The organism is Streptomyces sp. NPDC047974 (assembly GCF_040653375.1).
Lineage (GTDB): Bacteria > Actinomycetota > Actinomycetes > Streptomycetales > Streptomycetaceae > Streptomyces.
Genome location: NZ_JBEZNU010000028.1, coordinates 55,633 through 98,829 on the forward strand (window position 1 = coordinate 55,633; position 43,197 = coordinate 98,829).

The 43,197-nt window shown below is 74.1% G+C and carries 33 protein-coding genes (1 of these 33 only partly in view); 19 read left to right on the forward strand and 14 right to left on the reverse strand.

What is annotated here, in order from left to right:
• Positions 1-4,031, reverse strand: partial view of a hypothetical protein gene (locus AB0E19_RS30775; RefSeq protein WP_362185593.1) — the 5' portion only. The gene continues 1,798 nt to the left of window position 1, outside the view; 4,031 of the gene's 5,829 nt are visible here — the first part of the coding sequence; its start codon is at positions 4,029-4,031; its stop codon lies off the left edge, out of view.
• 412 nt (positions 4,032-4,443) lie between these two features.
• On the opposite strand from AB0E19_RS30775, the gene rsgA reads away from it, so the two are divergent.
• Both rsgA and AB0E19_RS30785 read left to right on the forward strand, forming a co-directional pair.
• Complete coding sequence (gene rsgA, locus AB0E19_RS30780) at positions 4,444-5,565, forward strand: ribosome small subunit-dependent GTPase A (protein ID WP_362185596.1); 1,122 nt, start codon at positions 4,444-4,446, stop codon at positions 5,563-5,565.
• A 64-nt stretch (positions 5,566-5,629) separates the two neighbouring features.
• On the forward strand, positions 5,630-6,994 hold the full coding sequence (locus AB0E19_RS30785; RefSeq protein WP_362185599.1) for an AlkA N-terminal domain-containing protein: 1,365 nt from the start codon (positions 5,630-5,632) through the stop codon (positions 6,992-6,994).
• Here the strand turns inward: AB0E19_RS30785 and AB0E19_RS30790 are convergent.
• The gene (locus AB0E19_RS30790) at positions 6,981-7,457 is read right to left on the reverse strand and encodes a DUF456 domain-containing protein (RefSeq protein WP_362185690.1); all 477 of its coding nucleotides are present in this window, start codon (positions 7,455-7,457) and stop codon (positions 6,981-6,983) included. The genes AB0E19_RS30785 and AB0E19_RS30790 overlap by 14 nt on opposite strands.
• A gap of 251 nt (positions 7,458-7,708) precedes the next feature.
• Complete coding sequence (locus tag AB0E19_RS30795) at positions 7,709-8,692, reverse strand: helix-turn-helix domain-containing protein (RefSeq protein WP_362185602.1); 984 nt, start codon at positions 8,690-8,692, stop codon at positions 7,709-7,711.
• Between the two features lie 232 nt (positions 8,693-8,924).
• Here AB0E19_RS30795 and AB0E19_RS30800 point away from each other — a divergent pair, with 232 nt between their 5' ends.
• The 4 genes from AB0E19_RS30800 (at position 8,925) to AB0E19_RS30815 (ending at position 16,495) form a co-directional block, all read left to right on the forward strand.
• Positions 8,925-12,704 carry a S8 family serine peptidase gene (locus AB0E19_RS30800; RefSeq protein WP_362185605.1) on the forward strand — a complete coding sequence of 1,260 codons (3,780 nt, stop codon included), beginning with the start codon at positions 8,925-8,927 and terminating at the stop codon, positions 12,702-12,704.
• 123 nt (positions 12,705-12,827) lie between these two features.
• Complete coding sequence (locus tag AB0E19_RS30805) at positions 12,828-14,237, forward strand: protein phosphatase 2C domain-containing protein (protein WP_362185608.1); 1,410 nt, start codon at positions 12,828-12,830, stop codon at positions 14,235-14,237.
• A gap of 27 nt (positions 14,238-14,264) precedes the next feature.
• Positions 14,265-16,007, forward strand: a complete 1,743-nt coding sequence (locus AB0E19_RS30810) for a pyruvate dehydrogenase (protein ID WP_362185611.1) — start codon at positions 14,265-14,267, stop codon at positions 16,005-16,007.
• Positions 16,008-16,090: 83 nt separating this feature from the next.
• Complete coding sequence (locus tag AB0E19_RS30815; protein WP_362185614.1) at positions 16,091-16,495, forward strand: ATP-binding protein; 405 nt, start codon at positions 16,091-16,093, stop codon at positions 16,493-16,495.
• Positions 16,496-16,552: 57 nt separating this feature from the next.
• On the opposite strand, the gene AB0E19_RS30820 is transcribed toward AB0E19_RS30815, so the two are convergent.
• Together AB0E19_RS30820 and AB0E19_RS30825 are read right to left on the reverse strand one after the other, a co-directional pair.
• Complete coding sequence (locus AB0E19_RS30820) at positions 16,553-17,653, reverse strand: DUF2637 domain-containing protein (protein ID WP_360604740.1); 1,101 nt, start codon at positions 17,651-17,653, stop codon at positions 16,553-16,555.
• A 194-nt stretch (positions 17,654-17,847) separates the two neighbouring features.
• Positions 17,848-18,717, reverse strand: a complete 870-nt coding sequence (locus AB0E19_RS30825) for a (2Fe-2S)-binding protein (protein WP_362185618.1) — start codon at positions 18,715-18,717, stop codon at positions 17,848-17,850.
• Positions 18,718-18,956: 239 nt separating this feature from the next.
• Between AB0E19_RS30825 and AB0E19_RS30830 the strand changes: the two genes are divergently transcribed.
• Together AB0E19_RS30830 and AB0E19_RS30835 are read left to right on the forward strand one after the other, a co-directional pair.
• Positions 18,957-19,736, forward strand: a complete 780-nt coding sequence (locus tag AB0E19_RS30830; protein WP_362185621.1) for a GntR family transcriptional regulator — start codon at positions 18,957-18,959, stop codon at positions 19,734-19,736.
• Positions 19,737-19,877: 141 nt separating this feature from the next.
• Positions 19,878-21,494, forward strand: a complete 1,617-nt coding sequence (locus tag AB0E19_RS30835; protein WP_362185624.1) for a hypothetical protein — start codon at positions 19,878-19,880, stop codon at positions 21,492-21,494.
• 7 nt (positions 21,495-21,501) lie between these two features.
• Here the strand turns inward: AB0E19_RS30835 and AB0E19_RS30840 are convergent, their stop codons facing one another.
• Together AB0E19_RS30840 and AB0E19_RS30845 are read right to left on the reverse strand one after the other, a co-directional pair.
• On the reverse strand, positions 21,502-22,290 hold the full coding sequence (locus tag AB0E19_RS30840) for a hypothetical protein (protein WP_362185627.1): 789 nt from the start codon (positions 22,288-22,290) through the stop codon (positions 21,502-21,504).
• Positions 22,291-22,601: 311 nt separating this feature from the next.
• Positions 22,602-24,296: a PucR family transcriptional regulator ligand-binding domain-containing protein gene (locus AB0E19_RS30845; protein WP_362185631.1), complete on the reverse strand. Its 1,695-nt coding sequence runs from the start codon at positions 24,294-24,296 to the stop codon at positions 22,602-22,604.
• Between the two features lie 338 nt (positions 24,297-24,634).
• Here AB0E19_RS30845 and AB0E19_RS30850 point away from each other — a divergent pair, with 338 nt between their 5' ends.
• The 5 genes from AB0E19_RS30850 to AB0E19_RS30870 all read left to right on the forward strand — a co-directional run bounded on the left by AB0E19_RS30850 (position 24,635) and on the right by AB0E19_RS30870 (position 31,412).
• Complete coding sequence (locus AB0E19_RS30850; RefSeq protein ID WP_362185634.1) at positions 24,635-25,525, forward strand: xanthine dehydrogenase family protein subunit M; 891 nt, start codon at positions 24,635-24,637, stop codon at positions 25,523-25,525.
• 2 nt (positions 25,526-25,527) lie between these two features.
• A complete protein-coding gene (locus tag AB0E19_RS30855) occupies positions 25,528-26,130 on the forward strand; it encodes a (2Fe-2S)-binding protein (protein WP_360604727.1) in 603 nt (200 codons plus the stop codon).
• Between the two features lie 2 nt (positions 26,131-26,132).
• A complete protein-coding gene (gene pucD / locus AB0E19_RS30860; protein WP_362185639.1) occupies positions 26,133-28,532 on the forward strand; it encodes a xanthine dehydrogenase subunit D in 2,400 nt (799 codons plus the stop codon).
• 233 nt (positions 28,533-28,765) lie between these two features.
• Positions 28,766-30,238 (forward strand): NCS2 family permease, encoded by a 1,473-nt coding sequence (locus AB0E19_RS30865; RefSeq protein WP_362185642.1) that lies wholly within the window; start codon positions 28,766-28,768, stop codon positions 30,236-30,238.
• Positions 30,239-30,278: 40 nt separating this feature from the next.
• Entirely contained in the window at positions 30,279-31,412 is a 1,134-nt protein-coding gene (locus AB0E19_RS30870; RefSeq protein WP_362185645.1) for an XdhC/CoxI family protein, read from the forward strand.
• A 60-nt stretch (positions 31,413-31,472) separates the two neighbouring features.
• Here the strand turns inward: AB0E19_RS30870 and AB0E19_RS30875 are convergent, their stop codons facing one another.
• Positions 31,473-32,777 carry an ROK family transcriptional regulator gene (locus AB0E19_RS30875; protein WP_362185648.1) on the reverse strand — a complete coding sequence of 435 codons (1,305 nt, stop codon included), beginning with the start codon at positions 32,775-32,777 and terminating at the stop codon, positions 31,473-31,475.
• Positions 32,778-32,839: 62 nt separating this feature from the next.
• Positions 32,840-33,445, reverse strand: coding sequence for a TetR/AcrR family transcriptional regulator (locus tag AB0E19_RS30880; RefSeq protein ID WP_362185651.1), 606 nt, complete (start codon positions 33,443-33,445; stop codon positions 32,840-32,842).
• Between the two features lie 150 nt (positions 33,446-33,595).
• Between AB0E19_RS30880 and AB0E19_RS30885 the strand changes: the two genes are divergently transcribed.
• Positions 33,596-34,750, forward strand: a complete 1,155-nt coding sequence (locus AB0E19_RS30885; protein ID WP_360604715.1) for an acyl-CoA dehydrogenase family protein — start codon at positions 33,596-33,598, stop codon at positions 34,748-34,750.
• A gap of 156 nt (positions 34,751-34,906) precedes the next feature.
• Positions 34,907-35,389, forward strand: a complete 483-nt coding sequence (locus AB0E19_RS30890; RefSeq protein ID WP_362185656.1) for an SRPBCC family protein — start codon at positions 34,907-34,909, stop codon at positions 35,387-35,389.
• Here AB0E19_RS30890 and AB0E19_RS30895 read toward each other — a convergent pair.
• The gene (locus AB0E19_RS30895; protein ID WP_362185659.1) at positions 35,386-36,819 is read right to left on the reverse strand and encodes a serine/threonine-protein kinase; all 1,434 of its coding nucleotides are present in this window, start codon (positions 36,817-36,819) and stop codon (positions 35,386-35,388) included. The genes AB0E19_RS30890 and AB0E19_RS30895 overlap by 4 nt on opposite strands.
• A gap of 143 nt (positions 36,820-36,962) precedes the next feature.
• Here AB0E19_RS30895 and AB0E19_RS30900 point away from each other — a divergent pair, with 143 nt between their 5' ends.
• Positions 36,963-38,009 (forward strand): endonuclease/exonuclease/phosphatase family protein, encoded by a 1,047-nt coding sequence (locus AB0E19_RS30900; protein WP_362185662.1) that lies wholly within the window; start codon positions 36,963-36,965, stop codon positions 38,007-38,009.
• Between the two features lie 120 nt (positions 38,010-38,129).
• Here the strand turns inward: AB0E19_RS30900 and AB0E19_RS30905 are convergent, their stop codons facing one another.
• A complete protein-coding gene (locus tag AB0E19_RS30905) occupies positions 38,130-38,690 on the reverse strand; it encodes a heme-binding protein (protein WP_362185665.1) in 561 nt (186 codons plus the stop codon).
• Positions 38,691-38,994: 304 nt separating this feature from the next.
• Here AB0E19_RS30905 and AB0E19_RS30910 point away from each other — a divergent pair, with 304 nt between their 5' ends.
• The 3 genes from AB0E19_RS30910 to AB0E19_RS30920 all read left to right on the forward strand — a co-directional run bounded on the left by AB0E19_RS30910 (position 38,995) and on the right by AB0E19_RS30920 (position 41,069).
• Positions 38,995-39,756 (forward strand): SDR family NAD(P)-dependent oxidoreductase, encoded by a 762-nt coding sequence (locus AB0E19_RS30910; protein ID WP_362185668.1) that lies wholly within the window; start codon positions 38,995-38,997, stop codon positions 39,754-39,756.
• An 89-nt stretch (positions 39,757-39,845) separates the two neighbouring features.
• On the forward strand, positions 39,846-40,574 hold the full coding sequence (locus tag AB0E19_RS30915) for a TetR family transcriptional regulator (RefSeq protein WP_362185671.1): 729 nt from the start codon (positions 39,846-39,848) through the stop codon (positions 40,572-40,574).
• A gap of 111 nt (positions 40,575-40,685) precedes the next feature.
• The gene (locus AB0E19_RS30920) at positions 40,686-41,069 is read left to right on the forward strand and encodes a hypothetical protein (protein ID WP_362185674.1); all 384 of its coding nucleotides are present in this window, start codon (positions 40,686-40,688) and stop codon (positions 41,067-41,069) included.
• Between the two features lie 63 nt (positions 41,070-41,132).
• Here the strand turns inward: AB0E19_RS30920 and AB0E19_RS30925 are convergent, their stop codons facing one another.
• From AB0E19_RS30925 to AB0E19_RS30935, 3 genes are all read right to left on the reverse strand, one after another.
• Positions 41,133-42,089: an electron transfer flavoprotein subunit alpha/FixB family protein gene (locus AB0E19_RS30925; protein ID WP_362185677.1), complete on the reverse strand. Its 957-nt coding sequence runs from the start codon at positions 42,087-42,089 to the stop codon at positions 41,133-41,135.
• Positions 42,090-42,122: 33 nt separating this feature from the next.
• Positions 42,123-42,911, reverse strand: coding sequence for an electron transfer flavoprotein subunit beta/FixA family protein (locus AB0E19_RS30930; protein WP_169089422.1), 789 nt, complete (start codon positions 42,909-42,911; stop codon positions 42,123-42,125).
• 28 nt (positions 42,912-42,939) lie between these two features.
• Positions 42,940-43,197: acyl-CoA dehydrogenase family protein (locus tag AB0E19_RS30935; protein WP_362185682.1), on the reverse strand; the 258-nt coding region annotated here is incomplete at its 5' end.

The window sequence follows — 43,197 nt, forward strand, 5'->3', positions numbered from 1 at the left end:
GGCGACGCCGTGATCCACTTCCGGATCGCGTCCGCGATCACGTCGGCCGGCGCCCGGTCGGCGATGGTCCCGCTGAGCACGCGCAGCCGCTTCAGCTCGGCGAGCAGCATCCGCCAGATCCCCTCCGGCGGCTCGGCGTGCCCGATGTCGGCCTTCATCAGGTCCAGGTAGACCGCGACGCGGTTCTCCGGATCACCCTTCTGGAAGACCTCCGCCGCCTGCCGCAGCAGGGACGACTTGCCGAGCTGGCGCCCGCCGAACAGGAAGATCGGACCCTGCGGGTCGATCACCGAACGCATCTCGTCCGTCCGCCCCTTGAAGACCTCGGGCGGCACGAGGCCCGCGACGTGCGGGGTGTACGGGGTGTAGCCGGTCCAGGGCAGGGTGACCCGCTGCGTGGCGCGGAAGGAACGCGGTGCCCGCGCGGCCACCCAGCCGACCACGGCCGGGTCGACGACCAGCGCCTGCTGGGTGCGGCCCCGCGACTCCATGGCGAGCCGGCGGCGGCCCTCCACGCCCAACGGCTGGGTGTAGAGGATGATGTTGGCGCCGATCGCCGACGCCGGCAGGTGCCGCAGCGGCCCCTCGCCGCGGAGCTGGTCGGTGATGACGACCACCTTGTAGGAGCGCCGGGACTGGGAGCCGAGCGCGGCCACGTATCCGGGCGTGCTCTCCGTGATGTCCGCCCGCACGCTGAGCCGCGTCACCCCCCAGGACGCCGTCTCCACGGCGGGCTGGGGCGCCGCGGACAGGCCGAGCAGCCGGAGCACGCTGACGACCTCCCGGCCGATCTTCTGCGCGTCCCGCGCCTGGGCCAGCCTGTCCCAGGCGTCGAGGCCCGTCCTCGCGTTCGACACCAGGGGGTCGCCGTCGGCGTAGTGCAGCGCCCACCACTGGGCGCTGCCGCCGTCCACGTCCGACTTGGGCGCCTGGGGGTCGGTCACCCCCGCCAGGAAGCGGGAGAGGACCTCGCCGGCCGGCTCGGTCGGTTCCGGCAGGGCCTGGCCCCGGCGGACGAAGGAGAGGAGCTCCTCGGCCGCCACCGTCTCCCCGCGGTCCAGCAGCCCGCGGACCCGGGCCGCGTCGGGCGCGGACATCGGGAACTGGTCGAGCTGTCCGCGCAGCTCGTCCGCCTTCCGCTCCTCCAGCGCGTCCAGGCGCTCACCGACCTCCGTGATCGCGCGGAGCCGCTCCCGGTAGCGGCCTCCGTGGCCGTCGCCCTCCAGGTCGAGCAGCAGGCCGGCGAACTCCCGCTCGTCCTCGTGGGTCAGCAGGTTGTGCGCACGGACCCGGGCCAGTCCCAGCTGGGCCCTGCGGTGCGCGCCCGCGCAGCGGGACCGCCACATGTCGGTGGCCTCGGCGGACGCCTGCCGGATCTCGGCGAGCCGGGAGGGCGTCAGGTCGACCCCGTCGATCCCGCCCTCGGTGATCCGCTCCAGGAGCCGCCCGGCCAGGTGCAGATCGCCCTGCTCACGGTGCCAGGCGAGGGCCTTGACCGGATCGGCGGAGCCGAGCGCCGCCGAGAGGGCGTCGAGGGCCTCCGGGTGCGACAGATCCGGCAGGTCCCGGCCGTCCTCGGTGAGCCAGGGGAGCCCCTGCACCAGCAGCAGCTCGTCGGCGGGCGGCGGGAACCACACGTCCCGGACCTCGGGCGCGTGCGTCAGGTCGAGCCACCGCAGCAGCAGCGCCAGCAGCGCGCCGCCCACGCCCGGTGCGGGCGGCGCGGACCGGGCGGCTTCGACCGCGGCCCTGAGCTCCCGGCTGATCTCCTTGCCGGAGGCACGCGGCGCCTCGGCCACCCGAACCGCGTCCTTCAGCAGGTCCTGCACGGTCTTGACGTGCGTGCGCAGCTGGTTGCGGGCGCCCGCGTAGATGTCGTCCTTGGACTGCCGGGGGCTGCGCTTGGCGCGGTCGGTCTCGTCGATGAGCCGGTCCACGGCGTCGAGCCGCTTGAAGTGCGTCTCCAGGAGGTCGGTCAGCTCCTGCCGGCCCGTCCGGCCCTCGCTCGCCGCCCAGCTCTCGATGGCCTGGAGCGACCGTCCGAGGACGCCGTCCGCCGCCGTGAGCGTCTGCAGCACCACGGTGGCCCGCTGGTAGCGGATCTTGCGCTTCGGCAGGTCGACGGCGAGCTGCCGCGCCTGGTCGGCGAGCCTCTCGTACCGGTCGGCGGGGGTGTCGACGGAGGCCGGCCGCAGGCCGCCGGGCTCGATCTCCGCACCCATGCGGATCGCCTGTACGAGTCCGTCGAGGAGACCCGCCCACGGCGCGGGCAGCCCCGGGAACGGGGCGTGCTCGGCGAGGACGGTGCTCGCCCAGCGGGCCGAGATGCTGCTGCGCACGGCCGCGGCGACCAGGACCAGCTGGGCCTCCGGGTCGTCGTCCCAGGGCCGTCGCTTGCCCAGCGCCTCCAGCCGCTCCTCCGCCTTCGCCTGAAGGTCGGACGCGGCGGCGGCCGAGACGTGGAACGCCGCGTCGGCGAACTCCAGGGCGAGCGTGCGGTGCGCGGGCGCGCCCGCGGCCCGGGTGAGCCAGTACGCCTCCGCCAGCCTGCCCCGCGCCACCAGCTCCTCGACCCGGCCCCGACCGTCGGCCCACACGTCGACCGGGGCCGGCACGGTGCCGGGGGCGTCGGCGACGTCCGTGACCGGGGCGGCCGGAGCCTCGGCGGCGGCCGGGGCCTGCGGAGGAGCCGACGGTTCGGGGGCGGGTACCGGCTCCGGTGCGGGGGCCGGTGCGGGTGCGGGTGCGGGTGCGGGTGCGGGCGCGGGCTCCGGCTCCGGCGCGGGCTCCGGTTCCGGCTCGGGTGCCGGGGCGGCGGCCGGTTCCGGTACGGCGTTCCGGTGGGTCGTGGGGGCGGCTGCCTCCTCAGGGCCGGCCGCTTCCTCCTCGGGCTCCGAGGGACCGTCCTCCTCGGGCTCCGAGGAACCTTCCTCCTCGGGCTCCGAGGGACCGCCCGGCGGGGAGGCCTCCCCGCCGGGCGGGACGCCGTCCCCGAGGTCCTCCGGCGCGCCGTCCGTCTCCGCGGTCCCCGTGGCCGCTGCCGCGGGCTCGTCCTCGCCCCGCAGCCGGGCGAGCTGGGAGTCCAACTGCGCTATGTGCTCTTCCATGTTCGTACGGAGCAGCGGACTGGTGATCGTGTCGAGCAGCGTCTCCGCTTCCTGGCGGGCCATCGCCACCTTCGCGATCTCCTGCTCGACCAGGCGGCGCGCCTCCTCGTCGGCGCGCAGCCGGTCGATCAGCTCCTCGGCGTCGCTCCAGCTCCGTGCCGCGTCCCAGGTCCCCGCCCCGGCTTCGGCGAGGGCGCCGGCCAGCCGCTCGCGCTCGCGCGCCCAGGTGAGCGTCGCGCGCAGGAGACCGTCGTCCGCCAGGAGCCGACCGTCGCGCAGCGCGACGGCGAACGCGTCCACGCGGTCGGCCAGTTCCCCGGCGTCGGAGCGGAGAGCGGCCGTCCGCTCCGAGAGGGCGTCGGGGGTCGGTCGCACCACGGCCGCCGCGGCTCCGCCGTCCATGGGCGTCCCGGGCTCCGGCAGCGGGCCGGCGGCACCGGGGTCGCCCATCGTCTTGATGAGGCAGGAGGCGCGGTCCCAGATCTCGTTCGACACCGGAGGCCCGTCCTTCCCCGTCGCCTTCACCAGGTCGTCGCGGTGGCTGTGCACCAGGCGATGGGCCGGGAGGTCCGGGCGCAGCGTGAGTCCGTACAGCATGAGCTGGCCCAGGTCCGTCGGCAGTTGCCGGAGCATCTCGGTCAGCTCGCCGGCGTCGGGGTCGCGGAGCCGGTCACCGTGGCCGAGTTCGTCCAGTCGCGCGCAGCCGACGCTCAGCCCGCAGCCGCTGACCATCCAGAGGAGCTCCTCGGGCGCCCGGCTGACCCAGAGCCGTGCCCCGCTCGTCTTGCGCAGCGCGGCGGCCGCGGGGCCGCTCTGGTAGTGCAGGAAGTGGCTGCCGTGCGCGCGGTCGATGTGCCGGAACAGTTGCAGCACGAGCCGCGGGCGTTCCAGCAGCCACTGCCTCAGAGTCGAGATGGAATGCATCGGACAGCCCCCTTGCTCCCCTCCAACCAGCCTGCGCTCAACAAGCTGTTGGAACCACCCAGGTGACTGTCAGTCATATCAGATGGTGGCGACAAGGGGGCGCGTCACGATCAAAGGGGCGCGAGGGGGCGCGGAGGAGCGTGAGAGGGGGCGTCGTATCCGCTCGGAAATAAAAGGGTGGCGGCCGCGTTCGGTGCCGCCCTAAGGTGAGGCCCGTACTCGGGCGGCGGTCGTTTCCGCTGCCCTGAAGCCGACGAAGAAGCAGGAGGTGAGGACATTGATGACTGTCACGGTGACGGGCTCTGCCCGCATTCAGGAGTTCATCGTTCCCACCCCTGTGGTCTCCGGCTGACACCCACTCGATCCGCGCGCTCGGAGCGCGCCGCCGGGGCCACCCTCCGAAGGGTTCCCCTTGTCTTTCCCGCTTTCCTCCGTTTCTCTCTCCTCTTCTTCCTCCGTCCTCGACGCCCACGGCTGGGACTCCGGCTGGGCCGAGGCCTTCGCGCCGTACGCCGCTCAGGGGCTCGTCCCGGGGCGGGTCGTCCGGGTCGACCGGGGGCAGTGCGACGTGGCCACGGCCGACGGGGTCGTGCGCGCCGACACGGCGTTCGTGACGCCGCACGATCCGCTGCGGGTCGTCTGCACCGGGGACTGGGCCGCCGTCGATCCCGAGGGTGCCGCCGATCCCCGGTACGTACGGGCCTGCCTGCCGCGGCGTACCGCGTTCGCGCGGTCGACGTCGTCCAAGCGGTCCGAGGGGCAGATCCTCGCGGCCAACGTCGACCACGCCGTCATCACCGTCTCGCTCGCCGTCGAGCTGGACCTCGGCAGGATCGAGCGCTTCCTCGCCCTCGCGTGGGAGTCCGGCGCCCTGCCCACCGTCGTGCTGTCCAAGGCCGACCTGGTGCCCGACCCGGTCGTGCTCGCGCATCTCGTCGAGGACGTCCAGGGCGTCGCCCCCGGCGTCGAGGTGCTGCCGCTCAGCTCCGCCAGCGGCGAGGGGGTCGACGTGCTCTCGGCCGTCGTCGCCGGCGGCACCACCGTCCTGCTCGGCGTCTCCGGCGCCGGGAAGTCCACCCTCGCCAACGCCCTCGTCGGCGAGGACGTCATGACCGTCCAGGCGGCCCGTGACGTGGACGGCAAGGGGCGGCACACCACGACCACCCGGAACCTGTTCGTGCTGCCGGGGGGTGGCGTGCTCATCGACACCCCGGGGCTGCGCGGGGTCGGGCTCTGGGACGCCGAGGCCGGCGTCGGGCAGACCTTCGCGGAGATCGAGGAGCTGGCCGCCGACTGCCGCTTCCAGGACTGCTCCCACGAGTCCGAGCCCGGGTGCGCGGTGGCCGCGGCCGTCGACGAGGGCACGCTCTCCGTGCGCCGTCTGGAGAGCTACCGCAAGCTGCTCCGGGAGAACCAGCGGCTCGTCGCCAAGACCGACGCCCGGCTGCGCAACGAGATCCGCAAGGACTGGAAGCGCAAGGGCGCCGAGGGGCGGGCCGCCATGGCCTTCAAGCGCGAGGGACGGCTCCGGTAGACCGGCCGGACGTCATGTCCGAAAGCCGCGGGTGTGCGGCGGTGCGCCGTCGCACACTGGAGCCATGACGGACGACGAGGGCGACACCCTCTACCAGGCGGTGAGCAGCAGGGACGCGCGGTTCGACGGGGAGTTCTTCTTCGCCGTCCGCACCACCGGCATCTACTGCCGGCCCAGCTGCCCCGCCGTCACCCCCAAGCGGCGCAACGTGGCCTTCTTCCCGACGGCCGCCGCCGCCCAGGGCCACGGCTTCCGCGCCTGCCGCCGCTGCCGGCCCGACGCGGTGCCCGGCTCCGCCGAGTGGGACGTCCGCGCCGACGTCGTCGGACGGGCCGTCCGGATGATCGGCGACGGGGTCGTGGACCGCGAGGGCGTCCCCGGTCTCGCCGTCCGGCTCGGGTACAGCACCCGCCAGGTCCAGCGCCAGCTCACCGCCGAGCTGGGCGCCGGACCGGTGGCGCTCGCCCGCGCCCAGCGGGCCCACACCGCGCGCGTCCTGCTCCAGACCACCTCGCTGCCGGTCACCGAGATCGCCTTCGCCGCCGGTTTCGCCTCGGTCCGCCAGTTCAACGACACCATCCGGGCCGTGTACGCCCGCACCCCGACCGCGCTCCGCGCCGAGACCGCCGGCGCCGCCGGGCCCCACGCCGCCTCCGCGACCGGCGTCCCGCTGCGGCTCGCCTACCGGGGGCCGTACGCCGCCGCCGAGGTCTTCGACCTGCTGGCGGCCGAGGCGCTGCCGGGCGTCGAGGAGGTCACCGGGGAGCGCGGCGCCCGCACCTACCGCCGCACCCTGCGGCTGCCGTACGGCCCCGGGGTCGTCGCCGTGGCGGAAGCGGCGCCCGGCCGCTGGCTGGAGGCCCGGCTGCACCTCGCCGAGCTGCGGGACCTCACCACCGCCGTGCACCGGCTGCGCCGCCTCCTCGACCTCGACGCCGACCCGTACGCGGTCGCCGAGCGCCTCGGCGCGGACCCGCGGCTCGCCGCCGCGGTCGCCGCCCGGCCGGGACTCCGTTCGCCCGGCGCCGCCGACCCGGAGGAGTACGCCCTGCGGACGGTCCTCGGCCCGGAGGAGTCCGCGCGCGTCCTGACGGAGCTCGGTACGCCGCTGGACAGCCCGGACGGGACCCTCCGGGCGCTCTTCCCCGCCGCCGCGGCCCTCACCGGCCACCCCGTCGCCGGGCCGCTCGCCCGGGCCCTCGTCGACGGCGGCCTCCGGCTCGACCCCGGCGCCGACCGCGACGAGTCCGCCCGCGCCCTCGCAGCCGTACCCGGCGTCGACGCCCGCGCCGCCGCCCTGATCCGGATCCGCTCCCTCGGCGACCCGGACGTGGCGGACGGGCCGGAGGCCGCCGAGGCGGGGGAGTGGGCGCCCTGGCGGTCGTACGCGCGGCGCCATCTGGAGTTCTCGCCGGTCAGCCGAGGATGACCGCGCCCGCCCACGCGCCCGTGATCAGCAGGCACGAGAAGAGCTCGACGAGGATGCTGGTGCCGCCCGCGCGCATCACGGCGCGGGTGGCGGCGCGGGCCTGGCCGTGGCCGCCGAGCCGGCGCCGCTCGGAGAGGTAGATCCCGCCGACGAAACCGGGGACCGCGCCGAGCACCGGGACCAGCACGAAGCCGAGGAGCGCGCCGGCGCCCGCGTAACCGATCGTCCTGCGGGTCAGGCCCGCGCCCCGGAAGCGGCGCGGCGGCAGCTGCCAGACCACCACCTGGGTGAGGAGCAGCAGGGCGGTCGAGGAGACCAGCAGGATCCAGGCGAGGCCGGTCTGCTCGTGCAGCGACCACCAGAGCACGGCGGCCCACACCAGCCAACTGCCCGGCACACCGGGGGCCAGCACCCCGAACAGGCCGAGGAGCATGACCGCCGCGACCATCAGGAGCTGCCACACACCCACGGGGCCAGCCTCCCCCACCCGCCGGATTCCCGCAGGTCGCGGGGGCCGAAGGGGTGGGGCCGCGCCGAAAGTGGGGGTGGGGTCCGCGCCGAATGGGGTGGGACCCCACGCCGGGCCCCACGCCGGGCCCCACGCCGGGCCCCACGCCGGGCCCCACGCCGGGCCCCACGCCGGGCCCGCCCGGCGCCTGTCCGGCCCCCCGCCCGCGCCCTGTCCGCCCCCCGGCCCGCGCCCCGTCCGCCCCCTCAGACCCTCGCGACCCACCCCTTCTCGTACGCGTGCCAGCCCAGCTGCAGGCGGGTCGTCACCGCGGCCAGCTCCATCAGGCCCTTGACCCGGCGCTGGACGGTGCGCAGACCCAGGTCGAGCTGTTTGGCGACGCTCGCGTCGGTCATGCCGGCGAGCAGGAGGGAGAGGATCTCCAGGTCGGTGGTGTCCGGGCCGGGGGCCTGGTCCTCGGTGATCTGGGCGCCGACGCCGAGCCGCAGCGGCAGCGCCTCCCGCCACACCGACTCGAAGAGGCCCATCAGGGACTCCAGGAGGCCGCTGGCGTGCACCACGAGCGCGGCCGGCTCGGCGCCGCGGCCGGTGAGCGGGACCATCGCGAGGGTGCGGTCGGCGACGACCAGTTTGGTCGGGACCCGGTCGACCACCCGGATCCGCTCCTCGCGGCCGAGCGCCGCCGACAGTTCGAGCAGCCCGGAGGGGAGGGTGAGCACCTCGCGCTCGATGACCACCCGGTAGCGGACGCCCCGCCCCGCGGCCAGTTCCTCCGCGTCGTTCTCCAGGCCGGAGACGGCGATCGGCTTGCCGGTGACCAGCGCGCAGACCTCCTCGGTGGCGCCGAGCTGGAGCTGGAAGAAGCGGTGCGCCACCGCGCTCGCGCCGGTCACCACCTCCACCAGGTCGTGCACGGCGGGCTCGGCCGCCTCCGACCGGTACTCCTCCGACAGCAGCGCCGCCGCCAGCTCCGCCTGCTCCAGTTCGTGCCGCTGCTGGGTGAGGAGCGCGCCGAGGGCGACCGCGGGCGGGGCCGCCACCCAGCGGCCGGTGCGGGCGGAGGACTGGGCGGCGAGGCCCTGCGCCTCCAGGCGGCGCAGCGCCCGCTCGGTGTCCGGTTCGGGCAGCGAGAGCCGGTGCGCCAGGTCGGTGACCTCCGCCGCGCCGAGCGCGATCAGCGCGCGGTACGCGGACTCCTGCCGCTCGTCCAGTCCTATCGCACCCAGCATCGGTTCCCGCCCCTCGCCGTGTCTCCGGGGGAGTGCGCGCGACGTTCCGCGCATGTTCTCCGGAGGCATTCGTTCCGTTGGTGACCTGGCGGGAATCGGCCACGGCGTATTCCCGCCGCGCCCATCATCCCTGTACCGCCCTCACCTCTGCCAATGTGGCGCCACCGCAGCACCAACCGCCTCCGGATTCAGGTGACTTGCGCCTGTTGTCCGGATTCTGATGGGGAGAGCGATGCGCCCGATTTCGCGTACGGCCCTGGGGGCGGCGACCGCCGCCGTCCTGGCCGTCACCGCGGCCCTGCCGTCCGTCGCGGCCCAGCCACCGGCCGCAGGCCCCGCCGACCGCGCGCCGGTCGGCAGCGAGGCCCAGGCCCGCGCCGGAGAGCGAAGCGAGAGGCCCGCCACGGTGACCCTGGTCACCGGCGACCGCGTCCTGGTCAGCCGCGACGAGCGGGGCGACCCCGCCGCCACCGTGCTGCCCCGCGAGGACGGCACCGTGCCGCTGGTCCAGACCCGCCGCTCCGGCCAGGACCTCTACGTCTACCCCGAGGACGCCACCGACGCGCTCGCCGCCGACCGGGTCGACGAGGAGCTCTTCAACGTCACCGGCCTGGTCCGCCAGGGCTACGACGACGCCTCCACCACCACCCTGCCGCTGATCGCCGTCTACGGCTCCGGCGCCGGCGCCCGCACCGCCCCGGCCGCCCCGCGCGGCGCCCGCAACGGCCAGGTCCTCAGGACCATCGGCGGCGTCGCCCTCCGGGCCGAGAAGAAGCAGGCCGCCACCTTCTGGTCCGAGGTCTCCGCGCCCGCCGCCCGCTCCTCCGCCGCGGCCATCGAGAAGCTCTGGCTCGACCGCAAGGTCGAGGCCACCCTGGAGCGCTCCACCCGGCAGGTGCACGCCCCCGAGGCGTGGGCCGCCGGCTACGACGGCACCGGCACCAAGGTCGCCGTCCTCGACACCGGCGCCGACGCCGACCACCCCGACCTCAAGGGCCGGATCACCGCCTCGGAGAACTTCACCGACTCCGACACCGCCGACGACCGGCAGGGCCACGGCACCCACACCCTCTCCACCGTCGGCGGCTCCGGCGCCGCGAGCGGCGGCAGGAAGAAGGGCGTCGCCCCCGGCGCCGCGCTCCTCAACGGCAAGGTCCTCAACGACGCCGGATCCGGCGCCACGTCGTGGATCATCGCCGGCATGGAGTGGGCCGTCGCCCAGGGCGCCGATGTCGTCTCCATGAGCCTCGGCAACCCCTCCGAGACCGACTGCGACGACCCGATGAGCGCCGCCGCCGAGCAACTCGCCCGGAACGAGGGCACCTTGTTCGTCGTCGCGGCGGGCAACTCCGGCCCCTCCCTCAACTCCGTCTCCTCGCCCGGCTGCGCGCCCGGCGTCCTCACCGTCGGCGCCACCGACCGCGACGACTCCACCGCCTGGTTCTCCAGCCGCAGCCCCGTGGCCAACGAGGCCCACGCCCTCAAGCCGGAGATCGCCGCCCCCGGCGTCGGCATCTCCGCCGCCGCGGCCGGCGGCCGCGGCGTCTACGCGTACCAGGCGATGTCCGGTACGTCGATGGCCACCCCGCACGTCGCGGGCGCCGCCGCCATCCTGAAGCAGCGTCACCCCGACTGGACCGCCCAGCAGGTGAAGGCCGCCCTGGTGGCCTCCGCCGAGACGGACATCCCCGGAGACGTCCGCGAGACCGGAGGCGGCCGCCTCGACGTGAAGGCCGCGATCGACCAGACCGTCCTCTCCGCCCCCGCCGTCCAGGCCGGCACCTACCACTGGCCGCAGGACGGAAGCGACCGCACCACGGTCTCCGTCCCCTACACCAACACCTCCGACGCCCCGGTCACGCTCGACCTCGCCGTCGAGAAGGTCACCGGCAACGACGGCTCGGCCGTCCGGTCCACCGTCGCCCGCCTCGGCAGGCGCACCGTCACCGTCCCCGCCGGAGCGACCGTCCAGGTCCCCCTGGCCATCGACCCCACCGCCCGTCTGGAGCGCGCGCAGTACGGCGACGTCACCGGCAGGGTCGTCGCCACCGGCCGCGGCGGCGTCCACGTCTCCACCCCGTTCGCGCTGTACGTCGAGCCCGAGACGGTCACCCTCCGCGTCAAGCTGGTGGACCGCCTCGGCAAGCCCGCCGACGGCGCGTCCTCGCTCGACGTCATCGGCACCGACACCGCCACCGGCGAGCGCCGCTTCAACGAGGGCTCCGCCGACCAGGTCTACCGCCTGCGCCCCGGCGGCTACTTCCTCTCCTCCTACGTCACCACCCCCGACGCGGGCGAGGGCGCCACGCTCACCGACTCCCTCACCTACCTCGGCCGCCCGCAGCTGGAGCTGCGGAAGGACACCACCGTCGTCCTCGACGCCCGCGAGGCCGGGCGGCTCTCGGTCCGCACCGAGCGGCCGTCCGAGGTCCGCGGCGCCACCCTGGCCTTCGCCCGCTCCTGGGACGACACCTGGACCCACGCCGGCACCGCCGCCGGACCGCGCACCATCCGCGCCTACTACGCCTCCGTCGAGGGCGAGGCCCGCGACGGCTCCTTCGAGTCCGGCAGCTACTGGCGGGCCGCCGCCCCGCAGATCACCTCCCTGCGCACCGGCGACGGCCTGGAGCTCCACCCGGTCACCGGCTCCACCGGCTCCGACAACCTCGACGGCACCGGCTCCGCCCGGCTCGTCGACGCCGGCGGCGGCACCCCGGACGAGCTGAAGGCCGCCGGCGTCCAGGGCCGGCTCGCCCTGGTGAGGCTCCCCGACACCACCACCAACGTCGTCGCCCTGGCCCGCGACGCCAAGGCGGCCGGCGCGATCGGCGTCGTCGTCCACCGCGCGTCGGGCGCCCGCTGGTACCCGACCGGCGGCTTCACCGGCAACGGCCTGCCGGTCCTCGCGGTCCCGGCCGCCGAGGCCACCGCGCTCCTCGGCAGGCTCGCCGCCGGCGAGGTCACCCTGGAGTGGAAGGCCCAGGCCAGGCCCGGGTACGTCTACAGCCTCGCCTACCCGGAGACCGGCGAGGTCGACGACGACCGGGTCTACCGTCCCCGTGACGCCCGCCTGGGACGCTCGGACGCCGCCTACGGCTCGTCCGGTGTCGCCGCGGACTTCATGAACTTCCCCGCCGCGCACCGCCCCAACGGCCTCGCCGTCTCCTTCGCCGGCCTGGAGACCGTCCCCGCCCCCGGCGGCCGCACCGAGTACTACACGCCCGGCGACACCACCTGGCACCAGTACGTCGGCAGCAGCTTCCCCTTCGGCGAGCTGATGTCCGGCGACCGGCACGCGTACACCGCCGGCGAGCGGCGCACCGAGAAGTGGTACGACGGCGTCCTCGCCCCCACCGCCCCGCGCGACGCCACCGGCGCCCCGGTCCTCGTCTCCGAGCGCCAGGGCAACCTCATCGGCTTCGCCGCCGCGATGTGGGGCGACGGCACCCACCACGCGGAGCCCGGCTCCTTCGGCGACATCGGCAACCTGCGGCTGAGCCGCGACGGCGTCGAGATCGGACGCAACGCCTGGCCGTTCGGCGTCTTCGAGGTGCCCGCCGAGCGGGGCGCGTACGAGCTGGAACAGAACACCACGAAGATCGGCAACCGGAACTGGGCCCGCTCCACGTCCGTGCGGTCGATCTGGAAATTCACCTCCCAGCTCGACGGGACGGTCTATTCTCAGGGCATCCCGATACTCTTCCCCCGGTACGACCTGCCGGAGGACGGACTCAAGACCCTCGCGGCGACCGACGGCCAGCAGATCGGCCTCACCGCGACCGGGCACGCCGGCTACCAGCCGGCCGCTCTCACCTCGGCCAGGCTCTCGTACTCCTATGACGGCGGTACGACCTGGACCGAAGCACCGGTCTCCCAGCAGGACGGCACCTGGACCGCGACCGTGGACCACGCGGGCGCGACGGGCAGGCAGGTCACCCTGAGGGCCGAGCTGACGGACGCCCACGGCAACTCCGTCACCCAGACCGTGGTCCGCGCTTACGACGTGCGCTGACCACGCCGGTCCGCCGGACGTCCTTCCCGTGGGGGGTGGGGTCGTCCGGCGGACCACCCATTCGCAGCAACGGTTTTCCTCGTGTCCCGTTTTCCCGGGCCGCCCGCGGTGGACAATAAGGGCATGACTCAGCAGGGGGACAACTGGTGGGACGCGCTCTACGAGGACGCGGCGGAGGAACTCACGCCGACGCCCTCGCCCGACTCGCTGGACGCCCACTTCACGTCCGCCACCCAGGCCACGCAGGACACCCGGGGGCCCCGGACCGCTTCGCCGCCCGCGCCGCCCGCGCCGCCCGCGCCGCTTGTGCCGCCCGCGCCGTCCGTGCTCGGGCCCGCGCCCTGGGAGGCGCCGGTCACGGGGCCCAGGACCTTCCCGGCGGCGCCGCCGGTCGCCGTGGAACCCGAGCCCGAACCCGTACGTGAGCCCGATCCCGATCCCGGACCCGGGTCCGACGCAGACGCCACCGTCCTGGTCGAGCTGCCCGCCGCCGGCCACGAGCCGACCGTCCAGGTGCCCCTGCCCCCGCCCGTGCCCCGGCCCCGCACCGGCTTCCTGGGCAGCCGGCCGCCGACGTACGAGGCCGAACCCACCGCCCTGCCCGCCGCGCGCCCCGGCGAACTCGCCGACCTGGTCGCCGACACCGTCCTCGACGGCGCCCGCTACGGCACCGCCACCCTCCGCGCCGCCTCCGTCCGCGGCGACTCCGCCCGCTACCGCGGCGAACCCCGCCGGGACGCGCTCCTCACCGCCCGCTTCGGCCACGACGAGACCGCCCTCGTCCTCGTCGCCGTCGCCGCCGGCTCCCGCGCCGCCGACGAGGCGCACCTCGCCGCCGCCGACGCCTGCCGCTGGATCGGCGAGGCCGTCGGCCGCAGCCACGCCCGGCTCTCCGAGGACATCCGCTCGGGCCGCCGCGGCGACCTCAAGTCCGGGCTCCAGCGGCTCACCGACCGCACCTACGGCCGGCTGCGGGCCCGCGCCGCCGAGCGGGGCCTGGCCCCCGAGGCGTACACCGCCACCCTGCGCTGTCTGCTCATCCCCGCCGACCCCGACTGCCGCACCCGGGTCTTCTTCGGCATCGGCGGCGGCGGACTCTTCCGGCTCCGCGACGGCGCCTGGCAGGACATCGAGCCGCTCCTCCCCGACCCGGCCGCCGTGGTCGGCGCGCCGGTCGTGAGCTTCGGGTCGACGCCGCCGCACGGGACGCCCGAGGCGACCGAGGAGGGCGACCGGCTCACCATGGACCTCGGCATCACCACCGCCCCCGGCCCGCTCGTCGAGGAGCCCGTGCCGCCGCCCGCCGAACCGTTCCGCTTCCGCGCCTCGGTGGCCCGGCCCGGCGACACCCTCCTCCTCGCCTCGCCCGGCCTCGCCGAGCCGATGCGCGGCGAGCCCGCCCTCGCCCACGAGCTGGCGGCCCGCTGGGCCGGCGCCGAACCGCCCGGCCTCGCCGCCTTCCTCGCCGACACCCAGCTGAGGGTGACGGGGTACGCCGATGACCGTACGGGGGCCGCCGTCTGGGAGGCGTGAGACGCCGGGCCGTGTGTTGATGGACCCATGGCCAAACAGAACGTGGCGGAGCAATTCGTCGACATCCTCGTCCGCGCCGGCGTGCAGCGCCTCTACGGAGTGGTCGGCGACAGCCTGAATCCGGTCGTCGACGCCATCCGGCGCAACCCCGCCGTCGACTGGATCCAGGTGCGCCACGAGGAGACCGCCGCCTTCGCCGCGGGCGCCGAGGCCCAGATCACCGGCCGCCTCGCCGCCTGCGCCGGCTCCTGCGGCCCGGGCAACCTCCACCTCATCAACGGCCTGTACGACGCCCACCGCTCGATGGCCCCCGTCCTCGCCCTCGCCTCCCACATCCCCTCCAGCGAGATCGGGCTCGGCTACTTCCAGGAGACCCACCCCGACCAGCTGTTCCGCGAGTGCAGCCACTACAGCGAACTCATCTCCAACCCGAAGCAGATGCCCCGGCTGCTGCACACCGCCGTGCAGCACGCCGTCGGCCGCGGCGGCGTGTCGGTGGTCGCGCTCCCCGGGGACATCGCCGACCAGCCCGCCCCCGAGAAGACCACCGGCTCCGCCCTCGTCACCTCCCGCCCCACCGTCCGCCCCGGCGACTCCGAGATCGACGCCCTGGTCCGGATGATCGACGCGGCCGAACGGGTGACGCTGTTCTGCGGCAGCGGCACCGCCGGCGCCCATCCCGAGGTCATGCAGTTCGCCGAGCGGCTCAAGGCCCCCGTCGGCCACGCCCTGCGGGGCAAGGAGTGGATCCAGTACGACAACCCCTTCGACGTCGGCATGAGCGGCCTGCTCGGCTACGGCGCCGCCTACGAGGCCACCCACGAGTGCGACCTGCTGATCCTGCTCGGCACCGACTTCCCGTACAACGCCTTCCTCCCCGACGACGTCCGGATCGTGCAGGTCGACGTCCGCCCCGAACACCTCGGCCGTCGCTCCCGGCTCGACCTCGCCGTCTGGGGCGACGTCCGCGAGACCCTGCGCTGCGTCACGCCCCGGATCAGGCAGCGGACCGACCGCCGCTTCCTCGACAGGATGCTGAAGAAGCACGCCGACGCCCTGGAGGGCGTGGTCAAGGCGTACACGCGCAAGGTCGAGAAGCACACCCCGATCCACCCCGAGTACGTGGCCTCCGTCCTCGACGAACTCGCCGACGACGACGCGGTCTTCACGGTCGACACCGGGATGTGCAACGTGTGGGCGGCCCGGTACCTCACCCCCAACGGGCGCCGCCGGATCATCGGTTCCTTCAGCCACGGCTCCATGGCCAACGCCCTCCCGCAGGCGATCGGCGCCCAGTTCACCGACCGGGGACGGCAGGTCGTCGCGCTCTCCGGCGACGGCGGCTTCTCCATGCTCATGGGCGACTTCCTCACCCTCGTGCAGTACGAACTCCCGGTGAAGGTCGTCCTGTTCGACAACTCCTCGCTCGGCATGGTCGAGCTGGAGATGCTGGTCGCCGGGCTCCCCTCGTACGGCACGGGCTACAAGAACCCCGACTTCGCCGCCGTCGCCCGGGCCGCCGGCGCCTACGGCGTCCGCGTCGAGAAGCCCAAGCACCTCGCCGGGGCGCTCAAGGACGCCTTCAAGCACAAGGGTCCCGCCCTCGTCGACGTCGTCACCGACCCCAACGCCCTGTCCATCCCCCCGAAGATCAGCGCCGAGATGGTGACCGGCTTCGCCCTCTCCGCCAGCAAGATCGTCCTCGACGGGGGAGTGGGCCGGATGCTCCAGATGGCGCGATCCAACCTGCGCAACGTGCCGCGCCCCTGAGGGCACGGAACCCGGCGCATGCGGACCGGCTCGCGGGGCAGGCTCTCCCGTGAGCCTGTTCGACGCGATCGTGGGTGGGGGCTATGGCCGGGAAGGCACGACAGCCGACTCAACTGCTCAGAAAGGTGGGAGGGGCGGACCTGACGGCGGTGCCGGAGGTGCGCCACGCGTTACGCGAACTCCTCGGCAGCTGGGGCGGACCGGACACCGGGGCCGTCGCCGAGCTGCTCACCAGCGAACTGGTCACCAACGCGCTGGTCCACACCGCCCACGGCGCGGTCGTCACCGCGACCGTCGATCCCGGCCAGCTCCGGGTCGAGGTCCGCGACTTCGAGCCCGGTCTCACCGCCCCGCCCGTACCGCCCGCCGACGACGGTACGAGCGGCCGGGGCCTCTTCCTGGTGCGGGAGCTCGCCGACTCCTGGGGGATCGAGGAGCGCGCCACGGGGAAGGTCGTCTGGTTCGAACTGAACGGCGGGGCCGCCTGAGGGGCGGCCCCGCCGTCGGGGTGTGCCACGGTCCTGCCGTGGGGTGGAGCGGGCCCGTCAGCCGAGCAGGCGCTCCATCTCGGAGATCTTCGCCTCCAGGGAGTCGAGTCGGGGCAGGGCCTGGGTGTCGTCCTCGGCGGTGAGGTCCACCGTCCGCGACTCCCGCTTCTCACTTTCCCTGACGGCTTGCAGGGAGGGCCGGGGCCGAAGGGGCAGTTGTCCCGGGTCCGCTATGGCGGGTTCCGCGACGGCCGCCGTCACCGACGCCGTCGCGGAACCCGGCCCGGACCCGGGGGCCTGGCCCCCGCCGGTCCCGGAGGCGGCGGTCAGCGCCGCCACCTCCACCTGGCGCCCGCCACCCCGGCCGAAGGCCCGGTGCTGACGGTTGAGCGCCTTGATCTGCGCCCGGTCGAGCTTGGCCTGCTCGCGCCGGCGGATCCTGTTCTGCTCCTTCTCGCGCCGGTCCTCCCGGACCTCGTCCACGGCCTCGTCCAGGGTCCGTACGCCTTCCAGGAGCATCAGCGACCAGGCGGCGAAGGTCTCCCGGGGGGCCCTTATCCACCGCACGATCCGGATCTGCGGCAGCGGACGGGGCACCAGGCCCTGCTCGCGCAGCGCCGCCCGGCGGGTCTGCTTCAGCGCCCGGTCGAAGAGGACCGCCGCCGACAGGGACATCCCCGCGAAGAACTGCGGGGCCCCGTCGTGGCCCAGGCCGCGCGGCGCGTGCACCCAGTTGAACCAGGCGGCCGCGCCCGCGAAGAGCCAGACCAGGAGGCGCGAGCCGAGGGCCGCGTCGCCGTGGCTGGCCTCGCGGACGGCGAGCACCGAGCAGAACATGGCGGCGCCGTCGAGGCCGAAGGGGACCAGGTACTCCCAGCCGCCCGTCAGGTTGAGGTTCTGCCGGCCGAAGCCGACGAGCCCGTGGAAGGAGAGCGCCGCCGCGACGGCGGCGCAGCAGAACAGCAGCCCGTACGAGGCGAAGCCGTAGACGGCTTCCTTGCGTCTGCGCCGCTCCTCGCTGCGTTCCCAGGAGTCCTCGGCCGCGGCCTGGTCACCGGCGCGCTTCCCGCGCGCGAGCACCGCCACCGCCGTCAGGACTCCGGCGACCATCACGCCGCCCGGAAGCAGCCAGTCCAGCGATATGTCGGTCAGTCTCATGCGGTGTCCCTCGCATCGCAGTAGGGCGTTTGGCCGCCCATACTGTCCGACCGATCAAGGGACGTACGGGGTTTCGGGGCAAGAGCACGCCAACGAGGGCTCAGGGCATACGAATAGGTACCTTCTGGTCGAACGTGCCACCGTGTACACGGAGTCGTGTTCGAATCACGCCACCCGTTCGGGTGGCGTATTCCTCAGGCGGTCGCGGCGAGCCGCCGCACCCGGTCCGCGTCGCAGGTCCGCGGACAGGTGAGGCAGGTGTCCTCGGGGCGCAGGGTGTAGAAGAAGCAGCAGGTGGCCCGGTCCCGGGTGGCGCGCGGGGCGCCGTCCGGCCCCTCGCTCCCGGGCAGCGGCCGGAAGCCGGCCCCGCCCGCGTACGGCTTCTCCGGCCGGCCGGTGCTCCCCGGCAGCAGCAGCTCCAGTTCGGCCATCGCCCGCTCCTCCTCGCCGAGGAGGGCGCCGATGTACCAGAGGCTCTCGACGATCTCGTCCGTCACCATCCCCCACAGGGCGCGGCGGCCGCGCCGCATCCGGGGGCCGAAGCCGCCGATGAGGGCTTCGAAGTGCTCGGCGAGCGAGGCGCGGACCTCCGCGCGCAGGGCGTCCTCGTCCGCGACCACGCGGGCCCCGGGGAGGGCGGCGGCCGGGTCGCCGGGGAGGCAGGCGAACTCCTCGACGCGGACTGCCATCCGGCCGCGGGTCCGCTGGAAGGAGACCGCCGTCACCGGGAGGCGGGGGACCCGGCGGTGCAGGAACCAGGGGACCGTCACCAGGAGGCAGGCGGGCCAGCCGTACCGGTGGAGTCCGAAGCTCGCGACGACGTCGGGGCGGGCCTGCTGCCCGTAGTCGCGGAGGACCTGGGCGTTGTCCCAGGCGAGGAAGGCGTCCAGGGCGGCCCCGCCGGCCGCGAGCTCCTCCGCGAGGACCCAGCCTGCGCCGCGCGGCAGCCGTTCGTTCTCGGCCGTCTCCTCTATCCGCAGGCCGGAGAAGACCTCGGCGAGCCGGGCGTACGAGGCCGCGACGGACGAGGCGAGGGGGGAGGACAACAGAGCGGGGACGGTCATGCGGACCACCGAATCGCGATCGTTAGCAGGTTAGCCTTACCTTACCCGAATCGGCATCGCGTCTCACCACCGCCCGGCCCGCTCCCACCCGCGCCTCGTGGGCGCGGTCCCACGGAACGGTCCGTTCGCCTATGGTGCACAGGGGGCCCGGGCCGCGCGAGCCGGGCCCGGCACGAAGCCGCAGGAGGACCCGGGTGGAGCAGGGCGCAGCACGCGAGCGGGCGACGGAGGGACCGTCCGTGCGATTCGGCGACCCCGCGGCCGGCCCGTACGCCCCCGGATCCGAAGCCCCGGCCGACACCAACTCCCCGCGCGTCCCCGAGCAGGCGCGCGGCGAGCACACCCACGGCGAGCACACCCACGGCGAGTCCCCCCTCACCGGGGACGGCCCGCGCGCCGTGCGGCGGCACTCCGTCCGCGGCCAGATCCTCGACGCCCTGCGCACCGCCCTCGTCGCCGGCGAGCTGCGGCCCGGCGAGGTGTACTCCGCCCCCGCCCTCGGCGAGCGCTTCGGCGTCTCCGCGACCCCCGTCCGCGAGGCCATGCAGCGGCTCGCCGTCGAGGGCGCCGTCGAGGTCGTGCCCAACCGCGGCTTCCGCGTCGTCGTCCGCACCGCCCGCGAGCTGGCCGAGCTGGCGGAGGTACGCGCCCTGATCGAGGTCCCGGTCATGCTGCGGCTCGCCCGCACCGTCCCGGCCGCCCGCTGGGCCGCGCTCCGGCCCTTCGCGGAGGCGACCGGCGCCGCCGCCGCCCGCGGCGACCGCGCGCACTACGCGGAGACCGACCGCGCCTTCCACCGCGCGGTCCTCTCCCTCGCCGGCAACGAACAGCTCCTCGCCATCGCCGACGACCTCCACCGCCGCTCCCAGTGGCCCCTCCTCAGCGCCCCCGTCCCGCGCCACGCGGACCTGGTCGCCGACGCCGCCGAGCACTCCGCCCTCCTCGACGCCCTCGCCGCCCAGGACCTCCCCGTCGTGGAGTCCCTGGTCCGCGAGCACTTCGCGGGCGCGAACGGCTGATCACCACCGGACGTCCCGGGCCGCCGGGGCGCCCGGTCCACCCCCGGGAGGCCGGTCCCCGACGGGGCGGCCTCCGCGGGGCCCGGGCCCACTAAGGTCGAAGGCGACAGCCGTTCGTACCGCGCGCTCGTGAGGTGTCCCATGCCGTCCGCGACCCCGTCCCCCGCGGACGGACGCCGGCCCTCCCCGAAGACCTCGGCGTCGCTCACCGGTACGGGGCCCGAGGCCGCCGCCCTCCTCGGCTGGCTCACCGATCCCGACGCGCCCCGGCTCTGCCTGGTCACCGGCGCCCCCGGCAGCGGGAAGAGCGCCCTCCTCGGCCGGCTGGCCGTCCACGGGACCCGGGCCCGGCGGGGCAGGGCGAAGGCCGAGCGGGTGCTCGTGCCGCTCGCCGGGCAGAGCGCCCTCGGCGTGGCCTGGACGCTCGCCGACCGGCTCGGCGTGGTGGCCCGCACCCCCGCCGACCTCGTGCCCGCCCTCGCCACCAGCGAGGCCCGCCGCACCGGCAGGACCGTGCTGCTCCTCACCGACCTGCACGCCGCCGCCGAACCGGAGGCCCTCGCCGAGCTGCTCGGCGGCCTCGCCGAGGTCGGGCGGATCCGGCTCGTCGTGGAGGCCCGCACCGGCACCCGCGTCCCCCGGGCCGCCCGGACCACCGTCGTCGACCTCGACGGGGACGCGGACCCCGGGCCGCCGCCGGCCCCGGCGCCCTTCCCCGAGCTCCCCGACCTCTCCGACCCGGTCGCCGTCTGCGCCGCCGACCCCCTCCTCGTCACCACCGGCTACGCGACCGCCTCCCCCGACGACCACGGCGGGCTGCGCGACGCCTGGCTGCGGGCCGGACAGGCGCTCTGCGCGGCGGACGGACCGGCGGGCCGGGCCCTGGTGCTGCTCACCGCGCTCGGCGACGGCGCCGACCCCCGGCTGCGGCCCGCGCTCGCCGGACAGGCGGCCCCGTCGCCCTGGCGGCTGCGCTGGGCCCGGCACCGGGGCGACGTCTCCCCGCCGTGGCCGGGACCCGTCGCGGTGCTCGGCGCGACCGCCGGCGGACCCTCGGCCGAGCTGCTCCTGGTGGGCGACCACACCGGCACGGTCCGGCTGCTGCGGGAGGCCGACGCCTCCGGCGCGGGGCGGCTCGCCCACCGCGTCCAGGGCCGGATCACCGCCCTCGCGCCCACCGCCGACGGGACGGTCCTGCTGCTCGACGAGCGCGGCCGGCTGCACACCGTGCGCGGCACCGCGCCCCGCCCGCCCTATCTGGAGCGGCTCACCGAGGCCGTCTCCACCACCCTGTCCCGGCACCCGGGCACCGCGCTGGCCGCGATCGCGGGCTCGGTGGTGGTGGGGGACCGGCTCGGCTCGGTGCACGCGTTCGGCGTCAACGGCCTCCACCAGGCCGCCTCGCACAGCGGCCGGGTCACCGCCGTCACCGCCGTCGAGTCCGCGACCCCGTTCGTCTGCTCGGGCGGCGCCGACGGCACCGTACGGCTCTGGACGCCGGGCCGGGCACCGGTGCCCGAGCCGCTGGCGGAGCACCGGGCGCCGGTGGTCGCCCTGCACGCCGCCCCCGCCCCCGGCGGGCCGCTCGTCGCGGCCGCCTGGGCCGACGGCCGGGTCGAGCTGATCGCGCCGGAGGGCGGCCGGCGCAGGGCCTTCCGGCCGGGACCCGCCGTCCGCGCCGTCGCCGTGACGGCGACCGGGGCGCTCGTCGTCGGCACCGAGGAGAGCCTCATCTGCCTGGAGCCCCAGGAGGGGTGACGGAGGGTCACATGGCCGTGCGGGGCGCCAGCTGCGACGCCAGCCAGGTCGGTACGCCCCCGAGGAGGCGGAAGAGGCGGCGGGCCTCGGCGCGCAGCCGGCCGGCCTCCGCCTCGGTCTCGGTGTCGGCCAGAGCGGTCAGCGCCGGAGCCGTACCCACCAGGTAGCCCAACTCCTCGCGGATCCGCAGCGATTCGGCGAAGCCGTGCCGGGCCTCCGCCAACTCGCCCTCCCTTAACGCCAGTCCGGCGAGATGGCGCCAGGTGGAGGAGAGCAGCAGCGAGTCGCCCTGCGCGGTGGCGCCGGCGTGCGCGCGGCGGTACGCGGCCCGGGCCGCCTGCGGGGAGTCGCCGAGGTTCTGGGCGATCAGCCCGCGCCGGTAGTCCAGGAGCGGTCGGCCCGGCTCGGAGGGGGCGATCAGGGCCGCCGCCCGGCCGAGCGCCATCCGGGCCTCGTCGGCGCGGTCCCGGACGCCCAACAGGGTGGAGGCGTAGGCGAGATAGCCGCGCTCGCAGGCCGCGGCGCCGCGCTCCTCGTCGCTGCTCGCGACCGCCTCGGCGGCGCGCAGCGCCTCCTCCGCCTCGGCCCAGCCCTGTTCGGTGTAGAGGCAGCGCTCGATCAGCAGCGCCGCCCGTTCGAGCGCGGCGGCCGGTTCGTGGGCGCGGGGGGCGAGCAACGCCGCCGCGTCGGTCCAGCAACCGCGGGAGCGGAGCCGCCATATGGCGGTCTCCACGGGAGTCTCCTTGCCGTAGGCGAGGGACGGGTTTCCGCCGCCCCCTGATTCGGAACCAGACATGGCGGTGTCCGCCACATTGCCCTCCCCGAGCGCGCCATCGAGCTGTTGAGTAGGACGGCATCTCAGCACGAACGGCCGTACCCGGCCAAGGGGTCGGGTGAAAAAATTCACAAAGCCGGGGGGTTGTCGGGACGCCCCGCCGGGGAAGCGCCCGGCGGGGCGTCGGGGCCGCGTGGCCCCTGATCACCGCGATGATCAGGCAGGGCAAGGGCGAGAGGGGTCCGGCCGCGGGGGCGTGCCGGCGGGTCCTCCATCACTCCTCCGGACTCAACCGAAGGAGTGAAATCCGGATCCGCGCAGGACAGACTCCGTCAACTCATCCGCAGGGCCAGGAAGAAATCGAGCTTGTCCTCGAGCCGGGACAGGTCCCGGCCGGTCAGCTGCTCGATCCGGCCGACCCGGTAACGCAGCGTGTTCACGTGGAGGTGCAGCCGGGTCGCGCAGCGGGTCCAGGAGCCGTCGCAGTCCAGGAAGGCCTCCAGGGTCGGGATCAGCTCCGCCCGGTGGCGCCGGTCGTAGTCCCGCAGCGGGTCCAGGAGCCGGGCCGTGAAGGCGCGCCGCACGTCGTCCGGGACGAAGGGCAGCAGCAGCACGTGCGAGGCCAGCTCGTGGTGGCCGGCCGCGCAGACCCGGCCGGGGCGGGCGGCGGCCACCCGGCGGGCGTGCCGGGCCTCCTCCAGGGCGCCCCGCAGCCCCTCCGCCGAGTGCACGGCGGCGCTGACGCCCAGGGTGAGCCGCCCGTCGTCGGCGAGGCCGGACGAGAGCGGAGCCCGTACCGCCGCGAGGAGGGCGTCCGCGTGCAGGCCCAGGGCGGGCGACGGGCCGTCGTCCTCGCTCTCCGGCAGCGGGCCCGCGGCCAGCGGCACCAGCGCGATGGCCTCGTCGCCGGTGTGGGCCACGGCGATCCGGTCGGCGGACTCGGCACCGACGGTCGCCGGGTCGACCAGGATCTCCTCCAGGAGCGCCTGGGTGACCGGTCCCGGCTCCACCGGGGCCTGGCCGCCCTCCTGCTCCCACTCGACGCGGGCCACGACGACCTGCCAGTGCGGGGCCGCGCCGAGGCCGGGCAGCAGCACCGGGGCGGCCACCCGCAGCCGGGCGGCGATCTCGGCGGGCGCGGCGCCCGTCTGCACCAGCTCCAGGACCTCCTGGGCGAGCCGGCGGCGCACGGTGCGGGCCGCGTCGCGCCGGTCGCGCTCGACGGAGATCAGCTGCGTGACGCCCTGGAGCAGGTCGAGCCGGGCGGCCGGCCAGTCCCCGGCGTCGGCCTCCACGGCGAGCAGCCAGTCGGACAGCACCGTCTCGCGGACGTCCCGGGCGCCGGGCCCGGCGGCCCGGCCGGTGTTCCTGACCGGGAAGAGCGAGTACGGGGCGCCCTGGAGGGTCAGCCGGTGCGGGCCGCGCCGGCCGGTGCGGGTGGCGGCCAGGTGCTCGCCCGCGAGGGCGGCGGCGAGGGCCGGGTCCAGGGGCTCCCCGGCGCCGGCGATCTGCCGCCCGGTGGGGGAGAGGACCCAGGCGCGCAGGTCCAGGTCGGAGCCGAGGAGGTCGAGGACGGCCTCGGGGCCGCCGCCCGCCGGGCCGGAGGTCATCAGCCGCCGGTGCCGGTCCACGACGGCCGCCAGGTCGCCGGCCCGCTCGCCGGAGACCTGTCGAACGACATGCTCGGTGATCGTCGCGAACGCAACGGTTTCGTTGACCGCGAAGAGCGGAAGCCGGTGGCGGGAACACGCCTCCACGAGATCGTCGGGGATGTCGCCCAGCTCGGCCTCGCCGGCCGCGAGCGCGGAGACCCCGGCCTGGCTGAGGATCCGGACGAAGGGCTCGGCGTCGGCCGGCTCCCGCAGCCACGCCAGGCCGGTGAGGACCAGCTCGCCGCCGGAGAGGTACCGGCTGGGGTCCTTGAGGTCCGTGGTCATGACGCCACGGACGGAGCGGTCCAGCTCCTCCTCGCCGCCCAGCAGGCGCAGCCCGAGCGCGTCGTTCTCCAGCAGTGCGCGCAGCCGCATTCGTGTCGCCGCCGTTCCTTCGAGTGGTGATGTCGAGTGGTGATGTCGAGTGGGTGATCGGGTTGTCGGGTATTCGACGGTGGGGCGGTGAGGGTGATGCCGCCGTTTCCAGGGGGAAACGGCGAGGTTTCCGTTCACCGTCTTTCGTTCGAATCTACAAGACGTACCAGGGCACCGGCCAACTCCTTCATGTTTTCGGTTACTGCACACGGGCCCGGCGGCCTTGTGTACTAGGCCACACACCGCGTGAACAGGACATGAACACCGAAGTCGAGGGCCGAACGTCACCCAGGGCCCAGACGTCCGACCCCCACCAGAATCGCTAGAAGAGAGCCACCATGGACTTCCTTCGCCCCGCCAGCTGGGAGGAGGCGCTCGCCGCCAAGGCCGAGCACCCCACAGCCGTGCCCATCTCGGGCGGCACCGACGTCATGGTCGAGATCAACTTCGACCACCGGCGCCCCGAGTACCTGCTGGACCTGAACCGCATCGAGCTGCTGCGCGAGTGGGAGGTCGGCGAGGAGAACGTCCGGCTCGGCGCTTCCGTCCCGTACACGCAGATCATGGAGAACCTGCGGGCCGAGCTGCCGGGTCTGGCGCTCGCCTCCCACACGGTCGCCTCCCCGCAGATCCGCAACCGCGGCGGAGTCGGCGGCAACCTCGGCACCGCCTCCCCGGCCGGTGACGCCCACCCCGCCCTCCTCGCCGCCGGCGCCGAGGTCGAGGTCGAGTCGGTCCGCGGCAGCCGCTTCATCCCGATCGACGAGTTCTACACCGGCGTGAAGCGCAACGCGCTCCAGCCCGACGAGCTCATCAAGACCGTCCACATCAAGAAGGCGGACGGCCCCCAGCAGTACTCCAAGGTCGGCACCCGCAACGCGATGGTCATCGCCGTCTGCGCCTTCGGCCTGGCACTGCACCCGGAGACCCGGACCGTGCGCACCGGCATCGGCTCGGCCGCGCCGACCCCGATCCGCGCCAAGGAGGCCGAGGCCTTCCTGAACGCGGCCCTGGAGGAGGGCGGCTTCTGGGACAACGGGAAGATCATCACCCCCGCGATCGCGAAGCAGTTCGCCGACCTCTGCTCGGCCGCCGCCAACCCGATCGACGACGTCCGCGGCACCGCCAAGTACCGGCGCCACGCCGTCGGCATCATGGCTCGCCGCCAGCTCGGCTGGACGTGGGAGCAGTACCGCGGCGCCGGCCGCACGCTTGAGGGAGCTGCATAACCATGCGCGTGAATTTCACGGTCAACGGTCGTCCGCAGGAAGCCGACGACGTCTGGGAGGGCGAGTCCCTCCTCTACGTTCTGCGCGAGCGCCTGGGCCTGCCCGGCTCCAAGAACGCCTGCGAGCAGGGCGAATGCGGCTCCTGCACGGTCCGCCTCGACGGCGTGCCGGTCTGCTCCTGCCTGGTCGCCGCCGGCCAGGTCGAGGGCCGCGAGGTCGTCACCGTCGAAGGCCTGGCGGACTACGCCCAGCACCGCGAGGACGCCCACCCGGGCGGCGCCTGCGGCACCGGCGGCTGCGGCACCAGCCTGGACGCGGCCAAGCGGTGGGAGGCCAAGCCGCAGGACTCGCAGACCGGTGAGGGCGTCGAACTCTCGCCGATCCAGCAGGCGTTCATCGACGCCGGCGCGGTCCAGTGCGGTTTCTGCACCCCCGGTCTGCTCGTCGCGGCCGACGAGATGCTGGAGCGCAACCCGTCCCCGACGGACGCGGACATCCGCGAGGCGCTCTCCGGCAACCTCTGCCGCTGCACCGGTTACGAGAAGATCCTCGACGCCGTCCGCCTCGCGGCCGCGCGCCAGGAGCGCCAGGGAGAGGCGGTCTGACGATGGCTCAGAACACCCGTACCGCGCCGGTGGGCACCCCCACCGACGTCACCCAGAACCACACCCAGGGCGGCGTCGGCGCGTCCACGCTCCGCCCCGACGGCACCCTCAAGGTGACCGGCGAGTTCGCCTACTCCTCGGACATGTGGCACGAGGACATGCTGTGGGGCCAGGTCCTGCGCTCCACCGTCGCGCACGCCGAGATCCTGTCCATCGACACCTCCGAGGCCCTCACCATGGACGGCGTCTACGCCGTCCTGACGCACGAGGACCTGCCGGCCGCCAAGAACTACGGCCTGGAGTTCCGCGACACCCCGGTGCTCGCCTACGGCAAGGTCCGCCACCACGGCGAGCCGGTGGCCCTCGTGGCCGCCGACCACCCGGAGACCGCGCGCCGCGCCGCAGCCAAGATCAAGGTCGAGTACCGGGAGCTCCCGGTCATCACGGACGAGGCCTCGGCCACCGCCCCCGACGCGATCCTGGTCCACGAGAACCGCGACGACCACCACATCGGCCACGTCCCGCACCCCAACATCGTGCACCGGCAGCCGATCATCCGCGGCAACGCCGACGAGGCCGCCAAGCGCGCCGACGTCATCGTCAAGGGCGAGTACACCTTCGGCATGCAGGACCAGGCCTTCCTCGGCCCGGAGTCCGGCCTCGCCGTACCGGCCGAGGACGGCGGCGTCGACCTGTACGTCGCCACCCAGTGGCTGCACGCGGACCGCGAGCAGATCGCGCCCTGCCTCGGCCTGCCCGAGGACAAGGTCCGGATGACCATGGCCGGCATCGGCGGCGCCTTCGGCGGCCGCGAGGACATCTCCATGCAGATCCTCGCCTCGCTGCTCGCGCTGCGCACCGGCAAGCCCGTCAAGATGGTCTACAACCGGTACGAGTCCTTCTTCGGGCACGTCCACCGGCACCCGGCGAAGCTCTACTACGAGCACGGCGCCACCAAGGACGGCAAGATCACGCACATGAAGTGCAAGATCGTCCTGGACGGCGGCGCCTACGCCTCCTCGACGGTCTCGGTCGTCGGCAACGCCTCCTCCCTCTCGGTCGGCCCGTACGTCATCGACGACGTCGAGATCGAGGCGATCGGCCTCTACACCAACAACCCGCCCTGCGGCGCCATGCGCGGCTTCGGCGCGGTCCAGGCCTGCTTCGCCTACGAGGCGCAGATGGACAAGCTCGCGGCCAAGCTGGGCATGGACCCGGTGGAGCTGCGCCAGCTCAACGCCATGGAACAGGGCACGCTCATGCCGACCGGCCAGGTCGTGGACTCGCCGGCCCCGGTCGCCGAGCTCCTGCGCCGGGTCAAGGCCCGCCCGATGCCGCCGGAGCGCCAGTGGGAGACCGCCGGCGAGAGCGCGGACGTCCGCGCCCTTCCGGGCGGCCTCTCCAACACCTCGCACGGCGAGGGCGTCGTCCGCGGCGTCGGCTACGCCGTCGGCATCAAGAACGTCGGCTTCTCCGAGGGCTTCGACGACTACTCGACCGCGAAGATCCGCATCGAGGTCATCAACGGCGAGGCCGTCGCCACGGTCCACACCGCGGCGGCCGAGGTCGGCCAGGGCGGCGTCACGATCCACGCGCAGATCGCCCGCACCGAGCTCGGCGTCCAGCAGGTCACCATCCACCCCGCCGACACCCAGGTGGGCTCGGCCGGTTCGACCTCCGCGGGCCGCCAGACGTACATGACCGGCGGCGCCATCAAGAACTCCTGCGAGCTCGTCCGCGAGAAGGTCCTGGAGATCGGCCGGCGCAAGTTCGGCTCGTACCACCCGGCGTGGGCCAACGCCGAACTCCTCCTGGAGGGCGGCAAGGTCGTCACCGACGGCGGCGAGGCCCTCGCCACCATCGCGGACGTCCTGGAGGACCAGGTCGTCGAGATCGAGGAGCAGTGGCGGCACCGTCCGACCCAGGCCTTCGACCTCGTCACCGGCCAGGGCGACGGCCACGTCCAGTACGCCTTCGCCGCGCACCGCGCGGTGGTCGAGGTGGACACCGAGCTCGGCCTCGTCAAGGTGATCGAGCTGGCCTGCGCCCAGGACGTCGGCAAGGCGGTCAACCCGCTCTCCGTGATCGGCCAGATCCAGGGTGGCACCACCCAGGGCCTGGGCGTCGCGGTGATGGAGGAGATCATCGTCGACCCGAAGACCGCGAAGGTGCGCAACCCCTCCTTCACGGACTACCTGATCCCGACGATCCTCGACACGCCGACCATCCCGGTCGACTACCTCGAACTGGCCGACCCCAACGCGCCGTACGGCGTCCGGGGCATCGGCGAGGCCCCGACCCTGTCGTCCACCCCGGCCGTCCTCGCGGCGATCCGGGCGGCGACCGGCCTGGAGCTGAACAAGACCCCGGTCCGCCCCGAGGCGCTCACCGGCACCCTGTAGGACCCTCCGGGCGGTGCGTGCCTCCCGGGGAACGTCACACGTCCCTCCCGCCCGCACCGCCCGGAGCGCAGTACCCGCTCCAACCCGCAGTACCCGCATCACCAGAAGTACCCGCAGTACCCCGTTCGTCTCGGGCCGTCCCCCGGGTCGTGCAGCCAACAGCAGTTCCCAAATCCCGCCGCTCACGAGTCCCCCTCGTGCGGGTGCCCCTTTGAACCTTGGGAGTAGGCCCCATGACCCAGTCGTCTGTGGAGCCCAAGACCGCCGCGGAAGACGCGGGCTCCGGCTCGCGCAACCCCGCCGGACGTTCTTGGCTCGACCGGTACTTTCACATCTCGGAGAGAGGATCCTCCGTCAGCACGGAGATCCGCGGTGGCGTCACCACCTTCATGGCGATGGCGTACATCCTCCTGCTCAACCCGATCCTCCTCGGAGGCCCGGACGTCGAGAAGAACGTCCTCGCCTCCTCCGCCGTCATCACGGCGACCGCCCTCGCGGCGGCGGTGACGACCCTGCTCATGGGCTTCGTCGGCAAGGTCCCGCTCGTCCTCGCGGCCGGCCTGAGCGTCTCCGGGGTGCTCGCCACCCAGGTGGTGCCGCAGATGACCTGGCCGCAGGCCATGGGCATGTGCATTGTCTACGGTCTGGTGATCTGCCTCCTGGTGGTCACCGGTCTCCGCGAGATGATCATGAACGCCATCCCGCTGCCGCTCAAGCACGGCATCACCATCGGCATCGGCCTCTTCATCGCGCTGATCGGCTTCAACAAGGCCGGCTTCGTCGGCGCGGGCCCGCAGTTCGGCCCGCCCGTCACCATGGGCTCCGGCGGCGAACTCGTCGGCTGGCCCGTCCTGATCTTCGCGGTCACCCTCCTCGCGATCTTCGCCCTCCAGGCCCGCAAGGTCCCCGGCGCCATCCTCATCGGCATCGTCGGCGGCACGATCATCTCGCTGATCGTCAACGCCGTCGCGGACATCCCGGCCAAGGGCCCCGGCTCCTGGGCCAACGGCTCCCCCGAGCTCAAGGGCAGCGCGGTCTCCGCCCCGGACTTCTCGCTCTTCGGCGACGTCTCCTTCGGCGGCTGGGGCGACGTCGGCTACATCACCGTCGGCGTGATCGTCTTCACCCTGGTCCTCGCCGGCTTCTTCGACGCCATGGCCACCATCATCGGCGTCGGCACCGAGGCCAACCTCGCCGACGACAAGGGCCGCATGCCCGGCCTGTCCAAGGCCCTCTTCATCGACGGCGCGGGCGGCGCGATCGGCGGCGTCTCCGGCGCCTCCGGCCAGACCGTCTTCGTGGAGTCCGCCACCGGCGTCGGCGAAGGCGCCCGCACCGGCTTCTCCTCGGTGATCACCGGCCTCTTCTTCGCGGCCTGCCTCTTCTTCACCCCGATCACCCAGATCGTGCCCCGCGAGGTCGGCTCCGCCGCCCTGGTCGTCATCGGCGCGATGATGATGATGAACGCCAAGCACGTGAACTGGGGCGACAGCTCCGTCGCCATCCCGGTCTTCCTGACCGTCGTGCTGATGCCGTTCACCTACAGCATCACCCCGGGCGTCGCGGCCGGCGTCATCGCCTACACCGTCATCAAGGTGGCGCAGGGCAAGGCGCGCGAGGTCGGTGCGTTCATGTGGTGCCTGACCGCGATATTCATCGTGTTCTTCGCCCTTCACCCGATCGAGGGATGGCTGGGCGTCAGCTGACGCCCGAGCTCCCTCCCCTCACACCGCCAAGGAGACCGACATGCTGGACATCGCCGAAGAGCTGCACCGGTGGGTCGAGCAGGGACGCGACTTCGCCGTGGCCACCGTGGTGGCCGTCGGCGGCAGCGCGCCCCGGCAGCCCGGCGCCGCCCTCGCCGTCGACAGCGAGGGCACGGCGATCGGCTCGGTCTCCGGCGGGTGCGTGGAGGGAGCGGTGTACGAGCTGTGCCAGACGGCCCTCGACGACGGCAAGGTCGTCGTCGAGCGCTTCGGCTACAGCGACGAGGACGCCTTCGCGGTCGGCCTGACCTGCGGCGGCATCATCGACATCCTCGTCACCCCGGTCCGCGGCGGGGTCTTCCCCGCCGCGCTGGCCGCCGCCGTCTCGGGGGAGGCGGCAGCCCTCGCCCGGATCGTCTCCGGCCCCGAGGACCTGCTCGGCCAGGCCCTCCTCGTCCACCCGGACGGCGCGTACGAGGGGAAGCTCGGCGGCCACCCCGAACTGGACCGCACCGCCGCGGCCGAGGCGCGGGCGCTGCTCGACGCCGGCCGCACCGGCACGGTCGAGATCGGCGAGGACGGCAGCCGCTGCGGGCAGCCGCTGACGCTCCTCGTGGAGTCCTCCGTCCCCGCCCCCCGCATGATCGTCTTCGGTGCCATCGACTTCGCGTCGGCGCTGGTCCGGGTCGGCAAGTTCCTCGGCTACCACGTGACCGTGTGCGACGCGCGTCCCGTCTTCGCGACGCGGCTCCGCTTCCCCGAGGCGGACGAGATCGTCGTCGAATGGCCCCACCGCTACCTGGAGTCGACGGAGGTCGACGGCCGGACCGTGCTCTGCGTCCTCACGCACGACGCGAAGTTCGACGTCCCCCTCCTCCAGGCGGCCCTCAAGCTTCCCGTCGCCTACGTCGGCGCGATGGGCTCGCGGCGCACCCACGAGGACCGCAACGCGCGCCTGCGCGCGGTCGGCGTCACGGAACTCGAACTGGCCCGGCTCCGGTCCCCGATCGGGCTCGACCTCGGCGCGCGTACGCCGGAGGAGACGGCGCTCTCGATCGGCGCGGAGATCGTCGCGAACCGGCGCGGCGGCACCGGTGTCTCGCTCACCGGCGCGCACACGCCCATCCACCACGACGACACCCCCGTGACCGGCCACATAGGCTCGGTCGCCTGACCGCCACGGCACCTTCGAGGGTGCCTCCGCACCCGCGCGGGGCGCCTGCCCCCACGGGGGTCAGTGGGCCGTGCGGTGTCGGACCGTGTCGGTCCAGGCGGGAGGGGGTTCCACGGGGGGCGGGTCCTCGTGGCGGCCGCCGCGGGCGAAGAAGTCCGCGAGCGGCAGGATCGCCGCGCCGACGGTCACCGCGTCCGGCCCCAGCGTGCCCATCCCGATGCTCACCCGCGCCGCCGGATACGCGAGGGCGTAGGCGCGCGCGTGCGCCTCGACCTCCGCCAGGAACCGCGTGCCGAGCAGCAGCCCGGCCCAGCCGCCGACGAGGATCCGCTCCGGCTGGAAGAGGTTGATCAGGTCGGCGAAGCCCGCGCCCAGGTACTCGGCCGTCTCCGCCAGGACGGCGACCGCCGCCGGGTCGGCCGCGGCGCCCTCCCCGGGGTGCGCCGCCGCGACGAGCGCCGCGAGCGCGGTCTCCTCGTCCGCGCCCTCCGGCGGCAGGCCGCCGGCCTCGCGCCAGCGTTCGAGGAGTGCTTCCGCGCCCGCGTACGCCTCCAGACAGCCCAGCGCTCCGCAGCGGCAGCGCCGTCCCCGTACGCGCACCTTCAAGTGGCCCCACTCCAGGGCGCGTCCGGGCCCGAGCGGGTCGGTCGTCACGCAGGCGCCGACGCCGGAGCCGAAGAGGACGACGACGGCGCTGCGGGCGCCCCGGCCGGCGCCGAACCACATCTCGGCCTGGCCGAGGGTCTTGGCGCCGTTGTCGATGCGGTACGGGACCTCCGGCGGCAGGTCGACCGCCTCGCGCAGCAGCCGTTCCAGCGGGACGGCGTCCCAGCCGATGGTCTGGCCGTGCACCACCGCCCCGTCCGCGTCGGTGTGCTCGACGATGCCCGGGACGCCGATCCCGACGCCGAGCAGCCGCTCCGCGGGGACCTCGGCCGCGCGCAGGACCTCCGCGATGCCCTCGCGGATGTGGTCGACGACGACCCCGACGTCGTACCGCGCGCCGCCCTCCTCCGAGGGGGACAAGGGGCGTTCGGCGCGGGCGAGTTCGGTGAGGGTGAGGTCGAACAGCTCGACCCTGACCCGGGTCTCGCCCACGTCCACGCCGATCATCCGCCCGCTGTCGGGGGCGACGCGCAGCAGGATCCGGGGCCGGCCGCCGGCCGAGTCGACGCTGCCGGCCTCCTCGACGAGCCCCTCCGCGACGAGCTCGGCCACCACGTTGCTGATCGAGCCGGAGCTGAGCCCGGTGGCGGGGCCGAGCGCGAAGCGGCTCATCGGGCCGTCGAAGTAGAGCCGCCGGAGGACCGCGGTGCGGTTCTCGCGCCGCAGGTCCCGCACGGTCCTGCCGTTCGATCTGGTCACTGGCGTCCCTCGCGGTCGTGGTCCATCGGGCGGGTGGTCGGTGGTGGCGCTGCGGCCGCCGCTCAGGTCCTGCGCAGCCCGCTGAGCAGCAGCTCGGCCAGCTGGTCGTACGCCTCGGCGTCCGCGAGGCCGGTGGACGCGGCCACCTGCCGGCGCTGGATGCGCACCATCACGGAGGCGATGACGTCGGCGGCGAAGGCCACGTGGACCTCCCGGAAGACGCCCGCCCTGACGCCCTCCTCGATGAGCTGCTGCACCCGGCCGGCGGCGGCGCGGGTGTTCCGCTCGTACACCTCGGCGGCCGGCTCGAAGGCGGCCACGTCGTCGAAGAACTGCGGGGAGACCGGCGCCAGCTCGGCGGAGACGGCCCGCAGATAGGCGGAGAGCCGCTCCGCGGGGCCGCTCGCGGCGGCCAGGACGGCCTCGACGCGGGCCGTGGCGCGTCGGAAGAAGTGCACGACGGCCGCCCTGACCAGCTGTTCCTTGCTGCCGGCCAGGCCGTACAGGGTCCGCTTGGAGCAGTGCAGCCGGGCGGCCAGGTCGTCGAGGGTCAGCCGGGCGAAGCCCTCGCCGACGAGGAGGGCGACCAGCTCCTCGAAGAGCGCGGAGCGGCGTGCCGCTCCGCGGCCCGTGAGCTTGGGGGCGTCGGCGGCGGAGGTCTCGATCACCCGAACAGTATGCCGGGCCGCCCGCGGGAAGGGGTTACGTCCGGAGGCTCATGCGCTATTTTTGACGGTACTGGAGTACCCGTCTTAGTACCGCTTCGCCGTGTGCCCCCGTACCCCTGCCTAGTACCACCGCGCGCCGATGGAGTCGCCATGGATGTCGACCGCCTGCTTCCCACCCCCGAAGCGGCGGACCTCATCGCCCTCACCCGCGAGATCGCCGACAACGAGCTCTCGCCGCGGGTGGACGAGCACGAGGCCGCCGAGACCTATCCCGAGGGTCTCTTCGCCACGCTGGGCCGGGCCGGGCTGCTCGGCCTCGCCTACCCCGAGGAGTACGGCGGCGGCGGCCAGCCGTACGAGGTCTACCTCCAGGTCCTGGAGGAGCTCGCCGCCCGCTGGGCGGCCGTCGCCGTCGCCACCAGCGTGCACACGCTCGCCTGCCACCCGCTCTACGCCTTCGGCACCGAGGCGCAGAAGGAGCGCTGGCTCCCCGCGATGCTGGAGGGCCGCCTCGTCGGCGGCTACAGCCTCTCGGAACCGCAGGCCGGCTCGGACGCCGCCGCCCTCTCCTGCAAGGCGGAGCGCCAGGAGGACGGCAGCGGCTACCGGATCACCGGCACCAAGGCGTGGATCACCCACGGCGGCAAGGCCGGCTTCTACTCCCTCTTCGCCCGCACCGCCCCCGGCAGCCACGGCGTCTCCTGCTTCCTCGCCCCCGGCGAGACCGAGGGCCTCACCTTCGGCGCCCCCGAGCGCAAGATGGGCCTCCAGGCGGTCCCCACCACCTCCGCCTACTGGGACGGCGCCCTCATCGAGGAGGACCGGCTCGTCGGCACCGAGGGCCAGGGCCTCCAGATCGCCTTCAGCGCCCTCGACAACGGCCGCCTCGGCATCGCCGCCTGCGCCACCGGCCTCGCCCAGGCCGCCCTGGACGCGGCCGTCGACTACGCCAACGAGCGCACCGCCTTCGGCCGCCGCATCGTCGACCACCAGGGCCTCGGCTTCCTCCTCGCCGACATGGCCGCCGCCGTCGACGCAGCCCGCGCCACCTATCTCGACGCCGCCCGCCGCCGCGACCTCGGCCGCCCCTTCAGCCGCCAGGCCAGCGCGGCGAAGCTCATCGCCACGGACACGGCGATGAAGGTCACCACGGACGCCGTCCAGGTCCTCGGCGGCTACGGCTACACCCGGGACTTCCCCGTCGAGCGCTACATGCGCGAGGCGAAGATCATGCAGATCTTCGAGGGGACGAACCAGATCCAGCGGCTCGTCATCAGCAGGGGACTGGCCCGCCCCGAGAAGTAGCGGGTCGAAGCCGATACGGGGAGGCCGTCCTCGGCCCTCGCGGGTGAGGGCCGGCCTCTCCGGGCGATGCCGGCCGGGCGACGGGCCCGGTGACGGGATAGCCTCGCCGAAGGCTACTCCTGCACTTTCGTACGCGAATGAGCGAAGGCGGTCGTCGTGTCCCGTAATCGCCGGTTGATCCTGAGCCCGCCCTCCCGCGTGTGGGGCCTGCTGGCCAACGGCCTCCGTTACGGGGAGTGGGTGTCCGGGACGCAGCAGGTCATCGCCGCGGACCCCGGGTGGCCCGAGGTGGGTTCCCGGCTCCGGGTGCGGGTGGGCGTCGGCCCCCTCAGCCTCGAGGACACCTGCGTCGTCCGCATCTGCGAGCCCGAGCGCCGCCTCGAACTGGAGGCGAAGGCCGACCCCTTCGGCGCGGCCCGGATCGCCATGAACCTGGTCCCGTGGGGCGGCAGCACCCTCTTCCTCCTCGAATGGCACCCCCTCCGCGGCCCGGGCACCCGGATGCACGGACTCCCCGTCGACTACCTCGTCTCCATCCGCAACGGCATGATGCTGACCAAACTCGCCCGCATCGCGGTCCGCGAACGCCGGCGCGACGAAGCCTCCGGCGCCGCCCCGTCGGAAGCCGCCACCGCCTAGGCCGTCTCTTCCGGATCGGGCCGGTCGAGGAACGCGGTCAGGCCGGTGTCGGGGGCGTAGCGGTGCCCGGCGTGCCGGCGCAGCCCGGCGTCGAGCCGCCGGAGTGCCGGGCCCGGGTCCTCCGAGGCGTCGAAGTGGAGTGCCATGACGGCCTCGTGCCGGCCCTTGCCGGAGAAGTCCTTCGGGACGGACACGCCCTCGCGCAGGACGGCCGCCAGCTGCCACCGGCGCTCTCCCCGCGCGCCCGGCTTCGTGGGCCGGACGGTGACGCGGGAGACGTCCGCCCACGGCGAGGACCAGCGCCGGTCGCGTACCCGGCAGTGGAGGTGGTCGGCGGTCAGCTGGACGGTGTGCCGGACGAGCGGCTGGCCGCCGGAGACGACGACGCCGGTCACCAGGGCGGCCAGGCCGAGCAGCGCGGTCGCGAGGGTGACGACCGGGAGCGACAGGATCATGCCGAGGGGGACGCCGACGCTCGGGGACACGATCCCGAGGATCGCGAGGCAGCCCCCGTTCTCCGTGCGCCGGGTCGGCCGGTCCAGAAGGCCCGCGGTGACCTCCACCGCCTCCGTCCGCGGGGCCGGCGGCGCCGGCACCCGTGTCACGGGCGGCCGGGGTGCCGCCGAGGGTTCGGCGCCCAGCAGGTCCAGGACCCGCGAGGCCGACGGGCGGCGCTCCGGCGACTTCTCCAGGCACTCGGCGACCAGCGCGTACAGGCTCGGGGGCACGCCGTCCAGGTCCGGTTCGTCGTGGACGACGCGGTAGAGCAGGGCGGGGGCCGGGCCCTCGCCGAAGGGGGCCCGGCCGGTCGCGGCGTACGCGAGGACCGCGCCCAGTGAGAAGACGTCGCTCGACGGGGCCACCGGCCCGGCCGTCGCCTGCTCCGGGCTCATGAAGCCCGGGGTGCCGACGACCAGGCCGGTGTCCGTGAGCGCCGTGGCGCCCTCCACCGCCTTCGAGATGCCGAAGTCGATGACGCGCGGCCCGTCCTCGGTGACCAGGATGTTCGACGGCTTCAGGTCCCGGTGCACGAGACCGGCCCGGTGGACCGCCTCCAGGGCCTCGGCGAGACCGGCGGCGAGTGCGCGCAGTTCCGGCTCGGGCAGCCGGCCCCGGTCCCGTACCAGCGCCGCCAGGTCGGGCGCGTCGATGTAGTCGCTGGCCACCCAGGGCACCGGACCGTCCGGGTCGGCGTCCACGAGCGGCGCGGTCCAGAAGCCCCCGACGCTCCTGGCGGCCGCCACCTCGCGCCGGAACCGCTCCCGGAACCCGGGGTCGGCGGCGATCTGCGGCCGGATCACCTTCACCGCGAGCCGCCGCCCGCTCCGGGAGACGGCCAGGAACACCTGCCCCATCCCGCCCTCGCCGAGCCGCGCCGAGAGGCGGTACGGGCCGATGACGTCCGGATCGTCCGGCTGCAAGTCCTGCACGGTTCCCCCGAGTTCGCGTCCCTGGAGGGCGATCCTCCCAGAGGCGCGCGCCCCCGGGCCAGTCGGGAGGCCGCCACCCGCTCCTAGACTGATCGTCTTTGGCGGGCGCGGTGGGCGCCCGTCCTTTCTGTGTGGGGGGATCCATGAGGAAGGCACTGGTCGCCGGCGCGCTCGCGCTGGCGGCGCTGCTGACGAACGCGACGGGGGCGACGGCCGCTTCGGCGGAGGCGGAGGCCGTCCCGTACACGGCCTGGACCTGGAACATATCGGGCCACAAGATGAACCACGGCCGCACCGACAGCGGTCTGATCGAGGAGGCGGTGGGCTCGATCAGGCGGGCCGAGAACGCCGTGGACTTCGTCTCGTTCAACGAGATCTGCTACAGCCAGTACCGCGCCATCAGGACGCAGCTGGCGAGCTGGAACCCGGACAATCCGAGCTACGCCCGCTTCCAGGAGGCCATTCCCGCGGGCAGCACGGGCGCGGACGACCGGTCGATCTGCGGCGGAGAGTCCTTCGGCAAGGCCCTGTTCAGCCGCCACCGGCTCGGCCCCGCCGAGTACCGGACGTTCGCGCAGGAGAGCGGTCTGTCCCACTGGTCCGCCGACGGCGTCCAGCACCCGGTGATGAGCGGGCTGCTCTGCGCGCCGCTGGCCGACCGGCCGGCCATGAAGTTCTGCTCCGTCCACGTGGGCCCGATCTCGACCGGGGAGAAGCCGTACGGCTACAACCAGCTCGTCGAGCTCGACGGCATCCTGAACGGGTTCGCCGCCGCCGGACAGACCTACATGATCGCCGGTGACTTCAACGCCGAGCCGGACTACGACCGTCTGAACCGCTTCTACGCCAAGGAGGTCCCGGAGCCCTCCGGTTCCAGGGCGGAGGACCCGAACTACGGCGCCCACCGCGAGCTCGACGACATGGACGCCTCCTGCCCGGGATACGGAGAGGAGACGTCGGCCAAACCGGTGGCCGGGCTGCCCTGCGGCGTTCCGAGCTCCAAGATCGACATGATCTTCGTCCGTGCGGACCGGCTCGCCTCGCCCGACTACTCCGCCGACTCCAAGGCGATCCCCGTGTGCACCGAGATCGACGCGGCCGGTGCACTCAAGGCCGGGTACACCGAACCCTGCTCCGACCACCGCGTGGTGATCGGCCGGGCGACGCTGCTCGTCGACCCGGCGACGTGACAGACTCGTGGTGATTTCGTGTTGAACCAGTCAAGGCGTATGCTCTGATCTGCCACCCCGGTTCGCCTGTGTTCCCCCGTTTCAGGCGCACCGGGGTTCGGCATTTTCCGGCCGGGTGTGCTATCGGGCCAGCGCCGCGACACCGGCGCGGGCGAACTTCTCGTCCAGATCGCCGGAGGGTGCGCCCGCGACGCCGATGCCCGCGACCGGGGTCCCCTCGGCCGTGACCGGGGCGCCGCCGCCGAGGAAGAGGGTGCCGGGGATGTCCTTCAGGTTCGGTGCCTGCTCCAGGCGCTTGGCGAGCTCGGAGGTCGGAGCGTTCCAGGAGACCGCCGTGTACGCCTTCCGCTCCGCCGACGCGTAGGACTGCGGGCCCGCGCCGTCGCCGCGCAGGGTGACGATCGTGTTGCCGTCGCGGTCCACGACCGCGACGGTCACCCGCTGGTTCTCGGCCTCCGCGGCGTCCAGGACGGCCTTCGCCGCCTTCGTCGCCGCGGCGACCGTCAGGTGGGTGGCGGTGGTCGTGTTCCCGCTCTTCGCCTCGGTGACGGCCGCGGGCGCCGCGGTCGTGTCCTCGCCGCCGGCGCTCGCGGAGTAGGCGCCGGCCCCCGCCAGGCCGAGGGCGACGATCGCGCCACCGGTGATCAGACGGGTCCGGTGGGCCTTCTTCACGTGCTTCATGGGGGTGCTCCAGGGAGGGGGAGAGGGGGCGCCCGGTCGAAGATCGACCGGCGCTTCATCCTCCGGCCGGTCCCGGGGCGTGACGGTCGGCGCACCGGCTGCCCTCGGCGGGCGGATCGGGGGACCCCCGGGTCCACCGATCGGATGACCCCCGGTCCGTGACCCCGGCGTCACGGGGCGGAGTGCGGGTTCTATGGTGAGCGGCGCAGACCGCGCGGACCGCGCGGTCCCCCGCGGGGAGCGTCCCCGGGCCGGCGGCCAACCCGCCGGCCGGGCCACCCGCACGACATGCACGAGGAGTTCCATGGACATCGCCGGCTCCGCCGCTCTCGTCACCGGTGCCGCCTCCGGTCTCGGCGCCGCCACCGCCGCCGCGCTCGCCGCCCGCGGCGCCACGGTCTACGGCCTCGACCTCGACAAGGCCGTCGCCGCCGCCGGGGAGCAGCCCGACGGCGTCCGGCTGATCGCCGCCGACGTCACCGACGAGGACCAGGTCCGCGCCGCGCTCGCCGCGATCGACGCCGACGGGGCCGAGCTGCGGCTCGCCGTGAACTGCGCGGGGATCGCGCCCTCGGCCCGCGTCCTGGGCCGCAAGGGCCCGCACGACCTCGACCTCTTCCGTACGGTCGTGAACGTGAACCTGGTCGGCACCTTCAACGTGATGCGGCTCGCCGCCGAGTCCATCGCCCGCCACGAGGCCGACGAGCACGGCCAGCGCGGGCTCGTCGTCAACACCGCCTCCATCGCCGCCTTCGAGGGCCAGGTGGGGCAGATCGCGTACGCCGCCTCCAAGGCCGGGGTCGCCGGGATGACCATCACCGCCGCCCGTGACCTCGCCCAGTACGGCATCCGGGTCGTCACCGTCGCCCCCGGCATCGTCGACACCCCGATGATGGCCGGCTTCAGCGAGGAGATCCGCGCCGGGCTCGCCGCCGGCGTCACCTTCCCGCAGCGCCTCGCGCAGCCGGCGGAGTACGCCCGTCTGATCACCATGATCGCCGAGCACGACTACCTCAACGGCGAGACGATCCGGATGGACGGCGCCCTGCGGATGTCCGCCCGCTGAGGCGGCCCGCCCCCTGCGAGAGCACTCGGTGCCGGAACAATCCGGCACCGAGTGCCGCGCGGAGGTCGTCCGGATGTTAGGTTCGTGCCATGGCAGCAGCGGCGACGAACCCCCCGACCTCCCCGAAGCCCGCGATGCGGGACTCCCTCATCGCCGCGGCCTTCCAGCTCTTCCTGGAGCGGGGCTACGAGCAGACCACCGTCGACGACATCGTCACGCTCGCCGGCGTCGGCCGCCGCTCCTTCTTCCGCTACTTCCCGTCGAAGGAGGACGTGGTCTTCCCCGACCACGACCAGTGCCTCGACGACATGACCCGCTTCCTCGCCGCCAGCGCCGACAGCGACGACCCGATGGTCCGGGTCTGCGGCGCCGCCCGCCTGGTCATGCGGATGTACGCCGAGAACCCCACCTTCTCCGTCCAGCGCTACCGGCTCACCCGCGAGGTCGCCGGGCTGCGCGCGTACGAGCTCTCCGTCGTCTGGCGGTACGAGAAGACCCTCGGCGACTACCTGCGCACCCGCTGGGCCGACCGCAAGGACGGCACCCTGCGCGCCAACGTGGCCGCCGCGGCCGTCGTCGCCGCGCACAACCACGCCCTGCGGCACTGGCTCCGCTCGGGCGGCAAGGGCGAGCCCCTCGAAGAGGTCGACCGGGCCCTGGAGTTCGTCCGCGCCACCTGGAGCCCGGACGCGGCCGGCGGTGGCGCCGGCGACGCCGTGGGCGAGGGGGGCGAGGACGTGGTGGTCGTCATCACCAAGCGGTCCACCCCGATGTGGCGCGTGGTGCGGGAGGTCGAGTCGAGCCTCGGCGAGGGATGAGGGGCCGCAGTATCTCAGATTGAGGGAACTGAGGTCTTTCTTTGCTGGCACTGAGTGCCATATCTTGGGCTCCATGCACCGTCGAGCCGCCGAGTGCGAGGAGAAGGCATCGTGTTCCACACGGGACTGAGGAACTCCGGCGCCGTCCGGACCGAGGAATCGGCCGAAGGCGCCGATCTCTACTTCCAGCGCTGCGCCTGGTGCCACACCACCACCTTCCAGCGCCTGCTCTGCCCGACCTGCGGGTCGACCGACCTGTCCCCCCAACTCAGCGAGGGGGAGGGCGTGATCACCGTCCGCCGGGCCTACACCGCCGCCGAGGCCGACCTCTGGCCGGTCCACATGGCCGAGGGCTTCGTGGTCCGCTGCCGGGTCGACGGGCCGCCGCACGCCGTGCGCCCCGGTGTCCGGGTCAAGCTCGCGAGCGCCGCCGACACCGGCCGCCGGCCGGTCGTCCGGCTCTGCGAGGAGGTCCCGCTGGACGGCTGGATCTGAGCCCGGAAAGCGCGCGAAAGGGGGGTGGCACAGAGTGCCACCCCCTTTCCGTGTCCGACGGCGTCAGCGCGAGCCGATCTCCTCGGTCAGCTGCGGCAGCACCTCGAAGAGGTCGCCGACCACGCCGTAGTCGACCAGGTCGAAGATCGGGGCCTCGGGGTCCTTGTTGACCGCGACGATCGTCTTCGACGTCTGCATGCCGGCCCGGTGCTGGATGGCGCCGGAGATGCCCGCGGCGACGTACAGCTGCGGCGAGACCTGCTTGCCGGTCTGGCCGACCTGGTTGGAGTGCGGGTACCAGCCGGCGTCGACGGCGGCGCGGGAGGCGCCGACGGCCGCGCCGAGCGAGTCGGCCAGGCTCTCGACGACCTGGAAGCCCTCGGCGGCGCCGACGCCGCGGCCGCCGGAGACCACGATGGCGGACTCGGTCAGCTCCGGGCGGCCGGTGGAGACGCGCGCGGTGCGGGAGACGACCTTCGCCGCGTTGCCGGTGAAGGCGACGGTGACGTCCTCGACCGTGCCGGCGGCCGGGGCGGCCTCCGGGGCGGTGGAGTTCGGCTTGACGGTGATGACCGGGACGCCGTGCGAGACACGGGACTTGGTCGTGTACGAGGCGGCGAAGACCGACTGCGTGGCGACCGGGCCCTCGGCACCGGCCTCCAGGTCGACGGCGTCGGTGATGAGGCCGGAGCCGAGGCGGAGCGCGACGCGGGCCGCGATCTCCTTGCCCTCGCCGGAGGAGGTCACCAGGACGGCGGCCACCTCCTTCTCCTTCGCGATCTGGGTGAGCGCGTCGACCTTGGGGACGACGAGCTGCTCGGCGAACTCGGCGCCGTCCGCCACGTAGACGGTGGCCGCGCCGTACTCGGCGGCGGTGGCGGCGACGGTGGCGGCGGCCTCGCCGGCGCCGAGGACGACCGCGGACGGCTCGCCCAGGCGGCGGGCCAGGGTGAGCAGTTCGAGGGCCGGCTTGCGGACCGCACCGTCGGCGTGGTCCACGAGAACCAGGATCTCAGCCATGATTCCTTGCTCCTGAGTGGGGATGACGGACGGTCAGATGAACTTCTGGGAGGCGAGGAAGGCGGCCAGCTGCTTGCCGCCGTCACCGTCCTCGTTCGTGACGATCGTGCCCTGGGTGCGGGCCGGGCGGGCGTCCGCCGACTCGACCAGGGTCCAGGAGCCGGCCAGGCCGACCTCGTCCTCGTCGATGTCCAGGTCGTCGAGCTCCAGCTCCTCGACCGGCTTCTTCTTCGCCGCCATGATCCCCTTGAAGGAGGGGTAACGGGCTTCGCCGGACTGGTCGGTGACCGAGACGACGGCCGGCAGCGGGGCCTCCAGGAGCTCGGTGGCGGCGTCGCCGTCACGACGGCCCTTCACCACGCCGTCCTCCACCGACACCTCGGAGAGCAGCGTCGCCGCCGGCAGGCTCAGCCGCTCGGCGAGCAGCGCGGGGAGCACGCCCATGGTGCCGTCGGTCGAGGCCATGCCGCAGACGACCAGGTCGAAGCCGGTCTTCTCCAGAGCCTTGGCGAGGATCGCGGAGGTGGCGATGACGTCGGAGCCGTGGATGGCCTCGTCGTTGACGTGGACGGCCTTGTCCGCGCCCATCGACAGCGCCTTGCGCAGGGCGTCCTTGGCGTCGTCCGGGCCGACCGTGACGACGGTGACCTCGGCCTCGTCGGCCTCCTCGGAGATCCGCAGCGCCTGCTCGACCGCGTACTCGTCGAGCTCGGAGAGGAGGCCGTCGACCTCGTCGCGGTCGACGGTCAGGTCGTCCGCGAAACCGCGGTCGCCGGTGGCGTCGGGAACGTACTTCACACAGACAGCGATCCTCAGGGTCACGGCCTGGCTCCTTTCAACGAGCTGATGGTTACGGGAGGTTGCGGGCCATGACGATGCGCTGGACCTGGTTGGTGCCCTCGTAGATCTGGGTGATCTTGGCGTCGCGCATCATGCGCTCGACGGGGTAGTCGCGGGTGTAGCCGTAGCCGCCGAGGAGCTGGACGGCGTCGACGGTGACCTCCATGGCGACGTCGGAGGCGAAGCACTTGGCGGCGGCGCCGAAGAAGGTCAGGTCGCCGTCGACGCGCTCGGACTTGGCCGCGGCGGCGTAGGTGAGCTGGCGGGC

Bases quoted from the DNA above. Each gene is read 5' to 3' on its own strand.
- AB0E19_RS30785 (WP_362185599.1), top strand. From the start codon at position 5,630: ATGACGGACGACGAGGGCGACACCCTCTACCAGGCGGTGAGCAGCAGG.
- AB0E19_RS30795 (WP_362185602.1), bottom strand. From the start codon at position 8,692: ATGCTGGGTGCGATAGGACTGGACGAGCGGCAGGAGTCCGCGTACCGC.
- AB0E19_RS30800 (WP_362185605.1), top strand. From the start codon at position 8,925: ATGCGCCCGATTTCGCGTACGGCCCTGGGGGCGGCGACCGCCGCCGTC.
- AB0E19_RS30805 (WP_362185608.1), top strand. From the start codon at position 12,828: ATGACTCAGCAGGGGGACAACTGGTGGGACGCGCTCTACGAGGACGCG.
- AB0E19_RS30810 (WP_362185611.1), top strand. From the start codon at position 14,265: ATGGCCAAACAGAACGTGGCGGAGCAATTCGTCGACATCCTCGTCCGC.
- AB0E19_RS30815 (WP_362185614.1), top strand. From the start codon at position 16,091: ATGGCCGGGAAGGCACGACAGCCGACTCAACTGCTCAGAAAGGTGGGA.
- AB0E19_RS30820 (WP_360604740.1), bottom strand. From the start codon at position 17,653: ATGAGACTGACCGACATATCGCTGGACTGGCTGCTTCCGGGCGGCGTG.
- AB0E19_RS30825 (WP_362185618.1), bottom strand. From the start codon at position 18,717: ATGACCGTCCCCGCTCTGTTGTCCTCCCCCCTCGCCTCGTCCGTCGCG.
- AB0E19_RS30835 (WP_362185624.1), top strand. From the start codon at position 19,878: ATGCCGTCCGCGACCCCGTCCCCCGCGGACGGACGCCGGCCCTCCCCG.
- AB0E19_RS30840 (WP_362185627.1), bottom strand. From the start codon at position 22,290: ATGTCTGGTTCCGAATCAGGGGGCGGCGGAAACCCGTCCCTCGCCTAC.
- AB0E19_RS30845 (WP_362185631.1), bottom strand. From the start codon at position 24,296: ATGCGGCTGCGCGCACTGCTGGAGAACGACGCGCTCGGGCTGCGCCTG.
- AB0E19_RS30850 (WP_362185634.1), top strand. From the start codon at position 24,635: ATGGACTTCCTTCGCCCCGCCAGCTGGGAGGAGGCGCTCGCCGCCAAG.
- AB0E19_RS30855 (WP_360604727.1), top strand. From the start codon at position 25,528: ATGCGCGTGAATTTCACGGTCAACGGTCGTCCGCAGGAAGCCGACGAC.
- pucD (WP_362185639.1), top strand. From the start codon at position 26,133: ATGGCTCAGAACACCCGTACCGCGCCGGTGGGCACCCCCACCGACGTC.
- AB0E19_RS30865 (WP_362185642.1), top strand. From the start codon at position 28,766: ATGACCCAGTCGTCTGTGGAGCCCAAGACCGCCGCGGAAGACGCGGGC.
- AB0E19_RS30870 (WP_362185645.1), top strand. From the start codon at position 30,279: ATGCTGGACATCGCCGAAGAGCTGCACCGGTGGGTCGAGCAGGGACGC.
- AB0E19_RS30885 (WP_360604715.1), top strand. From the start codon at position 33,596: ATGGATGTCGACCGCCTGCTTCCCACCCCCGAAGCGGCGGACCTCATC.
- AB0E19_RS30900 (WP_362185662.1), top strand. From the start codon at position 36,963: ATGAGGAAGGCACTGGTCGCCGGCGCGCTCGCGCTGGCGGCGCTGCTG.
- AB0E19_RS30905 (WP_362185665.1), bottom strand. From the start codon at position 38,690: ATGAAGCACGTGAAGAAGGCCCACCGGACCCGTCTGATCACCGGTGGC.
- AB0E19_RS30910 (WP_362185668.1), top strand. From the start codon at position 38,995: ATGGACATCGCCGGCTCCGCCGCTCTCGTCACCGGTGCCGCCTCCGGT.
- AB0E19_RS30915 (WP_362185671.1), top strand. From the start codon at position 39,846: ATGGCAGCAGCGGCGACGAACCCCCCGACCTCCCCGAAGCCCGCGATG.
- AB0E19_RS30925 (WP_362185677.1), bottom strand. From the start codon at position 42,089: ATGGCTGAGATCCTGGTTCTCGTGGACCACGCCGACGGTGCGGTCCGC.